Source organism: Paenibacillus soyae, from assembly GCF_024623455.1.
Lineage (GTDB): Bacteria > Bacillota > Bacilli > Paenibacillales > Paenibacillaceae > Pristimantibacillus > Pristimantibacillus soyae.
In genome coordinates this window covers 1-57,671 of the sequence record NZ_JANIPJ010000025.1, presented here as the reverse complement: position 1 = coordinate 57,671, position 57,671 = coordinate 1, and the positions used below count along the sequence as shown (strand labels likewise).

The 57,671-nt window shown below is 55.1% G+C and carries 49 protein-coding genes, 1 rRNA gene and 1 other annotated feature (1 of these 51 running past the window's edge); of the genes, 2 read left to right on the top strand and 48 right to left on the bottom strand.

Translation table 11 applies throughout. The features are described 5' to 3' along the window. The 37 genes from rpsJ to NQZ67_RS25630 all read right to left on the bottom strand — a co-directional run. Window positions 1-136, bottom strand: the 5' end (the start) of a protein-coding gene (rpsJ, locus tag NQZ67_RS25810) for a 30S ribosomal protein S10 (protein WP_005544556.1). The gene continues 173 nt to the left of window position 1, outside the view; the window shows 136 of its 309 coding nt (coding positions 1-136); the start codon lies at window positions 134-136; the stop codon falls past the left edge of the window. 491 nt (window positions 137-627) lie between these two features. After that, the gene (locus NQZ67_RS25805; RefSeq protein ID WP_257451669.1) at window positions 628-1,422 is read right to left on the bottom strand and encodes an ABC transporter ATP-binding protein; all 795 of its coding nucleotides are present in this window, start codon (window positions 1,420-1,422) and stop codon (window positions 628-630) included. Then, the gene (locus NQZ67_RS25800; protein WP_257451667.1) at window positions 1,422-2,336 is read right to left on the bottom strand and encodes an ABC transporter permease; all 915 of its coding nucleotides are present in this window, start codon (window positions 2,334-2,336) and stop codon (window positions 1,422-1,424) included. Before NQZ67_RS25800 ends, NQZ67_RS25805 begins: the two co-directional genes overlap by 1 nt. Window positions 2,337-2,423: 87 nt before the next feature. Beyond that, on the bottom strand, window positions 2,424-3,467 hold the full coding sequence (locus tag NQZ67_RS25795) for an ABC transporter substrate-binding protein (RefSeq protein WP_257451664.1): 1,044 nt from the start codon (window positions 3,465-3,467) through the stop codon (window positions 2,424-2,426). A 295-nt stretch (window positions 3,468-3,762) separates the two neighbouring features. Then, window positions 3,763-4,953, bottom strand: coding sequence for an elongation factor Tu (tuf, locus tag NQZ67_RS25790; protein WP_257451662.1), 1,191 nt, complete (start codon window positions 4,951-4,953; stop codon window positions 3,763-3,765). 118 nt (window positions 4,954-5,071) lie between these two features. Then, a complete protein-coding gene (fusA, locus tag NQZ67_RS25785) occupies window positions 5,072-7,153 on the bottom strand; it encodes an elongation factor G (RefSeq protein ID WP_257451660.1) in 2,082 nt (693 codons plus the stop codon). A gap of 29 nt (window positions 7,154-7,182) precedes the next feature. Then, window positions 7,183-7,653 carry a 30S ribosomal protein S7 gene (gene rpsG, locus NQZ67_RS25780; RefSeq protein WP_087570303.1) on the bottom strand — a complete coding sequence of 157 codons (471 nt, stop codon included), beginning with the start codon at window positions 7,651-7,653 and terminating at the stop codon, window positions 7,183-7,185. A gap of 65 nt (window positions 7,654-7,718) precedes the next feature. After that, window positions 7,719-8,138 carry a 30S ribosomal protein S12 gene (rpsL, locus tag NQZ67_RS25775; RefSeq protein ID WP_257451653.1) on the bottom strand — a complete coding sequence of 140 codons (420 nt, stop codon included), beginning with the start codon at window positions 8,136-8,138 and terminating at the stop codon, window positions 7,719-7,721. A 237-nt stretch (window positions 8,139-8,375) separates the two neighbouring features. After that, a complete protein-coding gene (locus NQZ67_RS25770; RefSeq protein WP_257451651.1) occupies window positions 8,376-8,636 on the bottom strand; it encodes a hypothetical protein in 261 nt (86 codons plus the stop codon). 14 nt (window positions 8,637-8,650) lie between these two features. After that, on the bottom strand, window positions 8,651-9,112 hold the full coding sequence (locus NQZ67_RS25765) for a hypothetical protein (protein ID WP_257451650.1): 462 nt from the start codon (window positions 9,110-9,112) through the stop codon (window positions 8,651-8,653). 78 nt (window positions 9,113-9,190) lie between these two features. Continuing rightward, window positions 9,191-9,718, bottom strand: coding sequence for a hypothetical protein (locus NQZ67_RS25760; RefSeq protein ID WP_257451647.1), 528 nt, complete (start codon window positions 9,716-9,718; stop codon window positions 9,191-9,193). A gap of 149 nt (window positions 9,719-9,867) precedes the next feature. Then, window positions 9,868-14,394 (bottom strand): discoidin domain-containing protein, encoded by a 4,527-nt coding sequence (locus NQZ67_RS25755; RefSeq protein ID WP_257451646.1) that lies wholly within the window; start codon window positions 14,392-14,394, stop codon window positions 9,868-9,870. Between the two features lie 27 nt (window positions 14,395-14,421). Then, the gene (locus NQZ67_RS25750; RefSeq protein ID WP_257451643.1) at window positions 14,422-15,963 is read right to left on the bottom strand and encodes an S-layer homology domain-containing protein; all 1,542 of its coding nucleotides are present in this window, start codon (window positions 15,961-15,963) and stop codon (window positions 14,422-14,424) included. Between the two features lie 98 nt (window positions 15,964-16,061). Next, window positions 16,062-18,371 (bottom strand): helix-turn-helix domain-containing protein, encoded by a 2,310-nt coding sequence (locus tag NQZ67_RS25745; protein WP_257451641.1) that lies wholly within the window; start codon window positions 18,369-18,371, stop codon window positions 16,062-16,064. 55 nt (window positions 18,372-18,426) lie between these two features. Then, on the bottom strand, window positions 18,427-19,995 hold the full coding sequence (locus tag NQZ67_RS25740) for an extracellular solute-binding protein (RefSeq protein ID WP_257451638.1): 1,569 nt from the start codon (window positions 19,993-19,995) through the stop codon (window positions 18,427-18,429). Window positions 19,996-20,058: 63 nt separating this feature from the next. Continuing rightward, window positions 20,059-20,940, bottom strand: coding sequence for a carbohydrate ABC transporter permease (locus NQZ67_RS25735; RefSeq protein ID WP_257451636.1), 882 nt, complete (start codon window positions 20,938-20,940; stop codon window positions 20,059-20,061). Window positions 20,941-20,967: 27 nt separating this feature from the next. Next, window positions 20,968-21,864, bottom strand: coding sequence for an ABC transporter permease (locus NQZ67_RS25730; RefSeq protein ID WP_306813072.1), 897 nt, complete (start codon window positions 21,862-21,864; stop codon window positions 20,968-20,970). Between the two features lie 357 nt (window positions 21,865-22,221). After that, the gene (rpoC, locus tag NQZ67_RS25725) at window positions 22,222-25,848 is read right to left on the bottom strand and encodes a DNA-directed RNA polymerase subunit beta' (RefSeq protein ID WP_257451630.1); all 3,627 of its coding nucleotides are present in this window, start codon (window positions 25,846-25,848) and stop codon (window positions 22,222-22,224) included. Between the two features lie 105 nt (window positions 25,849-25,953). After that, window positions 25,954-29,517, bottom strand: coding sequence for a DNA-directed RNA polymerase subunit beta (gene rpoB, locus NQZ67_RS25720; protein ID WP_257451628.1), 3,564 nt, complete (start codon window positions 29,515-29,517; stop codon window positions 25,954-25,956). 323 nt (window positions 29,518-29,840) lie between these two features. Next, window positions 29,841-30,455 (bottom strand): class I SAM-dependent methyltransferase, encoded by a 615-nt coding sequence (locus NQZ67_RS25715; protein WP_257451626.1) that lies wholly within the window; start codon window positions 30,453-30,455, stop codon window positions 29,841-29,843. 126 nt (window positions 30,456-30,581) lie between these two features. Further along, entirely contained in the window at window positions 30,582-30,944 is a 363-nt protein-coding gene (gene rplL, locus NQZ67_RS25710; RefSeq protein WP_257451624.1) for a 50S ribosomal protein L7/L12, read from the bottom strand. Between the two features lie 100 nt (window positions 30,945-31,044). Then, window positions 31,045-31,548 (bottom strand): 50S ribosomal protein L10, encoded by a 504-nt coding sequence (rplJ, locus tag NQZ67_RS25705; RefSeq protein WP_257451622.1) that lies wholly within the window; start codon window positions 31,546-31,548, stop codon window positions 31,045-31,047. Between the two features lie 57 nt (window positions 31,549-31,605). Next, window positions 31,606-31,769 (bottom strand) — a sequence feature (ribosomal protein L10 leader region). A 19-nt stretch (window positions 31,770-31,788) separates the two neighbouring features. Further along, window positions 31,789-32,481, bottom strand: a complete 693-nt coding sequence (gene rplA / locus NQZ67_RS25700; RefSeq protein ID WP_257451621.1) for a 50S ribosomal protein L1 — start codon at window positions 32,479-32,481, stop codon at window positions 31,789-31,791. Window positions 32,482-32,616: 135 nt separating this feature from the next. After that, window positions 32,617-33,042: a 50S ribosomal protein L11 gene (gene rplK / locus NQZ67_RS25695; RefSeq protein WP_068679396.1), complete on the bottom strand. Its 426-nt coding sequence runs from the start codon at window positions 33,040-33,042 to the stop codon at window positions 32,617-32,619. Between the two features lie 59 nt (window positions 33,043-33,101). Then, window positions 33,102-33,635 carry a transcription termination/antitermination protein NusG gene (gene nusG, locus NQZ67_RS25690; protein ID WP_257451619.1) on the bottom strand — a complete coding sequence of 178 codons (534 nt, stop codon included), beginning with the start codon at window positions 33,633-33,635 and terminating at the stop codon, window positions 33,102-33,104. A 24-nt stretch (window positions 33,636-33,659) separates the two neighbouring features. After that, window positions 33,660-33,869 (bottom strand): preprotein translocase subunit SecE, encoded by a 210-nt coding sequence (gene secE, locus NQZ67_RS25685; RefSeq protein WP_257451618.1) that lies wholly within the window; start codon window positions 33,867-33,869, stop codon window positions 33,660-33,662. An 18-nt stretch (window positions 33,870-33,887) separates the two neighbouring features. Continuing rightward, window positions 33,888-34,037, bottom strand: coding sequence for a 50S ribosomal protein L33 (rpmG, locus tag NQZ67_RS25680; protein ID WP_082967189.1), 150 nt, complete (start codon window positions 34,035-34,037; stop codon window positions 33,888-33,890). Window positions 34,038-34,332: 295 nt separating this feature from the next. After that, window positions 34,333-34,986 (bottom strand): RNA polymerase sporulation sigma factor SigH, encoded by a 654-nt coding sequence (gene sigH / locus NQZ67_RS25675; RefSeq protein ID WP_257451613.1) that lies wholly within the window; start codon window positions 34,984-34,986, stop codon window positions 34,333-34,335. 216 nt (window positions 34,987-35,202) lie between these two features. Beyond that, complete coding sequence (locus NQZ67_RS25670) at window positions 35,203-35,727, bottom strand: NYN domain-containing protein (RefSeq protein ID WP_257451611.1); 525 nt, start codon at window positions 35,725-35,727, stop codon at window positions 35,203-35,205. A gap of 3 nt (window positions 35,728-35,730) precedes the next feature. Beyond that, entirely contained in the window at window positions 35,731-36,486 is a 756-nt protein-coding gene (rlmB, locus tag NQZ67_RS25665) for a 23S rRNA (guanosine(2251)-2'-O)-methyltransferase RlmB (RefSeq protein ID WP_257451608.1), read from the bottom strand. Between the two features lie 248 nt (window positions 36,487-36,734). Continuing rightward, entirely contained in the window at window positions 36,735-37,193 is a 459-nt protein-coding gene (locus NQZ67_RS25660; RefSeq protein WP_371825362.1) for a Mini-ribonuclease 3, read from the bottom strand. After that, window positions 37,190-38,605: a cysteine--tRNA ligase gene (cysS, locus tag NQZ67_RS25655; protein WP_257451605.1), complete on the bottom strand. Its 1,416-nt coding sequence runs from the start codon at window positions 38,603-38,605 to the stop codon at window positions 37,190-37,192. Before cysS ends, NQZ67_RS25660 begins: the two co-directional genes overlap by 4 nt. Continuing rightward, on the bottom strand, window positions 38,586-39,269 hold the full coding sequence (gene cysE / locus NQZ67_RS25650; RefSeq protein ID WP_257451603.1) for a serine O-acetyltransferase: 684 nt from the start codon (window positions 39,267-39,269) through the stop codon (window positions 38,586-38,588). Before cysE ends, cysS begins: the two co-directional genes overlap by 20 nt. 789 nt (window positions 39,270-40,058) lie before the next feature. Beyond that, window positions 40,059-41,519 (bottom strand): glutamate--tRNA ligase, encoded by a 1,461-nt coding sequence (gene gltX / locus NQZ67_RS25645; protein WP_257451601.1) that lies wholly within the window; start codon window positions 41,517-41,519, stop codon window positions 40,059-40,061. Between the two features lie 592 nt (window positions 41,520-42,111). Next, window positions 42,112-42,588, bottom strand: coding sequence for a 2-C-methyl-D-erythritol 2,4-cyclodiphosphate synthase (ispF, locus tag NQZ67_RS25640; protein ID WP_257451599.1), 477 nt, complete (start codon window positions 42,586-42,588; stop codon window positions 42,112-42,114). 2 nt (window positions 42,589-42,590) lie between these two features. Continuing rightward, window positions 42,591-43,310 carry a 2-C-methyl-D-erythritol 4-phosphate cytidylyltransferase gene (ispD, locus tag NQZ67_RS25635; RefSeq protein WP_257451596.1) on the bottom strand — a complete coding sequence of 240 codons (720 nt, stop codon included), beginning with the start codon at window positions 43,308-43,310 and terminating at the stop codon, window positions 42,591-42,593. Between the two features lie 153 nt (window positions 43,311-43,463). Then, window positions 43,464-44,564, bottom strand: a complete 1,101-nt coding sequence (locus tag NQZ67_RS25630) for a PIN/TRAM domain-containing protein (RefSeq protein WP_257451594.1) — start codon at window positions 44,562-44,564, stop codon at window positions 43,464-43,466. Window positions 44,565-44,724: 160 nt separating this feature from the next. On the opposite strand from NQZ67_RS25630, the gene NQZ67_RS25625 reads away from it, so the two are divergent. Further along, window positions 44,725-45,120: a nucleoside triphosphate pyrophosphohydrolase family protein gene (locus NQZ67_RS25625; protein ID WP_257451592.1), complete on the top strand. Its 396-nt coding sequence runs from the start codon at window positions 44,725-44,727 to the stop codon at window positions 45,118-45,120. A 96-nt stretch (window positions 45,121-45,216) separates the two neighbouring features. On the opposite strand, the gene pssA is transcribed toward NQZ67_RS25625, so the two are convergent. The 10 genes from pssA to NQZ67_RS25575 all read right to left on the bottom strand — a co-directional run bounded on the left by pssA (window position 45,217) and on the right by NQZ67_RS25575 (window position 56,258). Beyond that, on the bottom strand, window positions 45,217-45,963 hold the full coding sequence (pssA, locus tag NQZ67_RS25620) for a CDP-diacylglycerol--serine O-phosphatidyltransferase (RefSeq protein ID WP_257451590.1): 747 nt from the start codon (window positions 45,961-45,963) through the stop codon (window positions 45,217-45,219). 87 nt (window positions 45,964-46,050) lie between these two features. Beyond that, window positions 46,051-47,127 (bottom strand): DNA integrity scanning diadenylate cyclase DisA, encoded by a 1,077-nt coding sequence (gene disA / locus NQZ67_RS25615; protein ID WP_257451587.1) that lies wholly within the window; start codon window positions 47,125-47,127, stop codon window positions 46,051-46,053. 15 nt (window positions 47,128-47,142) lie between these two features. After that, entirely contained in the window at window positions 47,143-48,510 is a 1,368-nt protein-coding gene (gene radA, locus NQZ67_RS25610) for a DNA repair protein RadA (RefSeq protein WP_257451585.1), read from the bottom strand. A 488-nt stretch (window positions 48,511-48,998) separates the two neighbouring features. Further along, window positions 48,999-51,461, bottom strand: a complete 2,463-nt coding sequence (gene clpC / locus NQZ67_RS25605; protein WP_257451584.1) for an ATP-dependent protease ATP-binding subunit ClpC — start codon at window positions 51,459-51,461, stop codon at window positions 48,999-49,001. Further along, window positions 51,458-52,543: a protein-arginine kinase McsB gene (gene mcsB / locus NQZ67_RS25600; protein ID WP_257451583.1), complete on the bottom strand. Its 1,086-nt coding sequence runs from the start codon at window positions 52,541-52,543 to the stop codon at window positions 51,458-51,460. Before mcsB ends, clpC begins: the two co-directional genes overlap by 4 nt. 30 nt (window positions 52,544-52,573) lie before the next feature. Continuing rightward, window positions 52,574-53,095: a protein-arginine kinase activator protein McsA gene (mcsA, locus tag NQZ67_RS25595; protein ID WP_257451582.1), complete on the bottom strand. Its 522-nt coding sequence runs from the start codon at window positions 53,093-53,095 to the stop codon at window positions 52,574-52,576. Window positions 53,096-53,112: 17 nt separating this feature from the next. After that, entirely contained in the window at window positions 53,113-53,574 is a 462-nt protein-coding gene (locus NQZ67_RS25590) for a CtsR family transcriptional regulator (RefSeq protein ID WP_257451581.1), read from the bottom strand. A gap of 285 nt (window positions 53,575-53,859) precedes the next feature. After that, complete coding sequence (locus NQZ67_RS25585; protein WP_257451580.1) at window positions 53,860-55,287, bottom strand: aldehyde dehydrogenase family protein; 1,428 nt, start codon at window positions 55,285-55,287, stop codon at window positions 53,860-53,862. A gap of 76 nt (window positions 55,288-55,363) precedes the next feature. Next, a complete protein-coding gene (locus NQZ67_RS25580; protein WP_257451579.1) occupies window positions 55,364-55,735 on the bottom strand; it encodes a DUF3221 domain-containing protein in 372 nt (123 codons plus the stop codon). 85 nt (window positions 55,736-55,820) lie between these two features. Continuing rightward, window positions 55,821-56,258, bottom strand: a complete 438-nt coding sequence (locus NQZ67_RS25575) for an Lrp/AsnC family transcriptional regulator (protein WP_257451578.1) — start codon at window positions 56,256-56,258, stop codon at window positions 55,821-55,823. 154 nt (window positions 56,259-56,412) lie between these two features. Between NQZ67_RS25575 and NQZ67_RS25570 the strand changes: the two genes are divergently transcribed. Next, window positions 56,413-57,060, top strand: a complete 648-nt coding sequence (locus NQZ67_RS25570) for a YitT family protein (RefSeq protein WP_257451577.1) — start codon at window positions 56,413-56,415, stop codon at window positions 57,058-57,060. A 526-nt stretch (window positions 57,061-57,586) separates the two neighbouring features. On the opposite strand, the gene rrf is transcribed toward NQZ67_RS25570, so the two are convergent. Continuing rightward, window positions 57,587-57,671, bottom strand: a 5S ribosomal RNA gene (gene rrf / locus NQZ67_RS25565); the annotation flags it as partial.

The window sequence follows — 57,671 nt, the reverse complement described above, 5'->3', positions numbered from 1 at the left end:
TTTCCGTTGGCAACGGAATCGGCCCGGATACGCCTGCACCGGAACGTTTTGCAGTTTCCACGATTTTCTCAGCGGATTGATCAAGAATTCTGTGATCGTATGCTTTCAAGCGGATACGAATCTTTTGCTTTGCCATATAAGTCCCTCCTTCTTTCGCCCAATTTTTTAATCGGACATACTCCGTGAGAAAACCCGTCACTAGCCCCATGGCAAAGGAGCCGGGTGTGTCGGCAACCTCTCACATCAACGCAACGTCAGACCAACAGTCAATATTATATCGAATTGAGTGGGCGATTGCAACTAAAACCTTCAGCTTTCTGCATAAAAGATAAAAAAGCCGAATCCCGCTTGGGGACTGGCTTTTCGATAGGGCTGGAAGATTGGATCGGTTGGCGTAAATAATGCCATTGATCTCTTTCTTCTATAATATATAACTTCAATGTCGCGCTACGCGCTTCCGAGTAGGTATGGCTTCCGGCCGCTGTTAAACATCGTGTTCCTTTCATTAGATATAAGGTTGGAACACGACGTTTAAAGGCGGACGTAAACTCCTCCAGCCATACCTACTCTCCAGCACTCGACACACCTTGCAAACCCAAACCTCAAAACAAACACCAAACATCAACCTTAACCCAACACCACGCGGTCGTCGGCCATCTTCTTGCCGCTGATTTGTTCGAACTCGCCGAGCAGCTGCTCGACGGTCAGGTCTTTTTTTCGATCTTCGTTCACCTGCAAAATGATTTTGCCTTTGTCCATCATGATGAGACGGTTGCCGAGACGGATGGCCTGCTCCATGTTATGCGTGACCATCAGTGTTGTGAGATTCATCTCGCGGACAATGGTTTCGGTGAGCGTCGTTACTAGCTCCGCACGGGCTGGATCGAGGGCCGCCGTATGCTCGTCGAGGAGCAGGATCTGGGGGCGCGTGAATGTCGCCATCAGCAAGCTTAGTGCCTGGCGTTCGCCGCCGGATAGAAGACCGACCTTGGCACCCATTCGGTTCTCGAGACCGATGCCGAGACGGCTCAGCTCGTTGCGGAATATGGCGCGGGTTTTGCCGCTAACGCCGAACGAGAAGCCGCGCGGCTTGCCCCGTTTGTAGGCGATCGCCAAGTTCTCTTCGATTGTCATGCGCGGAGCGGTGCCCGCCATCGGATCCTGAAAGACGCGGCCGATCCAACGGCTGCGTTCGAATTCAGAAATTTGGCTTACGTCCTGATTCTCGATGTAAACTTTGCCTGCATCAGGCTTCATGACGCCAGAAATAATATTCATAAGCGTTGATTTACCGGCGCCGTTACTGCCGATAACCGTGACGAAGTCTCCGGGCTTGAGAATCAGGTTAGCGCCCAGTAGTGCAATCTTCTCGTCCAACGTACCGGGGTTAAATAGCTTAGAAACGTTCTCGATTTTCAGCATTATCGGGCACCTCCATTCCTGCCGGTCGTAAGCGATGCTAATACGTCTTCCGTTCGCTTCTTCGCCATCGATTTCTGCTTCACTGCTCTGCGAATGGTCGGAACGACAAGAGCGCCGATTATGATAACCGCGGTAATGAGCTTCATATCCTGCGCATCCAGCCATGGTACGCGAAGCGCCAGTGCATAAATGATGCGGTAGATGATTGCGCCGAGAACAACCGCAATGACAGCCCGAAGAATCGATTTGGACCCGAATATCGCCTCTCCGATAATGACGGAAGCCAAGCCCACGACGATCATCCCTATGCCCATCGTGTTGTTGGCCGAATTTTGGGAGAAGGCGATTAGTGCGCCCGAACAGGCAACAAGCGCGTTGGACAAGGATACGCCTAATATGGTTGTCGTATCGGTATTCGCGCCGAAGCTGCGGATCATGCGATTATTATCGCCTGTCGCTCGCAGACTGAGACCCATGTCCGTCTTGAAAAATAATACAAGAGCAATCATGACTGCGATAACGAGACCGATTCCAATCACCAAAACCGACACTGATTCGAATAGGTTTGCTTCGCCGCGAAGGGAAACAACCGGCTTCCCTAGTATGCGAAGGTTAATCGAATATAAGGCTATCATCATAATAATCCCGGATAACAATCCGTTAATCTTGCCTTTGGTATGAAGCAAGCCCGTGCACATCCCTGCTAAACCCCCACCGATGAATGCATATACGACCGCGAGCCATGGCGGGCTTCCGGCTATCGTCATGACCGTGCCGATCGCTGCCCCCGTCGTGAAGCTGCCGTCCACCGTGAGATCCGGAAAGTCAAGAATGCGAAACGTTATATATACGCCAAGAGCCATTAATGCATACAGCAATCCGCTTTCAACGGCTCCTATCATCGATGTCATCATTGCATTCCCCTCCTTTTTCCATGGAAAATGGGGTGAACCAGAATCCCGATCACCCCATGTTATATGATCTTTCGCTTATTTCGAGATTTACTGAATAATATTGTTGTCCGGATCCTTCACGTATGCCTTCATTGCATCCGTTACCGTTATGCCTTGCTCTTCCGCTGCTTTAAGGTTAATAATGAAGTCTAGCTTCTGCGGCTTCGACACGTTCATCTCTCCTGGATTTTTCCCATTCAAGATCTCGACAGCCATCTGGCCGGCTTCATAACCATGATCGTAGTATTTGAAACCAACCGTTGCGAAAGCGCCTTTCTCAACTGTATCGCGATCGGCAGAGAAGAACGGAATGTCGTTCTCGGCAGCTACGTCGATAATCGCTTCAACGCCAGCAACAACCGTGTTATCCAATGTAATATAAATAGCTTGTACTCGTCCTACCAAAGATTCAGCTGCTTGCTGAATATCGGAAGCGTTCGCTACAGGCGCCTTCACAAGCGTAATATTATGCTTGGCCAAAGCCTCCTCAGCGACTGCGCTCATCACGACAGCATTGTCCTGCGATTCGTCGATCACGATGCCAACGCTCTTCACGTCTGGGAACTCCTTGGCGATAAAGTCCATCGTTTGTACAATTGCATCAGGGTTCGAATCGGAAGCTCCCGTTACGTTGCCGCCTGGCGCTTCCAATTGCGAAACGATGCCCGCATCAACGGGATCCGTGACTGCCGCGAAGAGAACCGGGAAATCTTTGATCTCGTCGACCAACACCTGCGTGTTAGGCGTAGCGATTCCAAGCGCAAGATCCGGCTTGTCCGACGCAATCTTCTCGGCGATTGGCTTGAAGTTGTTCGCATCGCCTTGCGCATTGTTATAATCAACTTTCAAATTGTCCCCTTCAACAAATCCTGCGTCCTTCAACGCGTCAAGAAATCCTTGGCGCGTAGCGTCCAGCGATGGATGCTCCACGATTTGCGAGATTGCGATCGAATAAGACTTTCCTTCGGTGCCGCCGTTATTTGCTGCTTGCCCTTCATTCTCCGTATTCGCTTTACCCGCGTTGCCGCCGCATGCTGCCGTCACCGTCATCAAGGACGCGAGAGCCAGTCCAAGCCAAAACTTCTTCTTCATTTTAATAACCCCTCTCAATAATTATTTCTTTTTTGGTTTGTTGCAAATATACGTCGAAGCTTTATCGCTTTTAGTCGCTAAAGTATTAATGCGTCGAATAATTAAATTCCATTTTTTAGCGAAAAAACGATTATAAATTAACTATAATAATTATCATAAGTCTACCCGCCCCAACCGTCAATGATTATCTTTCTGCTAAATGATGTTATTGCATGAAAAGTTTCTCAAAAACAAAAAACCCTCACCGAAGTGAGGGTTTTACAGAATCCGTAGCAGCCTGACGGCTGCTTTAGGACTATTTCAGGATTGTAGCTACAGCGCCAGCGCCTACAGTACGGCCGCCTTCACGGATGGAGAAGCGAGTTCCTTCTTCAACCGCGATTGGAGCGATCAGTTCAACTGTAACCGTGATGTTGTCGCCAGGCATAACCATTTCAGTACCTTCAGGCAGGTTGATGATACCTGTTACGTCAGTTGTACGGAAATAGAATTGTGGACGGTAGCCTGTGAAGAAAGGCTTATGACGGCCACCCTCTTCTTTAGTCAGAACGTAGATTTGAGCTGTGAAGTTCGTGTGCGGCTTAACCGAACCTGGTTTAGCCAGAACTTGACCGCGCTCGATGTCTTTACGGTCAACACCGCGAAGAAGTGCGCCTACGTTGTCGCCGGCTTGAGCGGAGTCCAGCAATTTGCGGAACATCTCAACGCCTGTAACAACGGATTTGCGAGTTTCTTCTTGAAGACCGATGATTTCGATCTCGTCGCCAACTTTGATTGTACCACGCTCTACGCGGCCTGTAGCAACTGTACCACGGCCTGTGATTGTGAATACGTCCTCGACAGGCATAAGGAAAGGCTTAGCCGTGTCGCGCTCAGGAGTTGGGATGTATGTGTCGATTTGCTCGAACAGTTCAACGATTTTGTCAGCCCAAGGACCGTCTGGGTTAGCCAGAGCTTCACGAGCAGCGCCGCGGATGATTGGAGTGTCATCGCCTGGGAACTCGTACTCGGACAGAAGGTCGCGAACTTCCATTTCAACCAGCTCAAGAAGCTCTTCGTCTTCAACCATGTCGCATTTGTTCAGGAATACGACGATGTAAGGAACGCCTACTTGGCGGGAGAGCAGGATGTGCTCGCGCGTTTGTGGCATTGGGCCGTCGGAAGCGGATACTACCAGGATCGCGCCGTCCATTTGTGCCGCGCCAGTGATCATGTTTTTAACGTAGTCGGCGTGACCTGGGCAGTCAACGTGAGCGTAGTGACGGTTAGGAGTCTCATACTCAACGTGAGCTGTGGAGATCGTGATACCGCGCTCGCGCTCTTCTGGAGCTTTGTCGATTTGGTCGAACGCTACTGCAGCGCCGCCGTATTTTTTGGAAAGTACAGTCGTGATCGCAGCAGTCAAAGTTGTTTTGCCGTGGTCAACGTGACCGATTGTACCGATGTTAACATGCGGTTTATTACGTTCAAATTTTGCCTTAGCCATTGAACTGAATCCTCCTCAATTTAACTTGTTTTTGTATGTGTGGGCCGGCACCGAGAGTGCATGCACACCTGATGACGGCCAATTACAACTTAAGTCATAGGCACGCATTGAGCAAAAATTACTCAGCGTTGCCTTTGTGCTTAGCGATAATCTCTTCGGCGATCGACTTCGGAACTTCTTCGTAGTGAGAAAGCTCCATCGAGAATACGCCGCGTCCTTGCGTACCGGAACGCAGAGTCGTGGAGTAACCGAACATCTCGGAGAGAGGCACCTTAGCACGGATGATTTGCGCGCCTGCGCGGGAATCCATACCTTCGATGCGACCGCGGCGGGAGTTCAGCATGCCCATAACGTCGCCCATGTACTCTTCAGGAACAGTAACCTCTACCTTCATGATTGGCTCAAGAAGGACAGGCTTACATTTTTCTTTCGCAGCTTTAAGAGCCAGGGAGCCCGCGATCTTAAACGCCATCTCGGAGGAGTCGACGTCATGGTAGGAACCATCGACAACGGTAGCTTTGATATCAACGAGCGGGAAGCCGGCGATAACGCCGTTCTTCATGGACTCTTCGATACCAGCTTGGATTGGAGCGATAAATTCACGAGGAATCGCGCCACCCACAACCTTGCTTTCGAAGGTAAAGCCTGCGCCGGCTTCTTGTGGTTCGAACTCGACCCAACAATGACCGAACTGGCCTTTACCGCCGGACTGACGAACGAATTTACCTTCAACTTTAGCCGCAGCGCGGAAAGTCTCACGGTAAGCAACCTGAGGTTTACCTACATTCGTTTCTACTTTGAATTCACGGAACATACGGTCAACGAGGATTTCAAGGTGAAGCTCACCCATACCCGCGATGATCGTTTGGTTCGTTTCTTCGTCTGTATACGCACGGAATGTTGGATCTTCCTCGGCGAGCTTGGAGATCGCAACGCCAAGTTTGTCTTGGTCTGCTTTCGTCTTAGGCTCGATCGCGATTTGGATAACCGGCTCAGGGAAGTTCATCGATTCAAGAACGATTGGGAACTTCTCGTCACACAGAGTATCGCCAGTCGTTGTATCCTTCAGACCTACCGCAGCAGCGATATCGCCCGAGTATACTTCCGAAATTTCTTGACGGCTGTTCGCGTGCATCTGCAGGATCCGTCCGATACGCTCGCGTTTGTTCTTTGTTGCGTTCAGAACATAGGAGCCGGATTTCAGGATACCGGAGTATACGCGGAAGAACGTCAGGCGTCCTACGTAAGGGTCCGTCATGATTTTGAATGCCAGGGCCGAGAACGGCTCTGTATCGGAAGAAGGACGTACCGCTTCTTCGCCATCTTCGAGCGTACCTTTGATAGCTGGTACGTCAACTGGCGCAGGCAAGTAGTCAACAACCGCATCCAATACCAATTGAACGCCTTTGTTACGGTAGGAAGAACCTGCAACAACCGGGAAGATTTTAACTTCGCAAACGCCTTTACGAAGAACGGCTTTCAGTTCTGGAATCGTAATTTCTTCGCCTTCCAGATACTTCATCATCAGCTCTTCGTCCAATTCCGCAACTTTCTCTACGAGCTCTGCACGAAGTTCTTCAACTTGGTCAGCGTACTCGGCAGGGATTTCGGATTGGATCGGCTCTTTGCCAAGGTCGTCTTTGTACGTGTAAGCTACACGCTCTACAAGGTCGATTACGCCGATGAAGTCGGACTCAGCACCCATAGGAAGCTGAATCGCAACAGCATTAGCTTGCAGACGCTCGCGCATGTCTTTAACGACATTCAGGTAGTCTGCGCCAATGATGTCCATCTTGTTAACGTAAGCGATCCGCGGAACGCCGTAACGGTCAGCTTGACGCCATACCGTCTCGGATTGCGGCTCAACGCCTTCTTTCGCACTGAAAACACCAACGGCCCCGTCCAATACGCGCAGGGAACGTTCAACTTCTACTGTGAAGTCAACGTGACCCGGAGTATCAATGATATTGATGCGGTTGCCCTTCCATTGAGCGGTTGTAGCGGCAGACGTAATCGTGATGCCGCGCTCTTGTTCCTGCTCCATCCAGTCCATCGTAGCTGCACCTTCGTGCACCTCGCCGATTTTGTGGGTACGGCCCGTGAAGAACAAGATCCGTTCAGTAGTCGTGGTTTTACCAGCATCGATATGCGCCATGATACCGATGTTACGCGTATTTTCCAAGGAGAACTCTCTTGCCATGAATATGTCTCCTCTCGATTATGGTTATCCTACCAACGGTAGTGAGCAAACGCTTTGTTTGCTTCAGCCATTTTGTGCGTGTCTTCACGCTTCTTAACGGATGCGCCAGTGTTGTTGGAAGCATCCAGGATTTCAGCTGCAAGACGCTCAGTCATCGTTTTCTCGCCGCGGTTACGCGAGTAGTTCACGAGCCAACGAAGACCAAGAGCCGTACGGCGCTCAGGCTTAACCTCGATCGGCACTTGGTAGTTAGCGCCGCCTACACGGCGAGCTTTAACCTCAAGAACCGGCATGATGTTTTTCAATGCTGCTTCGAACACTTCCATTGGATCTTTACCGGAACGCTCTTGGATCAGCTTGAAAGCATCGTATAACAGCGTTTGTGCAGTACCTCTCTTACCGTCGATCATAATGCGGTTGATCAGACGAGTTACCAGTTTGCTATTGTAAACCGGATCCGGCAGCACATCGCGTTTCGTTACAGGACCTTTGCGTGGCATGTAAAGTCCCCCTTTCTTCTAATAGTAACTTGTTCTAGCATGTTATTAACCCGTCTGGGTTATACTTACTTCTTAACTTTAGGACGTTTCGTACCGTATTTGGAACGGGATTGGTTACGGTTGTTAACACCCGCAGTATCCAATGCGCCGCGCACGATATGGTAACGAACACCCGGAAGGTCCTTAACACGACCGCCGCGGATAAGAACGACGCTGTGCTCTTGCAGGTTATGACCGATACCTGGGATGTACGCTGTAACCTCTACACGGTTTGTCAAACGTACGCGCGCGTACTTACGAAGCGCGGAGTTCGGTTTTTTCGGAGTCATTGTACCTACGCGAGTGCACACACCGCGTTTTTGAGGCGCGCTGATGTCAGTCGCTTCACGTTTCAATGCGTTGAAACCTCTTTGCAAGGCTGGCGATTTCGATTTAACGACCTTCGCTTGACGGCCTTTGCGAACGAGCTGGTTGATTGTTGGCATGTTGCCACCCCCTTCCACATATTCATGTCTTTATTATGGTAGACATTTCACCCAATTTTTAAGCCCACAGAGCCAGGCGGTTCATAATTGAACAATACAATTTCCAAGCCTGGGCGTCAGGCACACTCCGATATATTATCACTTTGCTTATAGGCGTGTCAAGCGTGAAAATCGCCGTTTTTTGTCGGCTTGTCCAATTTACAAGAACATTATAAAACTCGGAATCCTTCCCGTCGTTCAATCCCGAAATGTAATCACCGCTACGAAAATAACCATTACAATAGATATCGCGATCAGCACATAACCGAAAACGCGAACAGGAAGCGGCATGTCCGCTAGATGTGTTCGCCGCATCGGTCCGCCGCCTTCCGCTTGCTGGAGAAAAGACGAATGCGGATCTTTAAACGGATGCTCCGCCTCTTTTAGACGCTCCATATTTTCATCTATCGCCGAACCGATTTCTTCATGAACCGGACGGTTATTAGAATCGCGCATCATTTACTCTCCCCCCGTCATTTCGTCGTTCGTTCGCCTCCCAGCGATACGACTGCCGTTTCGATCCGGTCCGCGAACTCGGTCGGCAGGTCGGCCTGGCCCGCGTACCAATAGTGCAGCAGCACATTGCGAACGACATAAGCTTCTGGAATCTGCATGTCGGCCCTCGCCCGTATCTCTTCGAAATCGGATTCGCCCTTCCGTCTCGCATTCTCCGATCGGTATTCATAGACGGAGAGAAACTCGCCGTTTGCAAGCTCGAACGTTCTCGGACGCTGCCCGTTCAGCTTGTAATAGGTCCGAACCGTATCCTCTTCCCCAAGCTCGACGCCTTGGACGGCCAAAGCCGATTGAAGCTGCGGCAAACGAGTTGTTTTTTCTCCATTGCCCTGCTGATCCAGTCCGCCGCCGGCGAAGAACGCGATAACGGCTGCCAGCAGAATTACACTAAAGGTAAACCCGATCATTTTATTACTCATATCCGGCATCTCCGTTCTTACGTTCAATGAAATCTTCTAGTAACAAAGACGCCGGATACTCTTCGATGGTTGCAATCCTTAACTCCCGGTTAATGGCCTCTCTTCCTTAACGATTCCTCTTTCGTAAATAACATGGGATGCGCTGACGCCGTTTAATACGATGACCGCTTCGCTCTTACTTTCGTCCAGAAAATATATTTTCCGATCCGCGCCGCTGCCTCCTTGCCAATCCGGAGCACCCGCTATGCCGTTGAACTTCTCGACGATCGAGTCCGTTCCCGCCGTCTGTGCCACGATTTTCTCGGCATCCTGCAAGGTTAGCCTGGCTTGGTCCCGCGGAAGCTCTCCCACGATCATAAGCGCTTCGCGCGTCCATGCTCCGAATCCCATACTGTCGTCGGCCTCAAGCTGCTGAAGCGCTTCCCTTTCATCCGAATCCTCGGCCAAGGAATAGAATGCGCCATAATCCTGCATGTGCGCGAGCGCGATCATTTGTTCGTCCACATCGACTTCCGTTCGTTCGGACTTCGCTTCTATGAAATAGGAGATCAACGCCAGCACGATGAGCGCGCACAAAAAAATAAGATTCGATTGGTAATCTCTCACCGGATTCCCCCCTCAACAAGGCTGCTGCTAACAGTATATGAGCAATAGGCCCTGCGGTTGAATCATTATTCCAGATAATATGCCATTTCTCCCCGCTAAAAAATGAAGACGGCCGAATCGTCCGATTCGGCCGTCTTTTACCCGCCATGCTACCGTATGATTTGTTTGTCCGACAGCGCCTCCGGCAGCTCGCCGTCGTCCGTCATGAACCGATCCACGACGAAGACGTGAACCGTATAATCGGACTGCTCCGGCTGCGGCACGTCGAAATAAGCTTCAAAGCGGCCGGTTCCCGCAATGTCGGCCGATACCGCCGAGTGGGCAATCGGCGTCTGTCCTTTCATGAGCTGGAAGTACACCGTCTCCAAGCCGGCATGATCGGCCGCTTCCAGCTCCCGCTCCACCCGCACGCTAGCCTTCAATCCTCCCGAGCGGACCAGAGGTCCGTCCGCTATTACGGCGAATGGCTTTTGGCCACTCTCGCCCTCATTCCCATCAACGCCGGCTTCCATTACCGCAAAATCATCGATTCGGGCAGCCTGGTTCGCCACTCGAACGCCGGCGAAGCCTTGCGTCAGCGCCGGCGTGTTCGCGCCGAACAGCTGGCCGTCGTCCACGACGTCGAACACGAGTTTATCGTCGACATAACCTTGAATCCGGTTGCCCTGCACGGCGAGCCGGAGCTGATACCATTTGCCTACGACATACGGATAGGGCCTCTTCAGACTTAGCTCCTTCAAGCTGCCGTTCGCCATTCTGCCCAGAGAAACGTAGCCTCTGCTTCCGCCCTGCAAGCCGTTCTCGCCGTCATGAATACGCAGCATATAGAAGTTTTGTCCATCCTCGGACGCTCTGGCGATGATACCCGGCAACGCCGGCGAGTTCACCGCCTTCACCCTTGCCCTCACCTCGTAGTCGGTCCACACGCCGGAGCCTACGGGAAATGCACGGTTCTGCGTCGTATGCTTCTCCAGCACATTGCCGCCCCCGTCATTCACGACGCGGAAGTGATCCGCCGCCCCGTTCCTCCAGCCCGTCGCCGGGGAGGTATCGAACGTTCCGTCTTCGAAGCTCTGCTCATAAAGAATGTCCCCCGCAGGAGCTTCCGGATTGGCCGTGAGATGAATCGTGTACGCCTGCCGATTGCCCGCTTCCGCCGTCACCGCCACGACGATCGTTCCCGTACCATCTATAATAGCGCCGCCCGCGATGTCGACTGCCGCCGTGTTGCTGGCCGTAGGGACGGCCTCCAGAACCGATACGTAAGCCGTCCGCGACGGCACGTTGACCGAATAGTCGTAGATGCCCGGCTGCAGCAGAATATCGCTGTCGGCAAGGCGGCCCGGATCGTATGCGCCGCTATCCGGAACGACGGACAGCTTCAGCGTGCTCAAGCTCGCATCGTCACTCGCTTGGCGCAGATCAAGCCGATAGAACGTCGCGCCGTTGTCTTCGAGGGAGCGCGCGGCAATCAGATGCGTCCGCTCTCCCGCTTCGCCAAGCTCGATCACTTCGCTGGCGGGGTCGGCCGACGCGTAAGCCCCTTCGAGCACGGAAGCCGTAACGGTTACGCCGGCTCTCCCCGATGAGGGCAGCTTCACGACATAGCGGCGCTTCTCCGGATCAAAGCCCTCGATCGTGTTCCCGTTCACCTGAATATCGCCGAGCTGCGGCAGTATCGGATAAACCTTCAAGTCGTCGAACCGCACGGACGCCAGCCGGCTTCGGATGCCCGCTTTCCCCGAAGGCAGCAGCGCCTCCAGCCCTTCCACGGCGTCGGTATCCGCGTAGCTGAGGATGAGCTCGCCGTTCACGTAGCCGCGGAGCATGCGGCCCGCCGTTTCGAGCCGCAGGGTATACCACGCGGCCGAATCGATCGCCGGGATCGGGGCCGTCGCCAGCTCGATTTTTTTGTGTCCTTCCGCCAGGTCCGTATTTTGCCGCTCCAGTATGACGCGGGACCCGGCCGAGGTCCTCTCCAGATGGAAATAATAATGCAAATTGCGGTCCTGGCTTTGCCCGGCTTTTCCGGCGCGTGCCGTAACGCCCATCTCCACGCTGCCCGTATAAGCCGAATCCGCCACCTTGACATTGGCTTCAATGCCGTAATCCCGCCAGCTGGCATCGCCGAAGAAACCGAAGTTGTCGGAGGAGGTTCCGAACAGCTCCGCCGGCTCCACATAGGTGCTCCCCGTTCCTGCGTCGGCGCCGAACGTCCACGTCGTCGTCTTGCCGCCGTATCCCAGAGTCGACCAGCTGGATACGTCCGCCCGCTGCCGCTCCGCCTCGAAGCCGTTCTTGTACACGGCGTCGGAGAATACCGACAGCTCGTCGATGGAGAGCGGTCCCCCCAGCGAGGAGCCGGTCACCGTCAGCTTCACGTATCGGGCATACGGGTTCCCGCCGAACCATTCCAGGGCATTGCCGGATGGCTGGATGCCGCCGGTCCGATCGACCGCGGTCACGTAGCTCTCGCCGTCGAGACTGGTCTCCAGCTTATAGCTGTAGCCTTGGCTTGCCGCGTCCGTCCAGCCGATCTCCGCTCCGGTCAGATAGAAGGCTTTGCCCAGATCGATTTCCGCGCTTTTCGGGTAGTTGCCGTCCGCGGCGACGGCTGCCGTCCCCTCATCGCCGTCCGTCAGCGCTCCGCCGTCCGCCAGATCGCCGGCGACCGTCTTGAAGGCGGATACCGTGTTCCGAATGCTGGCATCGACAGCTTCCAGCTCGATCAGCATGACGGCGTTCGGCTCCAGCGTCTGAAGGAACGAAATGTTGCCCGCATCGCCTATGGTGCCCTCGTCCACGAGCTCCAGCTCGTCCCGTTTGTTGTACGCATAGTTGCTGTGCGTCGCGTCGACCAAATATGTTTTGAAGCGGACCGCTTTGCCTTCGAATCCCGAGGACAGGTTCACGACGTTCAGGTTGATGTCCTGACTCGCCACGCCGTCCAGCTGATGGTTCCACACCATGATGGAGGCCTTCGTATCGCTATTCCTCGTCGGCAGCAGCCGGACGCCCGTATTGGCGGTGCTTCCCCCTATCGCCTGCACCTTGTCGTCGCCCAGACGGGAGAGCATGCGCATCGTATTGAAGTACGGGGTGAAAAACGTATGCCCCAGCAGCTCGTGATACCGCAGCTTATCCTCCGTTCCGATAAGCTGAAACTTGTTGATCTGCATATTTCCCCATTTGATCCGGACCTGTGAAATGTTCTTGGCCGAGCCGAGATCGAAGCGGAGCCAGCTCCAATAATCTCCCTGCAGGAATACCGTATCGTCGTTGCCGTCGATCACCGCCGCGACAGCTGGATCGTTCGCTGCATTCGGCACCTCGACCGGCTGCCCATTCTCGTCCAGAAACTCGATTTCCCTTATTTTCATCGTCTGCGACGTCGCGGACTCTCTCCAGCCCCTCAAGTTCATGTATCGAACCGGTCCCTCGTATCCCGAGTCGAACGTCTGCCATTCCGAATCGCTGCCGCTGCTTAGCGCGTAATCGACGTCGAACTGGTTTTTGAAATAGGCGTTCAGCGTGTGGACGGCTACCCAGTTCATGGGGATATCCGTACCGCCCTTCTGGTAGAAGTAAGCCGAATCCGTCATAAACGCGGCTTGCTTGGCCAGAGCAGCGCTGTCGGTGGCATCGCTTAAGCCGCCGCCGCCCTTCCAGCCGTATTCGCTGACGATCGTGACCGCGTTCGGATAAAATTGGCGCAGATAGCTTTTCATCTCGATTTCCTGCGTCTCGTTGTCCGCTACCTGCGTTCTGTATCGGTGCCAGGATACGAAGTCCACATGGTAGCCTTCTCTATAGGCGATATCGACGAACTCCTTCTGCTTGGCGAAATCGTACCCGGACAGGACGGGGCCGCCGACCTTCAGCCGTACGCCCTTCCCCTCTTGGAACGCGTCGTTCAAGCCGAGCTGCTCGTTCACCCACAGAACGGCTTCCGACATGCCCTTGTACATCCGCATGTAGCCCGGTTTCTCGGCGGTATGCTCCATCCGGTTCAGCTCGTGGCCGTAGAAAGCAGGCTCGAGATTCGGCTCGTTGCCGACCTCGATATATTCGAGCTTCGGATTTTTCTGCTTCAGCGCGAGGATGATCGTCTTCATAGCAGCGTCGTATTCGTCCCAATCCATCTCCGTCTGCCCTTTGATGAGACGGTTCTTGGCCGGGTTCGCCTCCCCGCCGTAGGAATACGCCAGCGAGAGCAGGATCGAATCGGCGAATTGCCCCATGAAATCATACGTTTCCTTCCGGCCGTGCTGAAGATCCGGATTGGTTGCCAGGTTCTCCGGGGAGTTGATGGAGTAAGCGAGATAATCGGGATTATCCGCGTCCTTGTTGTAGTACCAGTTGATCTTGACGAAATCCCGTACGATTCTCGTCTTGATCCCTTTCAATTCGTCCACGACATGGACGGGCAGAGGCGTATAATTCGTATTGTTGAATTGCTCGGTCCGGATCAGCTTCCCGTCCGGGACGCCGTAGTCCGCCTCCAATTGCACGGCCGTCGAAACGGCCGCCTGCGCCGTCCGTTCTTCCGCACGGGCGATCGGCGCGGCGGACGGCGCCAGGCCGTACGCGACCGATGCCGCCAGAATGCCCGCCATTGCCGCCCGGCAAGCTCTGCCGGTCGTCTTCCCCATTCTCGAAATCGTATGAGCCATCATTCGTTATGGATACCTCCATCTTCAGAATTATGGATAGATCAGCCGATATACGCGCTGCATCAATACCGCGGCTTCCGCGCGGCTGGTATGGCGATCGGGGTTCAGCATCCCATCGTCTCCGACGATCAGGCCGCTGGCGGCGAGCAGCGTGACGCTCTCCTTGGCGTACGGCGCAATTCGTTCCTCGTCCTGGAACGCCGTCACAACCGACGCTCCCGGACTCGCATCCAGAATTCCGGCCAGCTTCAGCGCCTTGGCCGTCAGCGTCGTCATCTCCTGCCTCGTGATTTCCTTATCCGGCAGGAACCGGTTGCCACCGGAGCCTTGAGTGATGCCGAGCGCCTTGGCCGTTCCGACCGCTTCTTCATAATAGCTTCCCGGCTTCACGTCTTCGAAACCGCTGACAGCGCTGCCTGCAGGCGATTCCAATGCCAGCAGCCTCATCAGCAGGAGCACGTAGTCGGCCCGTTTGATCGGCGCGGCCGGCGCATACTCCGCGTCGGATACGCCGTTAACGACGCCTCTGGCCGCCAGCTCGCCGATGGCGGGCTCCGCCCATACGTACCCGGCGAGGTCGGCGAACGGAGTCGGCCGATACACGATCTCGTACGTGCCCGGCCGCTCCGCGATAAACCGCATCTCGTTTGCCGCCGCATCATAGCGACCGCTGACGACGGGCTGCGTCTTGCCGTCCCGCCCGGTATGGGATACCGTGAGCAGACGATCCTGTTCGCCGTCCGCTTCATAAGGGACGGCTGCTAGAATCCGCCCGAACTCTCCGAGCTGCTCGTCATTCAGTTGCAGAGCGATATCGACGGCCGGACGATGATTCGCTGTCCTCCCGATACCGGTTACATTTGCATCTTTTATCGTCAATGCAACCTTGTCTACCATTGCAATGGATGGTCCCGGACGCGGAAGCAGTCCGCGCGGCAGCTCCAGCCATACCCACTCCGTTACGACGCGGAAAGCGTAGCCTTCCCCAGCCTCCGACAGCTCCCCCGCAGGCAGAACAAGCTCATATGCGGAAGCCCCTTCTACCGGATCCACGACAATCGATACGACGCTTCCATTCTCCGAACGTGTCTTGTCGATCATCGCCTGCGTGACCATCGCCCTCGAGACGCCCGAAGCATCGGGTTTGCCCGGCGCGACGACAAGCCGATCGTCGGCGGGCTCGGGCTCTACGTCAGGTACATGTACGAACGGCGGGTTCCCCGCGCCACCCTCCGTTACAAGAAACGTCGCCGCCGCCGTCTCATGCCCGCTTCCCGCCCTCAGCGTGTAGCGGCCGAGCGGAGCATCCGCCGGGATCGTGACCGGCTTGCCGATCGCCAGCTCCGACCGCTCCACGACGTCCATCCACAGCAGCGTTCCGTTCGGACGGAATAATTGGACGATGGCGTCCGGACGCTCCGTTTCTCCCCTCACCAGAATCGACTCTCCCCTCGCGGCATCCCCCACCGGCTCAAGCCGAACGGAATCCGTTGCGGCGAATGCGCCGGCCGGCAACAGCATCAAGGCAAGAAGCAGGACCAGCACGGCTCTCTTGCCGACTAACAGCTTCATCTTTTCTCCTCCTCCCGTCACTACACATTGTTAGCGCTTTCATTTTGTCCGGAGACTGAAACAGCCGCTCCCTTAGCCGGCCGTTCATGCCCCTGCCATCAATTAGCCCTCGGGTCGTATACGTTCGCCGTATCCCGGTATTGGCCCGGCGTTATGCCCTCGATCTTCCGGAAATACCGGATAAAGTTCGCCGGATTGTTGTATTTCAGCCTCTCCGCGATTTCCGTCACCGTCAGATTGGTCTCCCGTAGCCATTTCTTCGCGACCTCGAGCCGGTATTGGGACAAATAATCGGCGAAGTTCACGCCCGTCTCCTGCCGGAAGACGCGGCTGATGTATTGCGGGTGATAATTGATCCGCGCCGAGCATTTCTCGAGCGTCAGATCGGTATCGAACGCTTCTTCGATCAGCCGCTTCACTTCCTGCGAGATCGTGGTGAACTGCGTCTGGCGCCGTTCCTCCAGCAAGCATAACGCCGGCTCGATGATCGTATCGCCGAACCAGGATTCGATCTCGCGGTTCGTCCGCAGCTTCAGGAACGTCTCGAACAACGAGCCGTCTCCGGTTGGAAGCGAATGATACGGAATGCCCGCATCCTGGAGCTGGCGAATCAAGTCCATCAGCAGTCTGACGAGAGACAGCTGATAATGGTCGTAATCATAGTCTTGACGGGACAAAGACTCCATTACGGCGGACAAAGCCTTGCGCGCCCGTTCCGCATCAAGCGATTTGACCGCTTCGGACAGCTCCTCGGCCAGCTCCTTCGGGTAGACGAGCTCCCTTCCCTTGTCGGGCTGAACGTCCTCGATGAACAGAACGACCTCCTCGCCCAGCCGAGCCCGGTATTTGAGCGCGTTCCCTCCTTCTTCGTAAGCCCGGTCCGCGTGGCCGAGCTCCCGGAAGGATCTGCTGATGCCGACGCTCGTCTTGAGCTGCAAATACCTTTTCACCGCGGCTTGCACCGCAGCCGCCCGTTCGAACACCATCGTCTTGAACGCTTCCTCCGACAACGTGCACGACCCCATCAGAAGCACCACCGACTCTTGGATCACGATCGGGAGCAGACGGTCCTCCTCCGGCACGATCTCCGAAGCAATGTTGCCGATCGCGAACAAGAGAAGGTCGCGGTCCTTGCCGGAGAAGCGCTCCTCGCCAAGATGGTCGATCTGGAACAGGAGCACCCGCGCCGTCCCCCATTGCCCGGAGAACCCATAACCGTAGTAGCTTAGCCGCTCCAGCGCTTCCTGCTGCTTAACCTCCCCCAGTAGCATCTTCCGGACCAGAAACTCCACGAGATGCTTCTGTTGCCCCTCCAGCTCGAACTTCAACTTGGAACGGTCGGACATAATGCTCTGAATCTGGTTCGTGATCACCCGAAATTCGTCTTTAGGCGCGGCGTTTTCCGATTCCTTCTCGTCAAGCAGCGACCGATAGATCCGCTTCACCGGATCGTACATTCTCCTCGAGCCGATCAGCGCGACAAGCAGCGTTGCGGCAAGCACGCCCATGCTGACCAGAATCGAAGTCCATCCGATCTTCATCGCCTGCTGCGTGATCGCCTTGGTCGGAACGACGGACACATAGGTCCATCCGTTATACGGGGACTTCCGGAACGAGATCGACGTCTTGCCCGCATCCTCCGAAGCCGTGAACACGCCGTTCGCGTCTCCGTTCTCCCGGATCGCCTGGATGAATCCGAGACTCGAAACGTCGTTGCCGAGCAGCGAGGCGTCGGCATGCGCGATGACGCGGTTCTCGCTGTCGAGGATGAACGTGCTTCCCATGCCGTCGTCGGCGTTGATCAGCTGTCCTAGCTGCTGCGAGGACAAGACCACGGCTATTAAGCCGCGTGGCGTCGGCGAATTCACGGGCCACTTCTTAATATTGATGACCGCATGCTTCAGCTCGACCAACCCGTCGGCTCCCTGGATGGAGGCCGAATTGCCGCTGATCCATATGGAACCCTGCGGACTTCCGGCGTAAGACCGCAGCATCTCTTCCATGCCCGGCTGATTGTATTGATCGAGTCCCGCGTTGCTCATGAGCCAATCCTGCTCGAGACTAAGCAGATACACGTCCTTGATTCCCAGCTCATAGGTCTGGATGGACGATAAATTTTTGTATAGGTCCTTAATGATATCGTATTGATTCGGATCGAGCTTGAGCGCGATGGCTTGCGAGACGATAGGCAGGCCGAGCAGCTGCGAGGTGGAGAAATCGATCATTTTCAGCGTCTGCTCGACCCGCAGCTGACTCTGCCTCAGCACCTGTGAATTGCGTTCCTCGACTTGCTCCAGCACCGATTGGGAGGAGTAGTGGTACGAATACCAGCCAAGCGTAAGGACGGGGAACGTCCCGATCATCACGGATAACAAGACCAACTTGAGCCAATAGCTGGATGAACGCATGGCGCCACTCCCCCTTCTAATCGATTACCGTCATTCTGTTGCAGAAATAAAGCTTTTACGGATTGACCGCTTTATAAGCCTGCGTATATTCCTCGATGATTTTGTCGCCGCCATCCTTGCGCCACTTGGCTACCGCGTCGTTCCAGCCGGCTTCGTCGATCAGGCCCATAATGAATTTAATGCGGGCATCCTCGATAATTTTGTTCAGCTCGGAGCCTCTCTCGCTGTACGTGTCGGAGATGAACGGCTGGAACGGATTCGAAACCGCAATTTCCGCGTTCTTCTGCCACATCTCGTTCCGCATATGCACGAGCGGTCCGCCATACGTCGTGATCTTGTCGCGCAGGACGGCCAGCTGCGTGGAGTCGCCCATCCCGTATTCGACCAGCATCTTGGAATCGGTCGTCTTCACGTATTGCCCGTTCTCGAGCGTGAACTGTCGGCCCTCCAGGCCGTTGATCAGCATGTTCTGCATGTCTTCGTCCGACACTTTATCGAAGAAATTCAAGACGGCCTTCAGCTCTTCCTCCGTCTTCACCGACGTTTTCGGAATCATGAAGAGACCGTAAGAGCCCGACCCGCCGGGGCTGCGGAGGTCCGCAGGGCCTTCCAGAGCGTTAACCATCGTGATTGCGCCTGTCGGAACGACCTTCTTCACGCTTTCTTCGATGCCTTGGGCGTCGTTCAAGTTAGCGATCCACGAGCCGGCCGTCGCGCCGTTGATCAGCTGCTTGCCGTCCTTCACGACCGCGAAGTCGAGATTGATCAGCTTCTCGTCGTACAGCTTTTTATAAAATTTCATGGTATCCATATAAGCGGGGGACAAATGCGCCGGACTGGCCTTGCCGTCCTTCAGCTCCCAATCAGCGGGACCGCCGTGCCAAGCGAGCATCGCTCTCCAGCCGGCCGCCACTTGCTGCTCCGCGAGTCCGGTCGTATCGGCCTTGCCGTTCTGGTCCGGATCATTCTGAACAAACGCTTTCAAAACCTCATAATACTCGTCTATGGTCGCTGGCTCTTTCAGTCCCAAATTGTCCAGCCAGTCTTTCCGGAGCATCAGGCCGTCCCGCGCCAGATCGCGTTCACGGTACAAGCCATATACCTTGCCGTCGATGCTGATCGCGTTCAAGGCAATATCGCTCATGCGGCCTAAGTTCGGATAGTCCTTCAGATAAGGACCGATCTCCCAGAACATGCCGGAACGAACGGAATTCACGATGTAAGGAAGCTTCTGATCCAGCACCAGAATCGCGCTCGGCAGCTCGCCCGACGCCACGGTCGCGCTCAGCTTATCCGAGTAGGTCGTGGACGGCACCCAAGTCAGCGTCAAATCCGTGTTCGTGCGCTCCTCCAGACGCTTGTAGATCTCGCCTTCGGGGTCCATGAATTCGGGGTTGTAGCTGGTCAGCATGATCGACATCTTGTAAGGCTCCTGCTTAGGCGCCTCCGTCTGCTGCCCTGCCGGCGACGCGCCTCCGTTCGCGGATGCCTCTGGATCCGCGTTGCCGCCGTCGTTGCTCCCGCCGTTGCCCGAGCACCCTGCCAGCAATCCCATAATGAGTGCTGCCGTGCCTGCCGATGCGGTTAGTTTTCGCCATGCCTGCCCATTCTTTTTCGCTTTCATGACATGTGATCCTCCCTTTACTTTATTAAAATTACTGTATTTGGACGGGTTCGGCAAGGACAATCAGCCCTTAACCGATCCCAGCAATACCCCTTTGGCGAAATGCTTCTGCAGAAACGGGTAGACGACGAGGATCGGCATCGTCGAGATGACGATGACCGCCATCTTCACCGACTGCTCCGGCGGGACGAAATCGGATTCGAACGCCGTCGTGTCCCCGAGGCTGCCTCCTTGCGACAGGATGACGATTTGCCGCAGCAGCACCTGAATCGGCCACTTCGCCGCGTCATTAATGTAGAGCACGGCGCTGAAGAACGTATTCCAGTGCCCCACCGCGTAAAACAACGAAAACGTCGCGATAGCGGGCATCGATAGAGGAATAACGATTCGCATCAAAATGCCGGGATCGCTGGCGCCGTCTATTTTCGCCGACTCCTCGAGCCCTTCCGGCAGCTGCTGGAAGAAGCTCCGGATAATGATCAGATTGAACGCGCTGATCGCGCCGGGGAGCAGCAAGGACCAATAAGAGTCGATCATGCCGAGCTCTTTGACGACAATGAAGGTTGGAATCATGCCGCCGCTGAACAGCATCGTGAAGATGACCATCAGCTGAATCGGCTTGCGAAAGTCCAGATCCTTGCGGGCCAGCGGATAAGCCATTAAGCAGGTCAGCACGATATTGATGAGCGTCCCCGCCACCGTAATGAAGATGGTGACGCCCATGCTTCGCATCAAGGTGCTGGTCGAGAAGATGAAGTTGTAGGCTTCAAGGGAAAACTCGGTCGGGAAGAGAATGAACCCTTTCTCCAGAAGCTCCTTCTGCGTCGCGAACGAACCCGCCATAATGTAGATGAACGGGACAATCGTAATCAGGGCAAACAGCCCGAGAAACGTGATATTAAGAACATCGAATAATCTACTGCCGAATGTGCGGTCTCGCACCATTGCGCGCGCCTCCTCTCTTTTCTGCCGCTACAGAATGCCTTCTTCGCCGAACCGCTTGGCCAGCTGATTCGCCGCGAATACGAGAATCAAGCCGACGATCGACTTGAACAACCCTACAGCGGTGCTATAGCTGTATTGGCCCTGCGAGATGCCCGTCGAATACACGTACGTATCGAACACTTCTCCGACCTCCCGGTTCAAGGAGTTGAGCATGAGCCATATTTGCTCGAAGCCGGTATCGAGGAAGTTGCCGAGCCGCAGAATGAGCAAAATAATGATCGTGGACCGGATCGCCGGAAGCGTAATATGCCAGAGCTGGCGGAATCGGTTGGCGCCGTCCATTCTTGCCGCCTCGTATAGCTGCGTATCGACTCCAGCCAGAGCGGCCAAGAAGATGATCGTCCCCCAGCCCGTTTCCTTCCAGATGACCTCGGCCGTGATGAACGTCCGGAACCAACCGGGGTCGAGCAGGAATTGGATTTTCTCCCCGCCCATCGCCGCGATTCCCTCATTCACGAGTCCTCCTTCGGTCGTGAAGAACAAATAAGCGATCGAGACGATAACGACCCACGACATGAAGTGGGGGATGTAAATCAACGTTTGGATAAACCGTTTGTACACTTCCTTCCTCAGCTCGTTCAGCAGCAGGGCTACGATAATCGGCAGCGGGAAGAAAAACAATATGTTGTACGTCGCGAGAATAAACGTGTTCTTCAGCAGCATCCAGAACAGCGGATCTCCGAAAAACCGGCTGAAATGCTCCATTCCGACCCATTCGCTCTTCAGAAAGCCGAGAAACGGCTGATAGTTTTTGAACGCGAGCAGCACGCCGTACATCGGGACGTATTTAAATAAAATAAAGTAGACGATGCCGGGCAGCAGCATCAGATACAACCATCGGTTTCTCGCCAGCCGCCTCCACATCTGCTTGCGATGCGAGCCGGCGATTGCCGACGGGCGCGTTATCGCCAGATCTTCGTTCATGGGCATTCTCCTTCTCCTCTTTCTTCTTCTATCCGGACCTGGCCGGCGTTTACACCTGAATCTTAGTCGGATCGAGCTGTTGCCGTCCATAGTCATTCCCGTACGACATGGACCGTCTCCGTCGCCGCAATCCCTTGCGCCGCGCGGATATTCATTTCGATACCTGCCTGTTGTCATTCCGCGACTATCCCCTGTGCGGCCCCATGGCCATAAAAAAAAGCGACACACGGCCCCTGCGCATTACTGCGCAAGACCATGTGTCGCTTTATATAGAGCCGTTAACGAATACGGCTATGTTTATTCCACTACTACGGCTTCCGTCGCTTCATCCAGCTCAGCCGAATCTACAACTTCCTCTTCCATGCCTGCGAAGCGAATGTTGCGGTAGCGCTGCATGCCCGTACCCGCCGGGATCAGCTTACCGATGATAACATTCTCCTTCAGACCGAGAAGCTGGTCGACCTTGCCTTTGATCGCCGCGTCGGTCAGGACGCGAGTCGTCTCTTGGAACGACGCCGCGGACAAGAACGAATCCGTCTCGAGGGACGCCTTCGTAATACCGAGCAATACCGGCTTCGCAACCGCAGGCTCTTTGTCGGCGAAGATCGCTTCGCTGTTGGCCGCTTCGTATTCATGAATGTCTACGAATGCGCCAGGTAGCAGCGTCGTGTCTCCGGCGTCTACGATGCGGATTTTCCGAAGCATCTGCTTGATCATGACTTCAACGTGCTTGTCGTTGATCTCAACGCCCTGGTTCCGGTATACGCGCTGTACTTCTTGCAGGATGTAGTTCTGAACGCCGCGGATGCCTTTGATGCGAAGCATATCCTTCGGATCGATCGAACCGTCCGTCAGCTCGTCGCCTGCTTCGATCTGCTGGCCTTCCACTACGCGGATACGCGAGCCGTAAGTGACCGCGTAAACCTTGGACTCGGCTTCGCCTTGTACCTCGATCTCGCGACGGTCTTTGGCTTCGCGAATTTCTTTAATGACGCCGTCCAGCTCGGAGATGATCGCTTGGCCTTTCGGGTTACGAGCCTCGAAGAGCTCTTGGATACGCGGAAGACCTTGCGTGATGTCATCGCCGGCAACGCCGCCGGTATGGAACGTACGCATCGTGAGCTGCGTGCCCGGCTCGCCGATCGATTGCGCCGCGATAATGCCTACCGCTTCGCCGATCTCGACGTGCTTGCCCGTAGCCAAGTTGCGGCCGTAGCAGATCTTACATACGCCGTGACGCGCGCGGCAGCTGAGTACCGAACGAATCTGCAGACGTTCTACGCCGGCATCGACGATTGCTTCCGCTTTGCCCGAATCGATAAGTTCGCTGCGGTTCACGATGATTTCACCCGTTTTCGGATGACGAATCGTTTCGAACGCGTAACGGCCTTCGATACGGTCGTACAGATCCTCGATAACTTCTTTGCCGTCTTGGATCTTGCTGACGCTGAAGCCTTTGTCCGTACCGCAATCGTCTTCGCGGACGATAACGTCCTGCGCGACGTCGACAAGACGACGAGTCAGGTAACCGGAGTCAGCCGTACGAAGGGCCGTATCGGCGAGACCTTTCCGCGCGCCGTGCGTCGAGATGAAGTACTCGAGGACCGTCAGGCCTTCACGGAAGTTCGATTTAATCGGCAACTCGATGATACGGCCGGACGGGTTCGCCATCAGACCGCGCATGCCGCCAAGCTGGGTAATCTGCGATTTGTTACCCCGCGCTTTGGAATCCACCATGAGCATGATGTTATTGTAACGATCCATCGATTTCATGAGGATATCCGTAATCTCGTCTTTACATTTGCTCCAGATGCCGATGATCCGGTCATAACGCTCTTCGTTCGTAATCAGACCGCGGCGGTACTGATTCATAACAGTTGCGACCTTCTCGTCGGATGCTTTCATGATCTCCACTTTCTCCGGCGGGATGATAACGTCGGATACACCGATCGTAATGCCCGCTTTGGTCGAATAAGTGAAGCCTAATTGCTTAATCCGGTCAAGCGTAATCGCCGTAAGAGTCGTATGGTACTTACGGAAGCATTCGGCAATGATCGTACCGAGGTAGTCTTTGCCTACGGCGCCCGCTGTTGGAAGCTCGTCGAGAATTTTCTTCAGATCCGCGCCCTTCTCAACTACAAAGTACTTGTCAGGCGTGCCTTGCAGAAGATTGACTTTCGTCGCTTCGTTGATATATGGGAAATCCGCCGGGAAAATTTCGTTGAAGATGACCTTGCCCACAGTCGTAGAAATCAAGGATGCCTGCTGCTCTGCAGTAAAGATCGTCTTGTTCAAAACCTTCGCCGGGATAAAAATTCGGGCGTGCAGCGAGACGATACCGCGCTGGTAAGCGGAGATCGCTTCGTTCACGGTAGCGAACACGGAGCCGGAGCCTTTGGCTTCCTTGTTGTCCATCGTCAGGTAATACGATCCGAGAACCATATCCTGGGATGGAGTTACAACCGGCTTGCCGTCCTTAGGGTTCAAGATATTGCCGGATGCCAGCATGAGAAGGCGAGCTTCCGCTTGCGCTTCCGCGGACAACGGAACGTGAACCGCCATCTGGTCGCCGTCGAAGTCGGCGTTGTAGGCCGTACATACGAGCGGATGCAGCTTGATCGCGCGTCCCTCTACCAGAATCGGCTCGAATGCTTGAATACCGAGTCTATGCAGCGTGGGGGCACGGTTCAGCAGAACCGGATGTTCTTTGATGACTTCTTCGAGTACGTCCCAAACTTCAGGGCTAACGCGTTCAACCTTGCGTTTCGCGCTCTTGATGTTGTGGGCGAGTCCTTTGTTGACCAGCTCTTTCATGACGAACGGCTTGAACAGCTCGAGCGCCATCTCCTTCGGAAGTCCGCATTGGAACATCTTCAGGTTCGGACCTACGACGATAACGGAACGGCCGGAGTAGTCGACGCGTTTACCGAGCAGGTTCTGACGGAAACGTCCTTGCTTACCCTTCAGCATATGACTGAGCGATTTCAGCGGACGGTTGCCCGGGCCCGTTACCGGACGGCCGCGGCGGCCGTTGTCGATCAGGGCGTCAACCGCTTCCTGAAGCATGCGTTTCTCGTTCTGTACGATAATGTCCGGAGCGCCGAGATCAAGCAGACGCTTCAAACGGTTGTTGCGGTTGATGACGCGGCGGTACAGGTCGTTCAGGTCGGAGGTCGCGAAGCGGCCGCCGTCCAACTGTACCATCGGGCGAAGCTCCGGCGGGATAACCGGCAGCACGTCGAGAATCATCCATTCCGGCGCGTTGCCGGAGTTGCGGAAGGCTTCGATGACTTCAAGGCGCTTGATCGCGCGGTTCCGGCGCTGGCCTTGAGCCGTGCGCAGCTCTTCCTTAAGCGTCTCGAGCTCGCGGTCGACGTCGATGTCCTGAAGCAGTCTCTTCACCGCTTCGGCGCCCATGCCGGCTTGGAAGCCGTAGCCGTACTTCTCGCGGTAGCTGCGGTATTCCTTCTCGGACAGAAGCTGCTTCTTCTCCAGAGGCGTATCGCCTGGATCCGTTACGACATAAGATGCGAAATAGATAATTTCCTCGAGGGAACGAGGAGACATATCGAGCGCAAGGCCCATGCGGCTTGGGATGCCTTTGAAATACCAGATGTGGGATACCGGAGCGGCGAGCTCGATATGGCCCATCCGTTCGCGGCGAACCTTCGCGCGAGTAACTTCGACTCCGCAGCGATCGCAGACGACGCCTTTGTAGCGCACGCGCTTATATTTGCCGCAATGACACTCCCAGTCCTTGGTCGGTCCGAAAATCTTCTCGCAGAAGAGACCTTCCTTCTCGGGCTTTAACGTTCTGTAGTTAATGGTTTCCGGCTTCTTGACTTCTCCGCGGGACCACGAGCGAATTTTATCCGGCGAAGCCAGACCAATTTTCATATACTCGAAGTTGTTCACGTCCAACAAGGAGCAACCCTCCTTCGTCATGTATGACTGTGTCTAATCAGAGGCTGAACTTCAACCGCGGGCCGCATCGCATGCGGCCGTGATTGAAGCTCAGTCATCCGTTATTTATTCAACGCCTGCTTCTGCGCCTTCTAGATTAAGATTGAGCTTGTCGCCCGTAGCGTCATCCTCGTCATCCATTTCCTTCATTTCGATCTCTTCTTCGTTCTCGGTCAGGATCTTCACGTCCATGCCCAAGCTCTGAAGCTCTTTGATCAATACTTTGAAGGACTCCGGAACGCCCGGCTCCGGAACGTTCTCGCCTTTGACGATCGATTCGTACGTCTTCACGCGGCCGACCACGTCATCGGATTTGACCGTAAGGATTTCTTGAAGCGTGTAGGCTGCGCCATAGGCTTCAAGCGCCCAAACTTCCATCTCGCCGAAACGCTGTCCGCCGAACTGGGCTTTACCGCCGAGCGGCTGCTGCGTAACGAGCGAGTAAGGACCCGTCGAGCGGGCATGGATTTTGTCGTCGACCATGTGCGCCAGCTTGATCATGTACATGACGCCGACCGTAACTTCGCGCTCGAAGCTTTCGCCCGTACGTCCGTCGTACAGAATCGTCTTTCCGTTACGCTGCATGCCGGCCTCTTCCATCGTATCGAAGACGTCGTTCTCGCGCGCGCCGTCGAATACAGGAGTAGCGGCATGAATGCCAAGTCGCTTGCACGCCATGCCAAGGTGAACTTCGAGCGCCTGGCCGATGTTCATCCGGGACGGTACGCCGAGCGGGTTCAGAACGACTTCGACAGGCGTTCCGTCCGGCAGGAACGGCATATCCTCTTCCGGCATGATACGCGCGATGACACCCTTGTTACCGTGGCGTCCCGCCATCTTATCGCCCTCGGAAATCTTACGCTTCTGAGCGATATAAGCGCGAACGAGTTGGTTAACGCCCGGAGGCAGCTCGTCGCCGTTCTCGCGGGTGAATACTTTTACGTCTACGACGATGCCGTCCGTACCGTGAGGCACGCGCAGCGACGTATCGCGGACTTCGCGGGCTTTCTCGCCGAAGATCGCATGGAGCAATCTCTCTTCGGCCGTCAGCTCCGTTACGCCTTTCGGCGTTACTTTGCCGACCAGAATGTCGCCTGCGCTAATCTCGGCGCCGACGCGGATAATGCCGCGCTCGTCGAGATTGCGGAGCGCTTCTTCGCCGACGTTCGGGATATCGCGCGTAATTTCCTCAGGTCCCAGCTTCGTGTCGCGGGCTTCGGATTCGTATTCCTCGATGTGAATGGACGTGTACACGTCTTCTTTCACGAGCTTCTCGCTAAGGAGAATCGCATCCTCGTAGTTGTAACCTTCCCAAGTCATGAAGGCTACGACGACGTTGCGGCCAAGAGCCAAATCGCCCATTTCGGTCGAAGGACCGTCCGCCAGAATGTCGCCTTTCTTGATGACGTCGCCCTTGCGGACGATCGGACGCTGGTTAATGCACGTTCCTTGGTTGGAACGCATGAATTTATGCAATTTATGCTTGACCAGATCTCCGTTAACCGGCTTGCCGTCGATCATCTCGACGCGGCGGAGCCAGATCTCGTTCGCGGACGAACGCTCGATCACGCCGTCGTATTTGGATACGATACAAACGCCGGAATCCTTGGCTGCCTTGTGCTCCATGCCCGTGCCGACGAACGGCGCTTTCGGAATGAGGAGCGGAACGGCCTGCCGCTGCATGTTCGATCCCATCAGGGCGCGGTTGGAGTCGTCATTCTCGAGGAACGGAATGAGCGCCGTCGCAACCGATACGACCTGCTTAGGCGATACGTCCATGTAGTCGACGCGGTCGCTTGGCATGGTTAGGATGTTGTCTGCTTGTTTATTGTAACGTACGATCGTTTGCGCTTGGGCGAACTTGCCTTCTTCCGTCAGCTCCGCGTTCGCTTGCGCGATGACATAGTTGTCTTCTTCGTCGGCCGTCAGATAAGCGATCTGCTCCGTCACGATTCCCGTCTTCGGATCTACCCAACGATATGGTGCTTCGATGAAGCCATATTCGTTGATGCGGGCGAACGTGGACAAGGAGTTGATCAAGCCGATGTTCGGACCCTCCGGAGTCTCGATCGGACACATGCGCCCATAGTGGGAAGCATGGACGTCACGCACTTCGAAGCCCGCGCGCTCGCGCGTCAGACCGCCGGGTCCCAGTGCGGACAGACGGCGTTTATGCGTCAGCTCGGCAAGCGGGTTCGTCTGGTCCATGAACTGGGACAGCTGGGACGAACCGAAGAACTCCTTGATCGACGCGATAACGGGACGAATGTTGATCAGCGCCTGAGGCGTGATCGCGTTCGCGTCCTGAATCGACATTCTCTCGCGTACGACGCGTTCCATACGGGAGAGACCGATACGGAACTGGTTCTGCAGCAGCTCGCCGACGGAACGCAGACGACGGTTACCCAGATGGTCGATATCGTCCGTGCTGCCGACGCCATGCAGCAAGTTGATGAAATAGTTGATCGAAGAGATAATATCCGCAGGCGTGATATGCTTCACGGATTTATCGATGATACCGTTCGCGATGACTTTGATAACCTTCGTCTCGTCGAGCGGCGAGAATACGCTGATCGCCTGCAGTGGTATACTATCGGCATCCAGCACTCCGTTTGCGACATGGTAGGTTTTAAAGCCTACGTTTGTCTCCAGCTTCTCGAGAATCTCGTCTAACAGACGGCGATCGATCATTTGGCCGGTTTCCGCGATAATTTCGCCTGTGGACGGATCGATCAGGTTCTCTGCGAGACGCTGATTGAACAGACGGTTCTTAATGTGCAGCTTCTTATTTATTTTGTAACGGCCGACATTGGCCAGATCGTATCTTTTCGGGTCGAAGAAACGCGCAACCAAGAGGCTCTTCGCATTGTCCAAGGTAGGCGGCTCGCCCGGACGCAAGCGCTCGTAAATCTCGATCAGCGCTTTCTCCGTGGAATCCGTGCTGTCCTTATCCAGCGTGTTGCGAATATACTCGTCATGGCCGAGCAGATCCAGAATTTCGGCGTCCGTACCGAATCCTAGCGCACGCAAAAGCACCGTTACCGGTATCTTCCGGGTCCGGTCAATACGAACGTAGATGATATCCTTGGCGTCGGTTTCGAGCTCCAGCCAAGCGCCGCGGTTAGGGATAACCGTAGCCGTGTACGTTTTCTTCCCGTTCTTATCAACCTTCGTGCTGAAGTACACACTTGGGGAGCGGACCAATTGGCTGACGATAACGCGTTCGGCGCCGTTAATGATAAACGTGCCCGTCTCCGTCATAAGCGGGAAATCGCCCATGAACACTTCTTGTTCTTTAACCTCGCCCGTTTCCTTATTGAACAGACGCACTTTCACGCGCAGCGGAGCAGCGTATGTAACGTCGCGTTCCTTTGATTCATCCACCGAATATTTCGGCTCGCCCAAGCTGTAGTCGATAAACTCAAGCGATAGATTACCCGTAAAGTCCGAGATCGGCGAGATATCCTGGAACAATTCGATTAGATCGCTGTCCAAAAATTTCTCGTACGATTTTTGTTGGATTTCAATCAGGTTCGGGACTTCCAGCACCTCTTTGATCCGAGCGTAGCTTCTGCGCGCACGCCGACCATACTGAACAAGTTGTCCTGCCAACTTAACCTCACCCCTCATGTCTGTCTCACAGCATCGATATTCACTGCGTTACCCTAGGACGGTAGAAACCGCCTATATAGATAAATAAAGAAAAGCCCTTATCGAATAGTGTTCGAAAAAAGAGCATGTTCCGGCAGCTTACCGCACGCAGCGCGAGCGTTACGGTCTCATATCAAGTATTTTGCCCAAAATGTAAACATTATACGTCAAACGCATCAAAAATATGCATTTCCGCGCTCGAAATTTGCACTTGACATTTTAGTTAACTAAAGAGATTTCAAGCAATTTTATGCTGACATTTTATAATACTACCATATCCAAAATGTCAAGTCAAATTATTTCTAGTTGCTTTGCAATATTTCTTTTCTAGCACGGAAGATTCGATAGCCTTTGTCCTTCGTCACTTCTTCCACTTCTCCGAACAGCGATTCCAGCTTCTCGAATGCCGACGGCGCGCCTTGCTTCTTCTGAATGACGATCCACATCGAACCGCCTTCTTTCAGCAAATCGTGCCCCTCCTCGAAAATACGGTGCACGACCGCTTTGCCCGCTCGAATGGGAGGGTTGCTTACTATTGCATCGAATCGTTCGTTTCTTACGGCTTCGAACAAATCGCTCTGCACGATCGTGACATTCGCAATCTTGTTCAACCTGGCGTTCTCCTTCGCCAGCTCGATCGCTCTCTCGTTTATATCGATCATGGTGACATGACCGTTTACGGCAATCCTCGCGGCGGACAAGCCGATGGGCCCATATCCGCAGCCCACGTCAAGCACATGGTCCCGCTCTCCCAGCTCCATCGCTTCAATCAGCACGCGGCTGCCGTAATCGACGCCCGCTTTCGAGAACACTCCGGCATCCGTGACGAATTTCATCGCTTGCCCTCTGAGCTTATCGTCATGGGTCTGCCGATTGTGGGCCGTTCCCGGCGTTTTGTCATAATAATGGTTCGACATCATTTACGCCTCCTTCGCCAATAGGCCTGTAACATACAACGAACCCCTTGAAACCGTGAGGTTCCAAGGGGTTCGTCAGTCCTAGCCCGCTAACAGCAGGTCAAGACTGGCTTATGAAGAGTGAAATTACTTCACTTCTACGGAAGCGCCAGCTTCTTCAAGCTTAGCTTTGATGCCGTTAGCTTCTTCTTCGCCGATTTTTTCTTTGATTGCTTTAGGAGCGTTGTCAACCAGGTCTTTTGCTTCTTTCAGGCCAAGACCAGTGATTTCGCGAACTACTTTGATAACGTTGATTTTGGAAGCGCCAGCGCTGTTCAAGATAACGTCGAATTCTGTTTGAGCAGCAGCTTCAGCAGCGCCGCCGCCAGCTACTACTGCAACTGGAGCTGCAGCTGTTACGCCGAACTCGTCTTCGATTGCTTTAACAAGATCGTTCAGTTCAAGAACAGTCATACCTTTAATTGCTTCCAAGATTTGCTCTTTAGACATGGTATATACCTCCGAAAATGGGTTTAGTTTTTTTGGTTTGGTACTGCTATATTACGAAGCCCGCCTGAGGCTTGGCTCCGGCAATGCCGCAAGAGCTGTCTTATGCGCCAGCTTCTTGTTTCTCTCCAACTGCTTTAACCGCAAGCGCGAAGTTGCGCATTGGCGCTTGAAGCACGCTGAGGAGCATGGAAAGCAAGCCTTCGCGGGAAGGAAGCTCCGCAAGCGCCTTGATTTCTTCAGCGCCTACCACTTTGCCTTCTACAACGCCGCCTTTCAGTTTCAGAGCGTCGTTCTTCTTCGCGAAATCGTTCAGGATTTTCGCTGGAGCAACAGCGTCTTCACCGCTGAATGCTACCGCTGTAGGTCCTGTCAGAATGTCGTTCAGCGACGTCAGTTCCGTACCTTCAGTTGCACGGCGAACGAGCGAGTTCTTCAGAACTTGGAACTCTACGCCAGCTTCGCGAAGCTGCTTACGCAGTTCGGTTACTTGCGCCACGTTCAGTCCGCGATAGTCGGCAACAACCGTGCTCGGGCTCGAAGCAATCTTCGACGCGATCACAGCAACTGCTTCTTGTTTCTCTTGGATGATCTTAGCGTTAGCCAAACTGTACACCTCCTGTAATAGTTATACATCCCGTGTATGCGATGGATATTCCTGTCCTCGATGCATGAGAAAGGCCTTCGCGGACGTTGCGAAGGCCATGATGTCGCCTGACGAGCGCGGCAGGCAAGCTGCCGCATTCTCAAACGTTTTATCATAACACCTCGGTAGGAAATTAAGTCCTCTCGGACACCTACTGTCTACGGTATGCGTGTTCGATTGTTAACCGAGTTTTCTCCCCGTTTAGCGGAACGATGCAGTCGAGACGCGAGCGCCAGGACCCATTGTGGAGGAAACCGCGATGTTTTTCAGGTAAACGCCTTTGGCTGCAGCCGGTTTGGCGCGAACCAGAGCGTCGATCAGAGCTTTCAGGTTTTCGTTCAGCTTCTCAGCGTCGAACGAAACTTTGCCGATTGGAGCGTGGATTTGACCCGCTTTGTCCAGACGGTACTCGATCTTACCTGCTTTGATTTCTTGAACGGCTTTCGCAACGTCGAACGTTACGGTACCTGCTTTCGGGTTCGGCATAAGGCCTTTACCGCCCAGGATACGGCCGAGCTTACCAACTTCAGCCATCATGTCCGGCGTCGCTACGCAGACGTCGAATTCGAACCAGCCTTGTTGGATTTTGTTGATCATGTCTGCATCGCCGACAAAGTCAGCGCCAGCAGCTTCCGCTTCTTTCACTTTTTCGCCTTTTGCGAAAACGAGAACGCGTTTTGTCTTACCTGTGCCATGCGGGAGCACGACTACGCCGCGTACCGCTTGGTCTTGTTTACGTGGGTCTACGCCCAGACGTACCGCTACTTCGACGGACTCGTCGAATTTAGCTGTTGCCGCCTTCTTCACAAGCTCGATCGCTTCTTGCGGCTCGTAGCTTGCTTCGCTGTCGATCAGCTTGGCAGCTTCTACATATTTCTTGCCGTGTTTAGCCATTGTAAGTTCCTCCTTTGTGGTTATAACGGTCCACCCGATTCCGGGATGGTCCTCCCACTTCACGAAGCGGATGCTTCGCTAAGCGAGATGTCCGAAGACATCCGAATGCATACGCTCATACGAGCGAAGGCTGCATTAGTCGACGATTGTAACGCCCATGCTGCGAGCAGTACCTTCGACCATACGCATAGCCGCTTCAACGGAAGCTGCGTTCAGGTCTTGCATTTTCGTTTCTGCGATTTCGCGAACTTTGTCACGCTTCACAGTAGCGACTTTCTTCTTGTTCGGTTCGCCCGAACCCTTCTCGATACCAGCTGCTACGCGGAGCAATACTGCCGCCGGCGGAGTCTTCGTCTCGAATGTGAAGGAACGGTCTTCGAATACAGTGATCACGACTGGAATAATCAGACCTGCTTGATCCGCTGTACGAGCGTTGAACTCTTTACAGAACGCCATGATGTTAACGCCTGCTTGACCGAGTGCCGGACCGATTGGAGGAGCCGGATTCGCTTTACCTGCAGGAACTTGCAGCTTGACCATCTTGATGACCTTTTTTGCCATGATTCACACCTCCTTGCCTTAATTTACAAGCGCATGCGCCTGCTCCGGAAACCGGATAGTTATATCTTCTCCACCTGAGTGTAATCCAGCTCAAGCGGGGTTTCCCTGCCAAACATGTTAACATGGACTTTCAGCTTCGCTTTGTCAAGCAATATCTCTTCTACCGAACCTACAAAATCGGCAAAAGGACCTTCTTTGACGCGAACGGTTTCCTTCAGCTCGTACTCGATCTTCGGCTTCGGCTCTTCCATGCCCATGTGTTTCAGAATCTGATCCACTTCGTCAGGCAGCAGAGGAGTCGGTTTGGAGCCGGATCCCGTCGATCCTACGAATCCCGTTACACCAGGCGTATTGCGAACAACGTACCACGAATCGTCGGTTTGAACCATTTCCACAAGAACGTAGCCAGGGTAGACCTTGCGCTGAACGGTTTTTTTCTTCCCGTCCTTCTCTACCACTTCGTCTTCCATAGGAACAAGCACGCGGAAGATCTTGTCCTCCATGCCCATTGATTCAACCCGGCGCTCCAGATTGGTTTTCACTTTGTTCTCATAGCCGGAGTAAGTATGCACGACATACCATCTTTTTTCCATCAATAATCCACCTTTGGTCCCTTCTTAGACAATCAGCTGAACCAATTCCGAGATCCCGATGTCAAGAAGCCAGAAGTAAATCGTCACCGCGATAACCGTGAAGAACACGATCAAAGAATAACTGGTGAGCTCTTTACGACTTGGCCAGCGAACCTTCTTCAGCTCCGCCCAGCTGTCGGCAAAAAAACTAAACGTCGTACCAAAGCCCTGCTTCAGTCTCGCCAAAAACGCCACGGTAACACCTCCAATGGACTATCGCGTCTCGCGATGAGGAGTCTGCTCGTTACAGAACTTGCAAAACTTCTTCAACTCGATGCGGTCGGGGTGATTGCGCTTGTTCTTGGTTGTCGCATAGTTTCTTTGTTTGCAGTTTGTGCATGCCAACGTGATGATTACCCGCATTGAATTACACCTCCCGAACTGCTTAAAAATACGAATCATTGAAGCTCTATATGAATTTCATTGATTCCATCGCCAATACGAAAAAAACCTCGAATTCAGGCCTACCTAAACACTTTATCACAGCGCATACCCCGTGTCAACGAAAGATGTCGGTTATATGCGTGTGAAATACTGGCACCGCGACCCCGGATTGGATTCTACCAGTATGGTCTAAACCGCGGACTTTAAAACCAAAAGACTGCCTTCTCCGCCTGAAAAAGTCAGACAGATAAGACAGTCCGCCGTTCATGTTCGTCTATACGTTTCCGAAATCGCGAACCTCCAAATACTTCTCCAGCTTGCGCTTCACGCGCTGAAGAGCATTGTCGATGGATTTCACATGCCTGTCGAGATCGACCGCGATCTCTTGATAGGATCTCCCGTCGAGATAGAGCATGAGAACCTTTCGTTCCAGATCGCTCAGAATCTCGGACATCTTATCTTCCAGACCGACAAATTCTTCTTGGTTAATGATCAGTTCCTCGGGGTCGGACACTCGGGTGCCGCAAATGACGTCGAGCAAAGTCCGGTCGGAATCCTCGTCATAGATGGGCTTGTCTAACGAAACATAAGAATTGAGAGGAATATGCTTCTGCCGGGTCGCGGTCTTAATCGCCGTAATGATCTGGCGAGTGATGCACAGCTCGGCGAACGCCTTAAAGCTCGCCAGCTTGTCCCCTTTAAAATCGCGGATCGCCTTATATAAGCCGATCATGCCTTCCTGAACGATATCCTCGCGGTCGGCGCCGATCAGAAAGTACGATCTCGCCTTCGCTCTCACGAAATTCTTATATTTGTTAATCAAATACTCCAGCGCTATGCTGTCGCCGTTACGGACCGCCTCTACGATGTCTTCGTCTGCGCTGCACTCATATTCGAGCGTACTCCACTCTTTGAGGTCGATACTCACGTCTATCCCTCCGGCCTGCAAGGCGTACGCCGCGCTAGATTTCGAGTTTATATGATTGCGCCATTTCCGCATGAAAGATCGCTTGAAACATGATGTCAGTATACATTATGTAACCTTACAACGTCAACCGATCCGATCCCCGAAAACTATCGATTTTATAGCAAAAATGTAACTTTGTGCCACAGTTTGAAAGAGTCCGCGATGCTTGCTTCGCCGCTATTTTCCGCCTCTTCGCAATCGTTCCAGCTTACTCCATACATCGAGGCTGACGTTCTGGTCCAAGGAGTTGCGCTTCACCTGCTTCTCCTCCCGGATCGACTGCTCGATCTGCTTGCGGTTCTGCCCGATGTCGATGAGCAGCTCCCGGGCCGAGACGCGCAGCGCGCCCTTGCCGAAAGCGACGTGCTGCTCGATCATGTCGGATGTCGCCACGTAGAGATTGCGCCGTCTCGCGATCAGCTCGTTGCACAATCTCTCGATGCATTCGTCCGCCGTTTCCTTCTCTTTCGTATACACGACCGTCAGCTGATGCTGCTTGAACGTTTTGCCCAGGCCGGGCACTTGATGCGCGTCGAATATGACGTAGACCTGCATGCCCGTGAACCCTTGGTAATCGGCCATCATATCCAGAAGCTTGTCGCGCGCGTCCTCCAAATCGTGTTCCTTGAGCCTCGCGAGCTCCGGCCAGGCGCCGATCATGTTGTAGCCGTCCACGAGAAGGACGTCATTGCGCCGGTTCATGGCCTACAGACTCCGGCGCTGCCTGACAACCTCGTACATCAGCACGCCGGCGGCTACGGACGCGTTCAAGGAATTTAATTGGCCCAGCATCGGAAGCTTCACGAGAAAATCGCATTTTTCCTTAATGAGACGCCCCATTCCTTTGCTTTCGTTCCCTATGACAATGGCGAGGGGCATATCGAACTTGGTCTTGTACACATCCTGCTTCGCCCCGACATCCGTTCCCGCGACCCATACGCCCGCTTCCTTCAGCTTGTCGATCGTCTGCGCCAGATTCGTCACCCGGGCGACCGGCACGTGCTCCGCCGCGCCAGCAGACGTCTTCAGCACCGTGGTCGTAAGCCCCGCCGCGCGGCGCTTCGGAATGATAACGCCGTGCACGCCCGTGCATTCAGCCGTACGGAGGATGGAGCCCAGATTATGTGGATCTTCGATTTCGTCGAGAAGCAAAATAAACGGAGTTTCGTTCTTCGTCTGCGCCGCCGCGAGGATGTCCTCCACCTCGGCGTACGCGAAGGCGGCCGCTTGCGCGATAACCCCTTGATGGGCTACGCCCGCCGCCATCGTGTCGAGCTTGCGCTTATCGACGAATTGGACGACGATGCCCAGCTTCTTCGCTTCGGCCGTGATGGGCTGGGTCATGCTCTTCTGCGCGCCTTCGGCAATCCATATTTTATTGATCTCCCGCCCGGAACGCAGCGCTTCCAGAACCGGATGCTTGCCGGCGATAAGTTCTTCTTGGTTAACTTCAACGGACATGATTGTCCTCCTGTCATTAAAGGTAGTTCAAAAAGCCCGACTTTGATCACGAAGCATCGCATGAAGCTTACTCGACATCGAATATTGAATTCAGCCGAAACAGCGTATGCTTACGAAGTATGTTTCCTTCGGAAACATTTGAGGTACTCACGTAGCTCTGCTACGTTCCGTTCCTCAGTTTCTAGCTTCATCCAATCTTCTCGGTGCTGAAAGCCAGACTTTTTGAACATCCATTTATAAAAAATACATTAGGTGGCGAGCTCCCGATCGCCGAGGGCGATCTCGAACAGCTCCTGGATACGTCCGAGCTTGCCTTCGAAATAGAGATGCCCGATCAGACATTCGAGCGCGGTCGCGTGCCGGTAATCGGCGGGATCCGCGTTTTTGGGCGGCGATCCGGACTTCGTGTTCCGTCCCCGGCGCACGATATCCGCTTCCTCCACCGTCAGATGCGGCTGCCATTTCTCCAGGATCGCCTTCTGCGCTTTGGCCGATACAAGCTTTGTCGCTTCTTTGTGCAGATGATGCGACTTATTGTTGGGCAGCGAGATGAGATATTGCCGAACCAGCAGCTCGAATACGGCATCTCCCATATAGGCGAGCACGACCGGATTAATCAATCCGGTCTTCTGCGCTGGAGCGTGAAAAGCAAGCGGATTGCCGCCGCCCTCCTCCGCTTTATTCGGGAATGCGTCCGGCCCCATCATTTGCGCCGCCAGCGGATGCCTTGCGGCGTATCCTCGAGCACGATGTTCTTCTCGTTCAGCAAATCGCGGATTTCGTCCGCGCGCGCCCAGTTCTTCGCTTTGCGCGCTTCCGTCCGTTCGACGATCAGCCCCTCGATCTCCTCGTCGAGAAGATCGGCTCCCGCCGCCAGCGGGAGAAGACCCAGCACGTTGTCCATTCGTTCGAATGCCGCAACCAGTGCTTGCAAACCCCCAGCGGACGCGGAGTCGGCTTTCATGTACAGATTCGCTTCCGATACCAGATCGAACAGCGCCGTTATGGCGTCCGGCGTACTGAAGTCGTCCTCCATCTTCGCGGCAAACCGCTCCAGAATCGCATCGATTCTGCCCTTAAGCGCCTCGTCCGCTGCGGACTGGGCGGCATCAGCAGGGCCGGCCGATTCCAGCCTGTGCTTCAGGTTCGCGTAACCGTTCGCGATCCGCTCCACGCTGTTCTCCGCCTGCGCGATCGTGTCGTCGCTGAAATTCAGCGGACTCCGATAATGGGTTGCCAGCATGAAGTAGCGGATCGCCTCCGGCTTCACCTGCTTCACGAGCTCATGGACCTTTATGCCGTTGCCTAGCGACTTGGACATCTTCTCGTTATTGATATGTACGAAGCCGTTGTGCATCCAATAGTTCGCGAGCGGTTTGCCCGTTAGCGATTCGGATTGCGCCACTTCGCATTCATGATGCGGGAACTGCAGATCATGGCCGCCGCCGTGAATGTCGAGTGTATCCCCCATGTATTTCCGCGCCATGGCCGAGCATTCGATGTGCCAGCCCGGACGTCCTGGTCCCCAAGGGCTATCCCACTTGATTTCGCCCGGCTTCGCGCCCTTCCAGAGCACGAAATCGCCTTGACTCTCCTTCCGGTCGCCGATCTCGACGCGGATGCCGAACTGGAGCTCCTCGATGTTTTGATGAGACAGCTTGCCATATTCTTCGAACGCGGATGTCCGGAAATACACATCGCCTTCGCTCGGATAGGCATAGCCTTTGTCGACAAGCTCCGCAATAAACGCGATGATGTCGGGAATATGTTCCGTTACGCGCGGATTTAGCGTCGCCTTGCGGACGCCCAGCGCGTCAATATCGGCGTAGAACGCTTCGATGAACCGGTCTGCCACTTCCGGAACCGTCGTGCCGAGCTCTTCCGCCTTGCGGATCAGCTTATCGTCGACATCCGTGAAGTTGACCACGTATTGCACGTCGTGTCCCGCGTCTTCCAAATAACGCCGGACCACGTCGAAGAAAATGACCGGGCGCGCGTTACCGATGTGAATATAGTCATAGACCGTAGGTCCGCACACGTACATTTTCACTTTTCCCTGTTCCTGCGGCTGGAAGCTCTCCTTCGAGCGGGTGAGGGAGTTATATATCGAAATGGTCATCCGTCCATTCTCCTTCTTCAATTGTATTCGGTTTGCCCTTGTCGCGGAGTTCCTTCTTCAAATCCTCGATTTCCTTCTTCATGGACTTCAGTATCTCGATAACCGGATCCGGGAGCTGCTTGTGGTCGAGCCGGTCGCCTACCCGCTCCCCGTTCCGTTTGACGACGCGTCCCGGGTTGCCGACGACGGTGCAGTTGTCCGGCACCTCGCGCAGCACGACTGCGTTCGATCCGATATTCGAATTATCTCCGACCGTGAAGGAACCGAGCACCTTCGCGCCGGAGCCGATAACCACATTATTGCCAATCGTTGGATGCCTCTTACCTTTTTCTTTGCCCGTCCCGCCAAGCGTGACCCCTTGATAGATGACGACGTCGTCTCCGATCTCGCACGTCTCCCCGATGACGACGCCCATGCCATGGTCGATAAAAAGCCGCTGGCCGATCCTCGCGCCAGGATGAATCTCGATGCCGGTCATGAACCGGCTGATCTGCGAGATGACCCGGGCGAGCGTGAACCATCGCCTCTTGTACAGCCCATGCGCCAGGCGGTGCGCCCAGATCGCGTGGACTCCCGAGTAGGTGAATACCACCTCGAACCGGCTCCGGGCCGCCGGATCGTTCTCAAACACGGTCCGCACGTCCGAACGAAACTGTCGTAGCATAATGACCTCTCCCTCCATGCTGCCAAAACAATGACTCTCCGATGAAAGCCGGGAACGCGGATACGCGTCTAAGATGCTGAAGCTATTTGCTCTGGCTGCGGCGCCGGTTCCCCTATCCGTGCGCGGCTGCGGCCTTTTCGCTTGTGCGGCGATCGGCGGCTCTACCTCCACGGCAACAAAAAAAGCCCCTGCAGCATAAAAGCTGCAGAGGCGTGTACGTTCGCGGTTCCACTCTGCTTGAACGGCGCGTACGATAGGCGAAATCGCCTAATACGGCCGAACATCTCTTGCGGTCTTTAACGCAGACGATACGTTGCCGCCTACACCGCGTCCCTTCAGAGGGTGAACCTCTTATCGAATGCGGCTCGGAGCAAGGCTCCCAGGTGCATGTTTCCGTAATAGGCGGACTGGACAACTTGCAGCCTCATTCTCGTTACGTCCGCGTTCGCGGCATCGATTCGAATGTCGGTTGTCCTCTCTGCGAATCCTTAGCCTAACGTACTTCTCCTGTTCATGGCCGATGGCTTATTAAAGGCAGTTCAAAAGTCCACTTTTGATCACGAAGCGTATCAGGAAGCATACTCGACGTCGAATATCGAATTCAGCCGGAATTTCCGGTGCTCACGTAGCTCCACTACGCTCCGCTCCTCACTTCCTAGCTTCATCCGACCTTCTCGGTGCTGAAAACCGGACATTTTGAACATTCATTATTACTAGTCATAGTATACCGTATCGTGCCAAAGCGCAAGTGCTTTACCGAAACGATACCCAAAAGAAGGCCGCCTCCGTCTAGGCCAAGCGCTGCTTCAATCTCGCCACGATCTTCGCCTCTCCAAGAAGCGCGATGGATTGGTTCAAATCCGGACCATGCGTCTGCCCGGTCAGCGCCGCGCGAATCGGCATGAACAAGGCTTTGCCTTTGAAGCCGGTATCCTTCTGCACGGTTTTGATCATATCCTTGATGCCGTCTACCGTAAACGGCGCCGCTCCGGACTCGATAAGGCTCAGGAACGCCTGAAGCACCGTCGGAACCTGCTCTTCGGCCAGCACGGCCGTCGCTTCTTCTTCGTCGACGACGTTTTCGCGGAAGAACAGCTCCGTCACGGAAACAATGTCCGAAGCGCTTCGCAGCTTATCCTGATGCAGGCCTACCAGCTGCGTGACCCACTCCCTGCCGTCCGCGTCCAGCGTATCCGGAATGCAGCCGGCTTTGCGAAGATGCGGCAGGCACATGTCGACGATGCGCGGGAGATCGGCTTTTTTGATATATTCATTGTTCATCCAGCTGAGCTTCTGCGTATCGAACACCGCCGGGCTCTTGCTGAGACGTTCCGCGTTGAACACCTGAATCAGCTCTTCGCGCGTGAACATCTCCTGCTCGCCCTCCGGCGACCAGCCGAGAAGCGTAATGAAGTTGAACATCGCCTCCGGCAAGTAGCCAAGATCGTCGTACTGGGAGATGAACTGAATGATCGACTCGTCGCGCTTGCTGAGCTTCTTCCGGTTCTCGTTGACGATCAACGTCATATGGCCGAATATCGGCGGCTCCCAGCCGAACGCTTCGTAGATCATGAGCTGGCGCGGCGTGTTGGAGATGTGGTCCTCTCCGCGGAGCACATGGCTGATCTTCATGAGATGGTCGTCGAGTACAACGGCAAAGTTATACGTCGGGATGCCGTCCTTCTTCACGATGACGAAATCGCCCATCTCGGTCGTGTCGAAGCTGATCGTTCCTTTGACCATGTCGTCGAACGTGTAGGTTTTGTTCTCCGGCACTCTGAATCGGATGCTCGCGACGCGGCCCTCCGCCTCGTATGCCTGCTGCTGCTCAGGCGTCAGGTCGCGGTGCTTGCCGGAGTAGCGCGGCGTTTCGCCCCGCGACTGCTGCTCTTCGCGCTCCTGCTCGAGCTCTTCTTCCGTGCAATAGCAGCGGTAGGCGAGACCTTTGTCGAGAAGCTCCTGCCAGTACTGGCGGTAGATATCGAGACGCTCCGTCTGGCGATACGGGCCGTAGCCACCGCCTACGTCGATGCTTTCGTCCCAGTCGATGCCGAGCCACTTGAGGTAGGTCAGCTGATTTTCCTCGCCGCCCGCCACGTTGCGCTTCACGTCGGTATCCTCGATACGGATGATGAACTTGCCGCCTTGGTTTCTCGCGAATAAATAATTAAATAAGGCCGTTCTCGCGTTGCCGATATGCAAATGACCCGTCGGCGACGGGGCGTAACGCACGCGTACTTCTGCTGTCATATGGGGTTCCTCCCTTGGTATGTAATACTTTTCTTTTTGTAAAATCATCCGGCAAATGCGCCTGGGGACCGCTGCGAGCTGAACCACAAAGCTTGCTAATGCGCCGGGACCGCTGCAAGCGGGACTATAAAGCTTGCTGATGCGCAGGAGCCGCTGCGAGCGGGATCATTCTCCGATCGCTGTTTTAGTTGGCGAGCACTTCGTTTCTCCAGAACAATCACGCTCTCCGCTTTTGCGCGGCATGACGCCAACTATATTCGCAGTACGGTATCTTGCATGCTGCGAGTAAGGCGTTCTCAACGCCTTGCACAACCTGGTGAGGCCAATTTCAACCTTCCAAGACGTTCTCAACGTCTTACACGATCACGCGTTGCCGTTTCCCACCTTCCAAGACGTTCTTAACGTCTTACGCGGCCAAGCGAGGCCCCTTGGGTCCCTTGCAATGCGATATCAGCGCCTTAGGCAACTGCGCGGCGTCTCTTCCAGCCTTCCAAGGCGATACCAACGCCTTACACGACCACGCGTTGCCGTCTTCAACCTTCCAAGGCGCTGTCAACAGCTTACGCGCCCACTAAACCACGCGAAGCCCCTACTACGCCTTCACCAGCAGAACAACCGACTGGGCGGCGATGCCCTCGCCGCGGCCGGTGAAGCCCAGCTGCTCGGTTGTCGTCGCTTTGACGTTGATCTGACTGACGTCGGCCTCAAGCGCGCCGGCGATAATCTCCGCCATCTGCGGGATGTACGGCAGCATCTTCGGCCGCTGCGCAATGATGGTCGAGTCGGCGTTGCCGAGCTTGTAGCCGCGCTCCTTCGCCAGCGCCCATACCCGCTCCAGCAGCTTCAAGCTGTCCGCGTCCTTGAACGCCGCGTCCGTGTCCGGGAAGTGCTTGCCGATGTCGCCAAGCCCAAGCGCGCCCAGAATCGCGTCGGAGATGGCATGCAGCAGCACGTCCGCGTCGGAGTGGCCGAGCAGGCCTTTCTCATAAGGAATGTTCACGCCTCCGATAATGCACGGGCGCCCCTCCACCAATTGATGCACGTCGAATCCTTGTCCCACTCGTATCATCTCTATTGCTCCCCTCTCCCATTCGATGCCCGGCTTCCCTGCCGCTGCGCAAGAAGAAATTCTGCGTACGGCAAGTCTTCCGGCGTCGTTATCTTAATGTTCGTGTAGTCCCCTTCGGCGACGGCGACCGGAACGCCCATTCGTTCCACGACCATCGCGTCGTCCGTTCCGAGGAAGCCTTCCGCCGCCGCCCTCTCATGCGCCTCGAGCAGTATGACACGACGAAAAGCTTGCGGCGTTTGGATCGCCCACAAGCTTCTTCTATCCGGCGTCGAGACGATCGTTCCGGCGGCGTCGACCTGCTTGATCGTATCCTTCACCGGAACGGCAAGAACGGCCGCGCCCTTCTCCAGAGCGACGCGGCAGCAACTTGCCACCGCGGTCTCCGTCACGAGAGGACGCACGCCGTCGTGCACCATGATCCAATCCGAACGAAGCGCCTGCAGGCCGACCGCCACGGAATGCTGGCGCTCGGAACCGCCGCGCAGAACGGAGGTCACTTTGTCCAGCCTGTAGTCGTCCACCCACCTGCGGCAGCGTTCGATATCGTCTTCGCCCACGACCAGCGCGATCTCATTCACGAAGCCGAGGCTGCCGAACAGCTCCAGCGTGTGGACGAGAATCGGCTTGTCCGCCAGGCGCAAATATTGTTTGCTTTCTTGCGTGCCCATACGCGTGCCGCGTCCGGCCGCAACGATGACGACGCCCCACTTTGCTTCCATGCAACCTGCCTCCGAACCGAAAGTTCGCGCTCGGAACACAGCCAGCCCCGCACTAGCAAGGCCGAAATCCGTCAAGCGCGCTGCCTAGATCAAGCCGGGACGATTCACAGCCCCGACAACCCGATCTATGTACAATAGTACTATCATACCTTGTTACAGCGCTTTTTCCAACAGCTTCGGCTTGGCAAAAATCATTCGTCCGGCGGACGTCTGCAGGACGCTCGTCACCAGCACTTCCATCGTCGTTCCGATATAGTCGCGGCCGCCCTCGACCACGATCATCGTGCCGTCATCCAGATAGGCAACGCCTTGCCCATGCTCTTTGCCATCCTTGATCACTTGAACGATAATTTCTTCTCCCGGCAGAACGACCGGCTTGACGGCATTGGCAAGATCATTGATGTTGAGAACGGATACGCCTTGCAGCTCGCACACTTTGTTCAAATTGAAATCGTTGGTGACTACTTTGCCGCGAAGCGCCTTCGCCAGCTTCACCAGCTTGCTGTCCACCTCGCCGATCTCCTCGAAGTCCCCCTCGTAGATCAGCACCTTGACGTCCAGTTCCTTCTGGATTTTGTTCAAAATATCAAGTCCCCGCCGTCCGCGGTTCCGCTTCAGCAGATCCGAGGAATCGGCGATATGCTGCAGCTCCTCCAGCACGAATTCCGGAATAACCAGCGTGCCTTCGATGAAGCCCGTTTTGCAAATATCCGCGATCCGCCCGTCGATAATGACGCTCGTATCCAGGATCTTATGCTCCTCGTAGCCCCGTGTCTCCTCCGCCGCCGGCGCAGGACGCTGCTTCTCCGCGAGAGCCACGATGCCCTCCACGATTTCCTCTTGCTTCGTAAGCCCGATGCGCAGTCCCAAATAGCCGAATGCTAGCGCCATAACCGCCGGCAGCAGAACGCCTACGCCTTCCAATCCCGATACCGCAGGGTAGAGAAGCACAGCCAGCAGAAGTCCGGCCAGCAAACCTCCCGAACCCGACAACAGCTGCCTAAGCGGCATTTCCGCTGTCGTCTCGACGCCCTTCTGCATCAGTCGAATGGCTGGGCTCGCTAGCATTGTCGCCGCAATGACGCCCAGGAAGGCTCCTACCGCTACATTCATGTAATAAGTGCCGGATTGCTGAAGCATGCCGAATGAAGAAGAGCTTGTCCATACGGACGCGCCGTTCACCCATCCGTGCACCTCGCTACCCGCCATACCTCCGAACAACAATCCGATTGCTTGAATAATTCGTCTAACCATAATGGTTCACCTCCATTACAATTATGTTCCAATTCTTCAATCGCTAATCGTGGGCGAGGTTAAAATGTTCAATATCTTAGCTCCTGTGGAAAACGCTGTTAAGGAGGATTATAATGAGAAGGTGATTACTTCTATAAGGTGGGTGAATGAGGTGGAATCCATGAACGCTCCAACAATGGAACAATTCCAGCAGCAAGTATCGGAGCTGCTCTTGCGGCATCGAAGCCTGCTGGACGTTATGTCGAAGCTGGGTCAATCCAGCGCATCCGTGAATCGCGCGGTAACGAAGGCGGTGACGGACTGCGGCTGCATCGAGCTGAATGCGCGCAAGCAGCACTACTCCGACGAGCTGAATTTGGAGAATGCGAAGGAAACGCTAGTGAACCATCTGTCAGGCGCGCTTTGCGAGCATTGCAACGAAGTCGTGAAGAGCGAGCTGGGACGTAACCTGTTTTATATGACCGCATTATGCAATCTGCTTCAGATTCAGCTGGACGAAGTAGTCTCCGAAGAATACAATAAGTGTTCGACGCTAGGACTATTCAATTTGACCTAAAAAAAACGCTAGCATACGCCAAAACAAAAAAGAACGTTCCCGGTCTGCAGGAGACCTCAGGGGAACGTTCTTTTTGATAGCCGTTTTATACGGAAACTAAGCCGGTTTTTCGGATTTCACGGATTCATCGGCATTCTCCTGTGCCTTGCCGCGCTTGCGCGAACGCTTCGGCAGACGCCGGTCAACGTTTTTTTTTAGGCCGTAGAGCGCGTACAGCAGGAGAGGCACGAACAAAATCTTAGACAGTTGATGCTCGAACAGCAGTCCCAGCACCACGGATACGACGACGATTATCGGCACCACCCAGACCGCGCTGCGCGGAATGCCGACCTTCTTGAAATTCGGATATCGGATCGTGCTGACCATAAGGAAGGACAGGACGAGAGAGCTTGCAAGCAATATGGATGTGGCGATATCGTCTTTGAATAGCGCCAGAGTGGCGAGAACGCCGCCGGCCGCCGGAATAGGCAAGCCGATGAAATATCCGGCATTGCTTGTGATAACATTGAATCGGGCTAGACGAAGCGCGCCGCAGATCGGGAAGATCGCGGTAACGATCCATGCCAGAGCGGGACTAAGATCCTGGAATGCAACGACATACATGATGAAAGCGGGAGCTACGCCGAAAGATATGACATCGGATAAGGAATCGAGCTCTTTGCCGAATTCGCTCTGAGCGTTCAAAGCCCGGGCGACCCGTCCATCCACGCCGTCCAGCAGCATGGCGATCAGAACCATTACCGCCGCCATCTCCGGTTTCTCGTTGAACACCAATATAATGGCGATTATGCCCAAAAACAAATTGCCAACCGTGAGAAGGCTCGGTATCGATTTTGCGATCATCTATTCCACCTCTTCTCTACTATGCCCCAATGTCCCGCCTGCTCAGCCGGTCAATGTTTGGAACACATTCAATCAATTGTATGGGAATTAAATTTGTCTGTCAATGAACATCTGTTCTTGAATGCGCTTGAGTCCGTCCTTGATCGCCCTTGCCCGAACCTCGCCGATGCCGTCCACTTCGTCCAATTCTTCGATGGTCGCCATCAGCACGCGCGGCAAGTATTGGAACCGTTCCACCAAATTGTTCATGATAATGAGCGGAAGCCTCGGGATTTTGTTCAGCAGCCTGTAGCCTCTCGGGGACACCGATTCGTCCGCCATATTGTTCGTCTGCGGATAGCCGATCAGCCTAACGATCGTCGAAGCCTCGAGCAGCTCTTCCGAGCTGAGCTTCTTGAGCGCACCGCGGATTTCCCTAATCTTCTCGTCGGAATGATCCTTCGCGTAGTCCTTGAGCAGGAACCACGCGTCCTCCTCCACGCCGCCTACGAGCTCATCCATCTGCATGCTGATGAGACGGCCTTCGGTGCCCAGCTCGTTGACGTAACGGCTGATCTCCATCTTGATGCGAAGCACCATCTCTACCCGTTGAATCACATGCGCCACCTCTTGAAGCGTGACCAGTTCCTCGAATTCGAGCGCGGACAAGTTGGTGAACGACTGCTTAAGCACGGCCTTGTATTTCTCCAACGTCTGTATCGCTTGGTTGGCCTTCGTTAAGATAACGCCCATATCCTTAAGCGAGTAGCGCAAATTTCCTTGATACAACGTAATGACGTTACGCCGCTGGGAGATGGACACGACCAGCTTGCCCGTCTGCTTCGCGACGCGCTCCGCCGTGCGGTGGCGGATCCCCGTCTCGATCGACGGAATCGAGCTGTTCGGGATCAGCTGCGTGTTCGCGTACAGAATCCGCCTCATATCCTCGCTCATGATGATGGCTCCGTCCATCTTCGCAAGCTCGTAGAGATAGTTAGACGAGAAGTCGCAATTGATGGAGAAGCCACCGTCCACGACCTCCATCACTTCCGGGCTGTAGCCCACCACGATGAGCGCGCCCGTCTTGGCTCTCAGCACGTTTTCCAGCCCTTCGCGAAAAGGGGTGCCTGGCGCAACGATTTGCAATAGCTGGTTCATCACTTCCTGCTGAATCGGTTCTTTCATTTGTTCAAGTGCCCCCTATCCAAGCGCTGCCTTCAGCGCTTCCGCCACGGTGCTCACACCGATAATTTCAATGCCGGCGGGCGCTTTCCAGCCCTTCAGGCTCTTCTCCGGCATAATAACGCGCTTGAAGCCCAGCTTCTCCGCTTCCTTCACGCGCTGCTCCGCTCTCGATACCGCCCTTACTTCCCCCGTCAGGCCCACCTCGCCAAAAATAACGTCATACGGCTTGGTCGGCGCGTCCCGAAAGCTTGAAGCCAGACTGACCGCGGCCGCCAGGTCGACGGCCGGCTCATCCAGCTTCACGCCGCCCGCCACGTTCAGATACGCGTCCTGCGTCTGAAGGAACATGCCGTTCCTCTTCTCCAGTACCGCGATGATCAACGCCATCCGATGATGGTCGATCCCCGTTGACATCCGCCTTGGAGACGGGAAGTTCGTCGTGGCGACAAGCGCCTGCAGCTCCACCAGCACCGGTCTCGTTCCTTCCATGCTGGCCACGACCGTCGAGCCCGATACGCCGAGCGGCCGCTCCGACAGGAACAGCTCGGATGGATTCGAGACCTCGCGAAGCCCTTCTTCGCCCATTTCGAATATGCCGATTTCATTCGTCGAGCCGAAGCGGTTCTTCACCGCTCGCAGCAGACGGTACGTGTGATGGCGCTCTCCCTCGAAGTAGAGCACGCAGTCCACCATATGCTCGAGCAGACGCGGGCCCGCGATGGCGCCTTCCTTGGTCACGTGGCCGACGAGCACGGTGGCGATGCCTTTGATCTTCGCGACCCGCATGAAGTGAGCCGTGCACTCCCGTACTTGGGAGACGCTGCCCGGAGCCGATTCCACCCGCGGATCGAACACCGTTTGAATGGAGTCGATGACAAGAAAATCGGGCTGCACGTTTTCGATCGCATCGTTAATTTGCTCCATATTCGTCTCGCACAATACATAAAGCGTTTCCGTAAGCGCGCCCAGCCGGTCCGCGCGCAGCTTCGTCTGGCGGACGGATTCCTCGCCCGATATGTACAGAACCTTCAGTCCCTTGATCGCCAAGGCGTGGGACGTCTGCAGCAGCAGCGTCGACTTCCCGATGCCGGGGTCGCCGCCGACCAGAATAAGCGAGCCGGGCACGACGCCGCCGCCCAGCACCCGGTTAAGCTCGGCCATTCGCGTCTCGATGCGAGGTTCCTGCCCGCTTTCTATATGTATGATGGACTGCGGCTTTTCTTTCGTATGGATTCCCGATAAGCCGACGCCCTTCGTCTTCACGGTCGTCTCTTTCTCCTCGACCATCGTGTTCCACGCGTTGCAGCCCGGACATTTGCCCAGCCACTTCGCCGATTCGTATCCGCATTCCGTGCAGGCGAACTTGATTTTTATTTTGGCCATTCCTAGCTCCTTCTAACAATTCTCGTATTCAAAGTTTACCATTTTATCTTGTGCCAAGAAAGGCACTTTATGGATGTAAAGCATTCTTTATTTTCATCCTGGTTATAGGAGCCCGCTTCCCATCACCAGTTAATAACGATGGACACGACGTTAGGCTGCACCGCCGCCTGCAACCAAATGCGATCCAGACGAGTCCTATTAAACAAATCATGCAGAATGGGAGCCGATACTATTCCGAACATAGCCAACAAACTCGTTCACCTATTGGTTTTCGCAGCGATCTTCTTTCTACTATTCCATCTTGCAGAATGGTTCGTTCAGGATGACTGGTACCAGTCGCTGGCCATCACATCCGTGATTCAAGTCTGCATGCTGGCCGTCTTCGCCATTATATCCTTAGTGATTACTGTAAAGCTGATAGAGGCGAGCCGAAAATAAACGCAAAAACCCACCTGCCATTAGGCAGGTGGGTTTTCATTATGCGGCGGTTACTTCGTCGCCGACTCTTCTTCTTGAACCGGCGCTTGGTCCGTCTTGTTCACGACCAGCTTGCCGTCCTGCTCGTCGATGACGAACGTGTCGCCCTTCTGGATGACGCCCATCAGCAGATCCTCGGACAGACGGTCCTCGATATGCTTCTGGATCGCCCGGCGCAGCGGACGCGCGCCGTATTGCGGATCATAGCCTTCCTTCGCGAGGAACGACTTCGCCGCATCCGTCAGGGAGAACTCCACTTGCTGCTCGCGTAGACGCTTGCGGAGCTCGTCGGACATCAGCGTCACGATCTGCGCGATGTGCTCTTCGCCGAGCGAGTGGAACACGATCGTCTCGTCGATCCGGTTGATGAACTCCGGACGGAACGACTTCTTCAGCTCCGCCATCACTTTATCCTTCATGACGGAGAACTCGCGGCCCGCGTCCTGGACGGCCGTGAAGCCGAGCGAGGAGTTTTTCTTGATCTGATCGGCGCCGACGTTCGACGTCATGATGATCAGCGTGTTGCGGAAGTCGACGACCCGGCCTTTGGAATCGGTCAGACGGCCATCCTCCAGCACTTGGAGCAGGATATTGAATACTTCCGGATGCGCCTTCTCGATTTCGTCGAGGAGGACGACGGAATATGGCTTGCGGCGAACCTTTTCGGTCAGCTGGCCGCCTTCTTCATAGCCGACATACCCTGGAGGCGCGCCGACGAGGCGGGACGTCGAATGCTTCTCCATGTACTCCGACATGTCGATGCGGATTACCGCGTTCTCGTCGCCGAACATCGCTTCCGCGAGCGCGCGGGCCAGCTCGGTTTTACCAACGCCGGTAGGGCCGAGGAAGATGAACGAGCCGATCGGACGCTTCGGATCCTTCAGGCCGGCGCGGGCGCGGCGAATCGCGCGGGCAACCGACTTGACGGCTTCCTCTTGGCCGATGACGCGGTCATGCAGAATGTCTTCCATCTTGAGCAGGCGCTCGGTCTCTTCTTCGGCCAGCTTCACGACCGGAATGCCGGTCCAGCTTGCCACGACCTGCGCGATATCGTCAGGCGTCACCTCGGAATCGGTGCGGCCTTGCTTCTCTTTCCATTGGTTCTTCGTCACGTCGAGCTCTTCGCGAATCTTCTGCTCGGTATCGCGAAGCGCCGCAGCTTTCTCGAACTCCTGGCTTTGAACCGCGGCATCCTTCTCCTTGCGGATGTCCTCCAGACGGTTCTCCAGCTGCTTCAGGTTCGGCGGTACCGTGTAAGAGTTGAGTCTCACCTTGGAGCTCGCCTCGTCGATCAGGTCGATCGCTTTGTCCGGCAGGAACCGGTCGGTAATGTAGCGATCGGACAGCTTCACCGCTTGCTCGATGGACTCATCCGTAATTTTCACGCGGTGATGCGCTTCGTAACGATCGCGCAGACCGTGCAGGATTTGGATCGCTTCCTCGACGGAAGGCTGGTCGACCGTAATCGGCTGGAAGCGGCGCTCTAGCGCGGCGTCCTTCTCGATGTACTTGCGGTATTCGTCCAGCGTCGTCGCGCCGATGCACTGCAGCTCGCCGCGCGCGAGCGCCGGCTTCAGAATATTGGAGGCGTCGATCGCGCCTTCCGCGCCGCCCGCCCCGATGAGCGTATGCAGCTCGTCGATGAAGAGGATGATGTTACCCGCTTGCCGGATCTCATCCATGATTTTTTTCAAGCGGTCCTCGAACTCGCCGCGGTATTTCGTGCCCGCAACGACCGAGCCCATATCTAACGTCATGACGCGCTTGTCGCGCAGCGTCTCCGGAATTTCATTGGCGATAATTTTTTGGGCCAAGCCTTCCGCGATTGCCGTCTTGCCGACGCCTGGTTCGCCGATGAGGACCGGATTGTTTTTGGTCCGGCGGCTGAGCACTTGAATGACGCGCTCGATTTCCTTGCTGCGGCCGATAACCGGATCCAGGTTGCCTTCCTTCGCGTAGGCCGTCAGATCTCTAGCCAGTCCGTCCAGCGTCGGCGTGCTGACGTTCGCCTGCGAGCCATGGTTGCTGGAGACCGCTTCGCTGCTGCCGAGCAGCTGCAGCACTTGCTGGCGCGCTTTGTTCAAGCTGATGCCGAGGTTATTGAGCACCCGGGCCGCCACGCCTTCGCCTTCGCGGATCAGGCCAAGAAGAATATGCTCCGTGCCGACGTAAGTATGGCCGAGCTTGCGCGCTTCGTCCATCGACAGCTCGATGACCTTCTTCGCTCTTGGCGTGTACGCGATATTGTTCGGCTGCTCCTGGCCGCGGCCGATCAGCGCCTCGACTTCATCCTGAATTTTCTCGAGGCCAAGCCCGAGACCTGTCAGAGCCTTCGCCGCAATGCCTTCCCCTTCGCGAATGAGCCCCAACAAAATATGCTCCGTGCCGATATTGTTATGTCCAAGACGAACCGCTTCTTCCTGCGCCAAGGCCAACACCTTCTGCGCTCTCTCCGTGAATCTACCGAACATCATTGTTCAACACCCCCATGATCATTTTTGCCGCTTAATCGGTTTCGTATAAGCTCTGCTCGGCGGAAATCCCGCTGCTCCGGGCTCATCTTCTCGTTAAACGTCTGCTGCAGGAACCCTGGCTGGGTCATCACGAGCAGCTCGTTGAGCACTTGAGGCGTAATGCCTTCCAGGAGTCCCAGGTCTGCTCCAAGCCGGATGTCGGAGAGCCGCTGAGCCGCTTCCTTGGAATCCATAATCGCCGCATGCGAGAGAATACCGTACGATCTTCGGACGCGGTCCACGATGCGAATCCGCGACTCCTCCAGCAGTCGCTTGCGCGCCGCCCTCTCGTGCTCGATAATTTGCCGCGCGACGCCGTGCAGGTTCTCGATGATCTCGTCCTCGGACTGTCCGAGGGTGACTTGATTCGAGATTTGGAACAGATTGCCCAGCGCCTCGCTTCCTTCCCCATACAATCCTCTAACCGCTAATCCCACCTGTGTAACAGCCGACAAGATGCGATTAATCTGCTGCGTCAATACGAGCGCCGGCAAGTGCATCATGACCGATGCCCGAATGCCCGTTCCGACGTTCGTCGGGCAGGTCGTCAAGTAGCCCCGTTTCTCGTCGAAGGCGTAATCCGCGGCTTCCTCATATATATCGTCAATTCCGCTCGCCAATGCCCACGCTTCTCCGATTTGGAAACCGGGATATAAACATTGGATGCGCAAATGGTCTTCTTCGTTAATCATGATGCTGACCGCTTCGTTGTCGCTCAGGACAACGGCGCCTGCCCGCGATTCGTTCGCTAGATTCGGGCTGATCAGATGCTTCTCCACCAGCACCCGCTTATCGAGTTCGCTAAGCTCGGAGAGCAAGATCGTATCGAATGGCCCGTAGGCGTCCAGGTTGCCCGATCTGCTGACCTCGGTGAGCCGGTTCAATACCGCTTCCGCCTGCTGGCTCGTTGCCAGCATTGGGAATGGCTGATGGCGCAGGTTACGGGCGACGCGCACTCTGCTGCTTATGACCACGTCGGAATCGGGACCCGTGCCCCGCATCCAATCGCTAAGCGCATCCTGCGAGAATCGATGCTTCGTCAACAGACTCACTCCTTTACTGCCAAAGCTGGGTTAGAGCGCGGATAGCTTTCGTTCCAATTCGCGAATGCGATCCCGAAGCTTTGCCGCGTTCTCGAATTCTTCTTTCTCGATATAGGTTTGCATATCGCGCCGCAGCTGCTCGATTTCCCTCTTGCATTGAATCTCGCTGCCCGAGCGCTTAGGAATTTTACCGCTGTGCGACGTGCTGCTGTGCACGCGCTTCAGAAGCGGATCCAGACGATCGGCGAAAGCCGTGTAACAGGAGCTGCAGCCGAATCTGCCGATTTTGCTGAATTGCGAATAGGTAAGTCCGCATTCCTCGCATCTCACCGGCTGAGGCGAAGCGTGGGTATGAGCGGCGCCTCCCGGCGAATTGAAATCGAGCAGGCCCGACAAGAGACTATGGATCGAGAAGCTGTTCGGGGTTCCCGGTATGCCCTCGCCCTTCTCCCTGGCGCAGCTTTCGCAGATGTGGAACTCCGTTTTGTCGCCATTCACGATTTTCGTAAAATGAAGCGTAGCCGGCCTCTTGCCGCATTCTTGGCAAAACAAAGACTGGTTCCTCCTTCCTATTTCACCAGCAGGGAAATCAGCATCGCGCGCAGCAACCGCGCGCGCATCTCGTCGCGCATCGGCAGCATGAGGGCGATCGTGTCCCGGTGAATCGCAGCCTTCAGCAAGCCCGCCTCCCGCTTGGAGATCAGGCCAGCCTCGAGGAGCTGATAGATCAGCCCTTCCGCCGCTCCCTGGTCCACGCTGTTTCCCACGGTCTGTTCGATATGATACTGGATCGTCTTCAGCGCCGGCAGGTCCACGCGCTGGATACGGATATAGCCTCCGCCTCCCCGCTTGCTTTCAACCATGTATCCTTTCTCCAACGTGAACCGGGTACTGATCACATAGTTGATCTGGGACGGGACGCAGGAAAATTTGTCCGCGAGCTCGTTGCGCTGAATTTCCACGGCCCCTTCGTCGCTGGTGTCCAGCATCTGCTTCAAATATTGCTCAATGAGATCGGAAATGTTACGCAAATCACCAACCTCCCTGATTCTTCGCCAAAGGAAGGCAAGCCATTTCATCCCTCGATTGACTTTGACTTTCTTTGACTTTAACTTTATTATACGCAAAAAAATCCGAAGGTCAATACAATGCCGATTAAATTTTCTGAAAATTCAATCTCGCGATAGTAATGCGCTTTTCACACCTTATTAGGGTGGTGCGGCGCCGCATCATTTATACCTCTATCTACCGTCGGACCTCCAATCTGTACAAAAAAAAGGCGCGTTCCCCCCTGCCGGGTAACTTGCGCCTTTGCTCTAATAATGTCGATTCATAACGACAAGCTTCAGTTCCGTCATCTCCTCCACCGCATACCGGATGCCTTCGCGCCCCAGCCCGCTTTCCTTCACGCCCCCGTAAGGCATGTGATCCACGCGGAACGTCGGAATGTCGTTGATGAGCACGCCGCCCACCTGCAGCTCGTCCGCAGCGCGAAGTGCCGTCTGGAGATTGTTCGTATAGATGCCCGCTTGCAAGCCGTACCGTGAATCGTTCACCCGCCTGATCGCCTCCTCTACAGAGGCAACCTTGTGAATGACGACGACCGGCGCAAAAATTTCCTTGCAGGAAACCTGCAGCGCATCCCCCGCGTCCAAAATAACCGTCGGCTGGAGCATGCCTCCTTCGATGACGCCGCCCATTCCGACATTCGCGCCCGCTGCCTTCGCTTCCTCAATCCAGGCAACTGCGCGCCGAGCCTCCTTCTCCGAGATCATCGCCGATACGTCGGTGTCCGGGTCGAGAGGGTCGCCTAGCTTCAACCCGGATGCGGCTTCCACGAATTGCTGCACGAACGGCTCATAGACGGCCTCGTGCACATACACTCGCTGAAGCGAGATGCACACTTGCCCTTGATTGGAGAAGGCCCCTATCACGCAGCGCCCGATGATGCGGGAGACGTCGACATCTTCATCCACGATAAGAGCGGCGTTCGAGCCCAGCTCCAGCGTCACCTTCTTCAGCCCCGCCTTCGCTCGGATGCTCTTCCCGACCTCGGGACTTCCCGTGAACGTCACCTTCGCGACGCGTTCGTCCGTCACGATCGCTTCGCCTGCCACATGGCCGAGGCCGGTCACGATATTGAGCGCCCCCGCCGGGAGCCCTGCTTCGTGGAACAGCTCTCCGATGAACAAAGCCGACAGCGGCGTCTGCTCGGCAGGCTTCAGCACGACCGTATTGCCGGCGGCAATCGCCGGTCCAACCTTGTGCGCGACCAGATTCATGGGAAAATTAAACGGCGTAATCGCCCCGACCACGCCAAGCGGCTCGCGCACCGTATACGCGAGCTTGCCTTCGCCGCCGGGAGCGGCATCGAGAGCGAGCGTCTCTCCGTGAATCCGCTTCGCTTCTTCCGCCGCGAACTTATACGTCTGCACCGTACGGTCGACTTCCGCGAGCGCGTACTTCAGCGGCTTCGCGGCTTCCGCGGCGATGAGGCGCGCGGCATCCGCTCGCTGCTCCTTCAGCGCAGCGGCTACTCTTTCCAGAATGGCTGCCCGCTCATGGGAAGGCAGAGCTCTCATCGCTTCGCGCGCTCCATAAGCCGCGGCGATCGCTTCGCCCGTCTCCTCCGCATCGGCAAGAGGAACCTCGGCGATAAGACCGCCCGAGTAAGGAGCCCTGAGCTCACCGTAGCTTTTTGCCTCCCGCCAGCATCCTCCGATCCACAGCTCTTCCTTATGCATGCTATTTCCGCCCCTTTCATGTATGAAGGCATTATAGCAACATTGAGGTTGTCGGGCAATCGGGAGGCTGGCTACGTTATTCCGCCGACTTCATAAGCGATATTTTTTCGGCCTTTGCCTCCGCCGGATACGACTCCTTCACTTCGCCGTCCAGCACGACCTGCACTTCATCACCGGCCTTCAAGCCGTCCAGATCGGACGGCTCCATCGCCGTCAGCCAGATCGCGTCGGGATTCATAGCTTGCAGAAGCTCGTCGACCGTCTGCTCGCCGCTCTCCCAATCGACATCCGTGACGTCCGCGCTTTCCGCCACGAGCACCCGGTCTTCGTTAACCGCGATGACTCTTCCCGTTTTGTAATCCCAGCCTTCTGCCACTTGCTCATCCGTTGAACAGCCCACGAGCATGCTAACCCCTACAATTGCGATAACCGCATTCCGGTTTCTCATTTCGAACTCCCCCTATGGGTACATTTATATATTTCCTTTGTACCCTCAGAAGGTGCTCATGAAACAGCTCTCCTAGAGAACTCCGTTACTTCTTCGGCAGCACATGCCGGTTAATAAGCGGGGACGATAAAATAACCGACGTATTCACGTTGCCAAAAGGCAGCAATCTCTCGACCAGGGTGCTGAGCGAATCCATATCCGGCACGGCCGCTTTCAGCATATAGCTGACCGTTCCGGTCACACGATGGCATTCGAACACGTCTTCATCGTGCACGATCCGTTTCTCGAATTCATTCGGCGAAACCTTCAGCTCGCTAATCTGAATGATCAGCTGAATATGGCGGCCGACGGCTGCGGGCGATACTCGAGCGCTAAAGCCCGTAATGACCCCCTTTTCTTGCAGACGGAGCAGTCGTTCCGACACGCTCGGGCGGCTCAGAGACAGTCTTTTGGACAGTTCGCTAACGGTTATGCGCCCGTCTTCCTGAAGCAATTCGAGCAAGGTTCGATCCAATTGATCCATAATGGTCAGCCACCTTTCAAAGTGATGAGGAATACGTTTAAATAAATTCAATGTTATCTATATTAACATGCATTTGATTCAGTTTAACATATATCGATTGATTCGGCTCCTGTATTCTAGAGTATATAACAGTCATCCAGGTGGTGCATGCAAAATGCTACTCTTAACAGGCTCCAAAATGAAGGTCATGATGCAGAAATGGCTTCAAATTGTAATCGGCTGCTTCATAACCGCAGGAGGACTTCTTCTCCTCCAACATTCCGGCGTCGTCACGGGCGGAACGGCCGGGCTGTCCCTTAGTCTTGCTCCGCTGCTCGGCATCTCGTTCCCGGTGCTATTCGCTTTATTGAACCTGCCATTCTTCCTGTTCTCGTATTTCTATATGGGCAAGTCCTTTACGTTCAAAACGATACTGGCTATAGTCATCCTAACGTCCATGAGCTCCTTAAGTGCTCTTCTTCCGGATTTCGTCCTGCCTTCGGTTGTCGGAGCAATCGGCGGCGGCGTATTAATCGGAGTCGGCATCTCGACGCTCTTCCGGAATGGCGCTTCGCTCGGCGGCGCAACGCTGCTTGCGGTCTATCTTCATAAGAAACATGGCGTGAACCCAGGAAAAACGAACTTTGTATTTGATTTTATCGTCATCCTCACCAGCTTGGCCGCCTTTTCGATCGTAAGCGGACTCCTGTCCGTCTTGTCGATCGCTGTTACCTCCGTCGTCATTTCACTCATGAAGCGAAAAATAAAACACGGTTCACCTGCAGAGGCCCAGCCCCTCCAGACCGCGGTTAATCCATCTTAGTCAGACTTGCCTAAGATGAATTAGCTACAATATAGAACTAAAATCAAATAAGCCTTCAAGCCCGCATCGGCGAGCTTGAAGGCTTTACTTTTGTCTTTCCGTAGACTATAAGTAGGGTTAACTGTGCTTACAACGCCAATTCGCACCGGCTGTGACTCAGCTCCGAAGTATGCCATCGCAGGTCGGCGTCTGAACCTACCTCTAAAGGCCGGTCACGCTTCATCGATTGCTTCGATCAAAATGGTTCCGACACTCTCCCAACAGGAGAGTGAAGTCGCTACGCATAAAGGTCTGTCACAATTTACTGTGACAGGTCATTCGTGCTTGGCGACGTCCATACCGCACCGGCGATGAATCAGCTTCGAAGCTATCCCTTCGCCGGTCGGCGTCTGAACCTACCACTTAAGGCCGGGTCACGCCTCATCGAATTGCTTCGATCATAGGGTTCAGACACTCTCCCAACAGGGAGAGCGAAGTCGCCACGCACAAAAAGACCTGTCACAATTTACTGTGACAGGTCTTTCGTGCTTGGCGACGTCCTACTCTCCCAGGACCCTGCGGTCCAAGTACCATTGGCGCTGGAGGGCTTAACGGTCGTGTTCGGTATGGGA

Bases quoted from the DNA above. Each gene is read 5' to 3' on its own strand.
- NQZ67_RS25805 (WP_257451669.1), bottom strand. From the start codon at position 1,422: ATGCTGAAAATCGAGAACGTTTCTAAGCTATTTAACCCCGGTACGTTG.
- NQZ67_RS25800 (WP_257451667.1), bottom strand. From the start codon at position 2,336: ATGATGACATCGATGATAGGAGCCGTTGAAAGCGGATTGCTGTATGCA.
- NQZ67_RS25795 (WP_257451664.1), bottom strand. From the start codon at position 3,467: ATGAAGAAGAAGTTTTGGCTTGGACTGGCTCTCGCGTCCTTGATGACG.
- tuf (WP_257451662.1), bottom strand. From the start codon at position 4,953: ATGGCTAAGGCAAAATTTGAACGTAATAAACCGCATGTTAACATCGGT.
- fusA (WP_257451660.1), bottom strand. From the start codon at position 7,153: ATGGCAAGAGAGTTCTCCTTGGAAAATACGCGTAACATCGGTATCATG.
- rpsG (WP_087570303.1), bottom strand. From the start codon at position 7,653: ATGCCACGCAAAGGTCCTGTAACGAAACGCGATGTGCTGCCGGATCCG.
- rpsL (WP_257451653.1), bottom strand. From the start codon at position 8,138: ATGCCAACAATCAACCAGCTCGTTCGCAAAGGCCGTCAAGCGAAGGTC.
- NQZ67_RS25770 (WP_257451651.1), bottom strand. From the start codon at position 8,636: ATGATGCGCGATTCTAATAACCGTCCGGTTCATGAAGAAATCGGTTCG.
- NQZ67_RS25765 (WP_257451650.1), bottom strand. From the start codon at position 9,112: ATGAGTAATAAAATGATCGGGTTTACCTTTAGTGTAATTCTGCTGGCA.
- NQZ67_RS25755 (WP_257451646.1), bottom strand. From the start codon at position 14,394: ATGATGGCTCATACGATTTCGAGAATGGGGAAGACGACCGGCAGAGCT.
- NQZ67_RS25750 (WP_257451643.1), bottom strand. From the start codon at position 15,963: ATGAAGCTGTTAGTCGGCAAGAGAGCCGTGCTGGTCCTGCTTCTTGCC.
- NQZ67_RS25745 (WP_257451641.1), bottom strand. From the start codon at position 18,371: ATGCGTTCATCCAGCTATTGGCTCAAGTTGGTCTTGTTATCCGTGATG.
- NQZ67_RS25740 (WP_257451638.1), bottom strand. From the start codon at position 19,995: ATGAAAGCGAAAAAGAATGGGCAGGCATGGCGAAAACTAACCGCATCG.
- NQZ67_RS25735 (WP_257451636.1), bottom strand. From the start codon at position 20,940: ATGGTGCGAGACCGCACATTCGGCAGTAGATTATTCGATGTTCTTAAT.
- NQZ67_RS25730 (WP_306813072.1), bottom strand. From the start codon at position 21,864: ATGTGGAGGCGGCTGGCGAGAAACCGATGGTTGTATCTGATGCTGCTG.
- rpoB (WP_257451628.1), bottom strand. From the start codon at position 29,517: ATGAGGGGTGAGGTTAAGTTGGCAGGACAACTTGTTCAGTATGGTCGG.
- NQZ67_RS25715 (WP_257451626.1), bottom strand. From the start codon at position 30,455: ATGTCGAACCATTATTATGACAAAACGCCGGGAACGGCCCACAATCGG.
- rplL (WP_257451624.1), bottom strand. From the start codon at position 30,944: ATGTCTAAAGAGCAAATCTTGGAAGCAATTAAAGGTATGACTGTTCTT.
- rplA (WP_257451621.1), bottom strand. From the start codon at position 32,481: ATGGCTAAACACGGCAAGAAATATGTAGAAGCTGCCAAGCTGATCGAC.
- rplK (WP_068679396.1), bottom strand. From the start codon at position 33,042: ATGGCAAAAAAGGTCATCAAGATGGTCAAGCTGCAAGTTCCTGCAGGT.
- nusG (WP_257451619.1), bottom strand. From the start codon at position 33,635: ATGGAAAAAAGATGGTATGTCGTGCATACTTACTCCGGCTATGAGAAC.
- rpmG (WP_082967189.1), bottom strand. From the start codon at position 34,037: ATGCGGGTAATCATCACGTTGGCATGCACAAACTGCAAACAAAGAAAC.
- NQZ67_RS25670 (WP_257451611.1), bottom strand. From the start codon at position 35,727: ATGAACCGGCGCAATGACGTCCTTCTCGTGGACGGCTACAACATGATC.
- rlmB (WP_257451608.1), bottom strand. From the start codon at position 36,486: ATGTCCGTTGAAGTTAACCAAGAAGAACTTATCGCCGGCAAGCATCCG.
- NQZ67_RS25660 (WP_371825362.1), bottom strand. From the start codon at position 37,193: ATGATGGGGCCGGACGCATTCCCGAATAAAGCGGAGGAGGGCGGCGGC.
- cysS (WP_257451605.1), bottom strand. From the start codon at position 38,605: ATGACCATTTCGATATATAACTCCCTCACCCGCTCGAAGGAGAGCTTC.
- cysE (WP_257451603.1), bottom strand. From the start codon at position 39,269: ATGCTACGACAGTTTCGTTCGGACGTGCGGACCGTGTTTGAGAACGAT.
- gltX (WP_257451601.1), bottom strand. From the start codon at position 41,519: ATGACAGCAGAAGTACGCGTGCGTTACGCCCCGTCGCCGACGGGTCAT.
- ispF (WP_257451599.1), bottom strand. From the start codon at position 42,588: ATGATACGAGTGGGACAAGGATTCGACGTGCATCAATTGGTGGAGGGG.
- ispD (WP_257451596.1), bottom strand. From the start codon at position 43,310: ATGGAAGCAAAGTGGGGCGTCGTCATCGTTGCGGCCGGACGCGGCACG.
- NQZ67_RS25630 (WP_257451594.1), bottom strand. From the start codon at position 44,564: ATGGTTAGACGAATTATTCAAGCAATCGGATTGTTGTTCGGAGGTATG.
- NQZ67_RS25625 (WP_257451592.1), top strand. From the start codon at position 44,725: ATGAACGCTCCAACAATGGAACAATTCCAGCAGCAAGTATCGGAGCTG.
- pssA (WP_257451590.1), bottom strand. From the start codon at position 45,963: ATGATCGCAAAATCGATACCGAGCCTTCTCACGGTTGGCAATTTGTTT.
- disA (WP_257451587.1), bottom strand. From the start codon at position 47,127: ATGAAAGAACCGATTCAGCAGGAAGTGATGAACCAGCTATTGCAAATC.
- radA (WP_257451585.1), bottom strand. From the start codon at position 48,510: ATGGCCAAAATAAAAATCAAGTTCGCCTGCACGGAATGCGGATACGAA.
- clpC (WP_257451584.1), bottom strand. From the start codon at position 51,461: ATGATGTTCGGTAGATTCACGGAGAGAGCGCAGAAGGTGTTGGCCTTG.
- NQZ67_RS25585 (WP_257451580.1), bottom strand. From the start codon at position 55,287: ATGCATAAGGAAGAGCTGTGGATCGGAGGATGCTGGCGGGAGGCAAAA.
- NQZ67_RS25580 (WP_257451579.1), bottom strand. From the start codon at position 55,735: ATGAGAAACCGGAATGCGGTTATCGCAATTGTAGGGGTTAGCATGCTC.
- NQZ67_RS25575 (WP_257451578.1), bottom strand. From the start codon at position 56,258: ATGGATCAATTGGATCGAACCTTGCTCGAATTGCTTCAGGAAGACGGG.
- NQZ67_RS25570 (WP_257451577.1), top strand. From the start codon at position 56,413: ATGCTACTCTTAACAGGCTCCAAAATGAAGGTCATGATGCAGAAATGG.